Annotated in this window: 54 protein-coding genes and 1 riboswitch (2 of these 55 running past the window's edge); of the genes, 7 read left to right on the top strand and 47 right to left on the bottom strand. The window is 72.6% G+C overall.

The genetic code is table 11. From position 1 onward, the window contains the following. The 21 genes from ACQEVU_RS06175 to ACQEVU_RS06075 form a co-directional block, all read right to left on the bottom strand. A protein-coding gene (locus ACQEVU_RS06175; RefSeq protein WP_433321563.1) for an acetylornithine transaminase crosses the window boundary here: on the bottom strand, positions 1-618 show its 5' portion. Its footprint begins 558 nt before the window's first position; only the first 618 of its 1176 coding nucleotides appear in the window; the start codon lies at positions 616-618; its stop codon lies beyond the left edge, outside the window. Beyond that, positions 615-1499: an acetylglutamate kinase gene (argB, locus tag ACQEVU_RS06170; RefSeq protein ID WP_433321562.1), complete on the bottom strand. Its 885-nt coding sequence runs from the start codon at positions 1497-1499 to the stop codon at positions 615-617. Before argB ends, ACQEVU_RS06175 begins: the two co-directional genes overlap by 4 nt. Further along, positions 1496-2671 (bottom strand): bifunctional glutamate N-acetyltransferase/amino-acid acetyltransferase ArgJ, encoded by a 1176-nt coding sequence (argJ, locus tag ACQEVU_RS06165; RefSeq protein ID WP_433321561.1) that lies wholly within the window; start codon positions 2669-2671, stop codon positions 1496-1498. Before argJ ends, argB begins: the two co-directional genes overlap by 4 nt. Next, a complete protein-coding gene (gene argC / locus ACQEVU_RS06160) occupies positions 2668-3672 on the bottom strand; it encodes an N-acetyl-gamma-glutamyl-phosphate reductase (protein ID WP_433321560.1) in 1005 nt (334 codons plus the stop codon). The genes argJ and argC overlap by 4 nt, the downstream gene beginning before the upstream one ends. Positions 3673-3718: 46 nt before the next feature. Further along, entirely contained in the window at positions 3719-5134 is a 1416-nt protein-coding gene (locus ACQEVU_RS06155) for a hydrolase (protein WP_433321559.1), read from the bottom strand. Positions 5135-5173: 39 nt separating this feature from the next. Then, complete coding sequence (locus ACQEVU_RS06150; protein ID WP_433321558.1) at positions 5174-7891, bottom strand: AAA family ATPase; 2718 nt, start codon at positions 7889-7891, stop codon at positions 5174-5176. An 86-nt stretch (positions 7892-7977) separates the two neighbouring features. Beyond that, the gene (locus ACQEVU_RS06145) at positions 7978-9222 is read right to left on the bottom strand and encodes a hypothetical protein (protein WP_433321557.1); all 1245 of its coding nucleotides are present in this window, start codon (positions 9220-9222) and stop codon (positions 7978-7980) included. A gap of 927 nt (positions 9223-10149) precedes the next feature. Next, positions 10150-11175 (bottom strand): NAD-dependent epimerase/dehydratase family protein, encoded by a 1026-nt coding sequence (locus ACQEVU_RS06140; RefSeq protein ID WP_433321556.1) that lies wholly within the window; start codon positions 11173-11175, stop codon positions 10150-10152. 35 nt (positions 11176-11210) lie between these two features. After that, positions 11211-12008: a glycosyltransferase family 2 protein gene (locus ACQEVU_RS06135; protein ID WP_433321555.1), complete on the bottom strand. Its 798-nt coding sequence runs from the start codon at positions 12006-12008 to the stop codon at positions 11211-11213. Further along, the gene (locus tag ACQEVU_RS06130; protein ID WP_433321554.1) at positions 12005-13216 is read right to left on the bottom strand and encodes a nucleotide sugar dehydrogenase; all 1212 of its coding nucleotides are present in this window, start codon (positions 13214-13216) and stop codon (positions 12005-12007) included. The genes ACQEVU_RS06135 and ACQEVU_RS06130 overlap by 4 nt, the downstream gene beginning before the upstream one ends. A 159-nt stretch (positions 13217-13375) precedes the next feature. Continuing rightward, the gene (gene pheT, locus ACQEVU_RS06125) at positions 13376-15865 is read right to left on the bottom strand and encodes a phenylalanine--tRNA ligase subunit beta (RefSeq protein ID WP_433321553.1); all 2490 of its coding nucleotides are present in this window, start codon (positions 15863-15865) and stop codon (positions 13376-13378) included. Between the two features lies 1 nt (position 15866). Then, on the bottom strand, positions 15867-16964 hold the full coding sequence (gene pheS, locus ACQEVU_RS06120; RefSeq protein WP_433321552.1) for a phenylalanine--tRNA ligase subunit alpha: 1098 nt from the start codon (positions 16962-16964) through the stop codon (positions 15867-15869). A 149-nt stretch (positions 16965-17113) separates the two neighbouring features. Next, positions 17114-17875, bottom strand: coding sequence for a TrmH family RNA methyltransferase (locus ACQEVU_RS06115; protein ID WP_433321551.1), 762 nt, complete (start codon positions 17873-17875; stop codon positions 17114-17116). A gap of 22 nt (positions 17876-17897) precedes the next feature. Next, complete coding sequence (rplT, locus tag ACQEVU_RS06110) at positions 17898-18260, bottom strand: 50S ribosomal protein L20 (RefSeq protein ID WP_433321550.1); 363 nt, start codon at positions 18258-18260, stop codon at positions 17898-17900. A gap of 101 nt (positions 18261-18361) precedes the next feature. Continuing rightward, positions 18362-18556, bottom strand: a complete 195-nt coding sequence (rpmI, locus tag ACQEVU_RS06105) for a 50S ribosomal protein L35 (protein ID WP_433321549.1) — start codon at positions 18554-18556, stop codon at positions 18362-18364. A 147-nt stretch (positions 18557-18703) separates the two neighbouring features. Then, positions 18704-19324 carry a translation initiation factor IF-3 gene (gene infC, locus ACQEVU_RS06100; protein WP_433334818.1) on the bottom strand — a complete coding sequence of 207 codons (621 nt, stop codon included), beginning with the start codon at positions 19322-19324 and terminating at the stop codon, positions 18704-18706. Positions 19325-19545: 221 nt separating this feature from the next. Next, positions 19546-20010, bottom strand: coding sequence for a PH domain-containing protein (locus ACQEVU_RS06095; protein WP_433321548.1), 465 nt, complete (start codon positions 20008-20010; stop codon positions 19546-19548). A gap of 49 nt (positions 20011-20059) precedes the next feature. Beyond that, entirely contained in the window at positions 20060-20911 is an 852-nt protein-coding gene (gene hisG, locus ACQEVU_RS06090; RefSeq protein ID WP_433321547.1) for an ATP phosphoribosyltransferase, read from the bottom strand. 54 nt (positions 20912-20965) lie between these two features. Beyond that, a complete protein-coding gene (locus tag ACQEVU_RS06085; protein ID WP_380139083.1) occupies positions 20966-21229 on the bottom strand; it encodes a phosphoribosyl-ATP diphosphatase in 264 nt (87 codons plus the stop codon). 65 nt (positions 21230-21294) lie between these two features. Beyond that, positions 21295-22242 (bottom strand): GerMN domain-containing protein, encoded by a 948-nt coding sequence (locus tag ACQEVU_RS06080; protein WP_433321546.1) that lies wholly within the window; start codon positions 22240-22242, stop codon positions 21295-21297. Continuing rightward, positions 22239-22790 carry a SigE family RNA polymerase sigma factor gene (locus ACQEVU_RS06075; RefSeq protein WP_433321545.1) on the bottom strand — a complete coding sequence of 184 codons (552 nt, stop codon included), beginning with the start codon at positions 22788-22790 and terminating at the stop codon, positions 22239-22241. The genes ACQEVU_RS06080 and ACQEVU_RS06075 overlap by 4 nt, the downstream gene beginning before the upstream one ends. 107 nt (positions 22791-22897) lie before the next feature. Between ACQEVU_RS06075 and ACQEVU_RS06070 the strand changes: the two genes are divergently transcribed. Then, a complete protein-coding gene (locus tag ACQEVU_RS06070; protein WP_433321544.1) occupies positions 22898-23386 on the top strand; it encodes a hypothetical protein in 489 nt (162 codons plus the stop codon). Between the two features lie 140 nt (positions 23387-23526). Here the strand turns inward: ACQEVU_RS06070 and ribH are convergent, their stop codons facing one another. The 6 genes from ribH to rpe all read right to left on the bottom strand — a co-directional run bounded on the left by ribH (position 23527) and on the right by rpe (position 29152). Continuing rightward, on the bottom strand, positions 23527-24003 hold the full coding sequence (gene ribH, locus ACQEVU_RS06065) for a 6,7-dimethyl-8-ribityllumazine synthase (protein WP_433321543.1): 477 nt from the start codon (positions 24001-24003) through the stop codon (positions 23527-23529). 63 nt (positions 24004-24066) lie between these two features. After that, positions 24067-25311 (bottom strand): bifunctional 3,4-dihydroxy-2-butanone-4-phosphate synthase/GTP cyclohydrolase II, encoded by a 1245-nt coding sequence (locus tag ACQEVU_RS06060; RefSeq protein WP_433321542.1) that lies wholly within the window; start codon positions 25309-25311, stop codon positions 24067-24069. Beyond that, complete coding sequence (locus tag ACQEVU_RS06055; RefSeq protein WP_433321541.1) at positions 25308-25904, bottom strand: riboflavin synthase; 597 nt, start codon at positions 25902-25904, stop codon at positions 25308-25310. Before ACQEVU_RS06055 ends, ACQEVU_RS06060 begins: the two co-directional genes overlap by 4 nt. A gap of 3 nt (positions 25905-25907) precedes the next feature. Continuing rightward, positions 25908-26942, bottom strand: coding sequence for a bifunctional diaminohydroxyphosphoribosylaminopyrimidine deaminase/5-amino-6-(5-phosphoribosylamino)uracil reductase RibD (gene ribD / locus ACQEVU_RS06050; RefSeq protein ID WP_433321540.1), 1035 nt, complete (start codon positions 26940-26942; stop codon positions 25908-25910). A 148-nt stretch (positions 26943-27090) separates the two neighbouring features. Further along, positions 27091-27237, bottom strand: a riboswitch (FMN riboswitch). Between the two features lie 67 nt (positions 27238-27304). Next, complete coding sequence (locus ACQEVU_RS06045; protein WP_433321539.1) at positions 27305-28255, bottom strand: GGDEF domain-containing response regulator; 951 nt, start codon at positions 28253-28255, stop codon at positions 27305-27307. Positions 28256-28489: 234 nt separating this feature from the next. Beyond that, the gene (gene rpe, locus ACQEVU_RS06040; RefSeq protein ID WP_433321538.1) at positions 28490-29152 is read right to left on the bottom strand and encodes a ribulose-phosphate 3-epimerase; all 663 of its coding nucleotides are present in this window, start codon (positions 29150-29152) and stop codon (positions 28490-28492) included. 557 nt (positions 29153-29709) lie between these two features. On the opposite strand from rpe, the gene ACQEVU_RS06035 reads away from it, so the two are divergent. After that, positions 29710-30270, top strand: coding sequence for a hemerythrin domain-containing protein (locus ACQEVU_RS06035; RefSeq protein ID WP_433321537.1), 561 nt, complete (start codon positions 29710-29712; stop codon positions 30268-30270). A gap of 278 nt (positions 30271-30548) precedes the next feature. On the opposite strand, the gene ACQEVU_RS06030 is transcribed toward ACQEVU_RS06035, so the two are convergent. From ACQEVU_RS06030 to def, 3 genes are read right to left on the bottom strand one after another with little or no spacing between them, the layout of a single operon-like run. Then, on the bottom strand, positions 30549-31991 hold the full coding sequence (locus ACQEVU_RS06030; RefSeq protein ID WP_433321536.1) for an RsmB/NOP family class I SAM-dependent RNA methyltransferase: 1443 nt from the start codon (positions 31989-31991) through the stop codon (positions 30549-30551). Further along, positions 31991-32935, bottom strand: a complete 945-nt coding sequence (gene fmt, locus ACQEVU_RS06025; protein WP_433321535.1) for a methionyl-tRNA formyltransferase — start codon at positions 32933-32935, stop codon at positions 31991-31993. The genes ACQEVU_RS06030 and fmt overlap by 1 nt, the downstream gene beginning before the upstream one ends. After that, on the bottom strand, positions 32932-33480 hold the full coding sequence (gene def, locus ACQEVU_RS06020; protein ID WP_433321534.1) for a peptide deformylase: 549 nt from the start codon (positions 33478-33480) through the stop codon (positions 32932-32934). Before def ends, fmt begins: the two co-directional genes overlap by 4 nt. A gap of 99 nt (positions 33481-33579) precedes the next feature. On the opposite strand from def, the gene ACQEVU_RS06015 reads away from it, so the two are divergent. Further along, positions 33580-35307 (top strand): ABC transporter ATP-binding protein, encoded by a 1728-nt coding sequence (locus tag ACQEVU_RS06015; RefSeq protein WP_433321533.1) that lies wholly within the window; start codon positions 33580-33582, stop codon positions 35305-35307. 53 nt (positions 35308-35360) lie between these two features. Further along, positions 35361-35918 carry an AAA family ATPase gene (locus ACQEVU_RS06010; protein WP_433321532.1) on the top strand — a complete coding sequence of 186 codons (558 nt, stop codon included), beginning with the start codon at positions 35361-35363 and terminating at the stop codon, positions 35916-35918. A 160-nt stretch (positions 35919-36078) separates the two neighbouring features. Here ACQEVU_RS06010 and ACQEVU_RS06005 read toward each other — a convergent pair whose 3' ends face one another. Further along, complete coding sequence (locus ACQEVU_RS06005) at positions 36079-36636, bottom strand: TetR/AcrR family transcriptional regulator (protein WP_433321531.1); 558 nt, start codon at positions 36634-36636, stop codon at positions 36079-36081. A 73-nt stretch (positions 36637-36709) separates the two neighbouring features. Here ACQEVU_RS06005 and ACQEVU_RS06000 point away from each other — a divergent pair, with 73 nt between their 5' ends. Next, a complete protein-coding gene (locus ACQEVU_RS06000) occupies positions 36710-37738 on the top strand; it encodes an aldo/keto reductase (RefSeq protein ID WP_433321530.1) in 1029 nt (342 codons plus the stop codon). Between the two features lie 123 nt (positions 37739-37861). On the opposite strand, the gene ACQEVU_RS05995 is transcribed toward ACQEVU_RS06000, so the two are convergent. The 12 genes from ACQEVU_RS05995 to pyrR form a co-directional block, all read right to left on the bottom strand. After that, positions 37862-39769 (bottom strand): primosomal protein N', encoded by a 1908-nt coding sequence (locus ACQEVU_RS05995; protein ID WP_433321529.1) that lies wholly within the window; start codon positions 39767-39769, stop codon positions 37862-37864. A 243-nt stretch (positions 39770-40012) separates the two neighbouring features. Next, positions 40013-41209 carry a methionine adenosyltransferase gene (gene metK / locus ACQEVU_RS05990; protein WP_433321528.1) on the bottom strand — a complete coding sequence of 399 codons (1197 nt, stop codon included), beginning with the start codon at positions 41207-41209 and terminating at the stop codon, positions 40013-40015. A gap of 128 nt (positions 41210-41337) precedes the next feature. Continuing rightward, a complete protein-coding gene (coaBC, locus tag ACQEVU_RS05985; protein ID WP_433321527.1) occupies positions 41338-42558 on the bottom strand; it encodes a bifunctional phosphopantothenoylcysteine decarboxylase/phosphopantothenate--cysteine ligase CoaBC in 1221 nt (406 codons plus the stop codon). An 8-nt stretch (positions 42559-42566) separates the two neighbouring features. Beyond that, complete coding sequence (rpoZ, locus tag ACQEVU_RS05980; protein WP_344616982.1) at positions 42567-42836, bottom strand: DNA-directed RNA polymerase subunit omega; 270 nt, start codon at positions 42834-42836, stop codon at positions 42567-42569. Between the two features lie 161 nt (positions 42837-42997). Next, positions 42998-43318 (bottom strand): integration host factor, actinobacterial type, encoded by a 321-nt coding sequence (gene mihF / locus ACQEVU_RS05975; protein WP_190253177.1) that lies wholly within the window; start codon positions 43316-43318, stop codon positions 42998-43000. Between the two features lie 120 nt (positions 43319-43438). After that, on the bottom strand, positions 43439-44281 hold the full coding sequence (gene pyrF, locus ACQEVU_RS05970) for an orotidine-5'-phosphate decarboxylase (protein WP_433321526.1): 843 nt from the start codon (positions 44279-44281) through the stop codon (positions 43439-43441). After that, positions 44278-45276 carry a quinone-dependent dihydroorotate dehydrogenase gene (locus ACQEVU_RS05965; RefSeq protein WP_433321525.1) on the bottom strand — a complete coding sequence of 333 codons (999 nt, stop codon included), beginning with the start codon at positions 45274-45276 and terminating at the stop codon, positions 44278-44280. The genes pyrF and ACQEVU_RS05965 overlap by 4 nt, the downstream gene beginning before the upstream one ends. 52 nt (positions 45277-45328) lie before the next feature. Next, complete coding sequence (gene carB / locus ACQEVU_RS05960; protein WP_433321524.1) at positions 45329-48631, bottom strand: carbamoyl-phosphate synthase large subunit; 3303 nt, start codon at positions 48629-48631, stop codon at positions 45329-45331. Further along, positions 48624-49751: a glutamine-hydrolyzing carbamoyl-phosphate synthase small subunit gene (gene carA / locus ACQEVU_RS05955; protein ID WP_433321523.1), complete on the bottom strand. Its 1128-nt coding sequence runs from the start codon at positions 49749-49751 to the stop codon at positions 48624-48626. Before carA ends, carB begins: the two co-directional genes overlap by 8 nt. Beyond that, positions 49748-50944: a dihydroorotase gene (locus ACQEVU_RS05950; protein WP_433334816.1), complete on the bottom strand. Its 1197-nt coding sequence runs from the start codon at positions 50942-50944 to the stop codon at positions 49748-49750. The genes carA and ACQEVU_RS05950 overlap by 4 nt, the downstream gene beginning before the upstream one ends. A gap of 26 nt (positions 50945-50970) precedes the next feature. After that, on the bottom strand, positions 50971-51885 hold the full coding sequence (locus tag ACQEVU_RS05945) for an aspartate carbamoyltransferase catalytic subunit (protein ID WP_433321522.1): 915 nt from the start codon (positions 51883-51885) through the stop codon (positions 50971-50973). After that, entirely contained in the window at positions 51882-52451 is a 570-nt protein-coding gene (pyrR, locus tag ACQEVU_RS05940) for a bifunctional pyr operon transcriptional regulator/uracil phosphoribosyltransferase PyrR (protein WP_433321521.1), read from the bottom strand. The genes ACQEVU_RS05945 and pyrR overlap by 4 nt, the downstream gene beginning before the upstream one ends. A 191-nt stretch (positions 52452-52642) precedes the next feature. Here pyrR and bldD point away from each other — a divergent pair, with 191 nt between their 5' ends. Next, positions 52643-53131 carry a transcriptional regulator BldD gene (bldD, locus tag ACQEVU_RS05935; protein ID WP_033356835.1) on the top strand — a complete coding sequence of 163 codons (489 nt, stop codon included), beginning with the start codon at positions 52643-52645 and terminating at the stop codon, positions 53129-53131. A gap of 44 nt (positions 53132-53175) precedes the next feature. On the opposite strand, the gene nusB is transcribed toward bldD, so the two are convergent. Both nusB and efp read right to left on the bottom strand, forming a co-directional pair. Beyond that, positions 53176-53583 carry a transcription antitermination factor NusB gene (gene nusB / locus ACQEVU_RS05930; protein WP_433334814.1) on the bottom strand — a complete coding sequence of 136 codons (408 nt, stop codon included), beginning with the start codon at positions 53581-53583 and terminating at the stop codon, positions 53176-53178. A 53-nt stretch (positions 53584-53636) separates the two neighbouring features. After that, positions 53637-54194 (bottom strand): elongation factor P, encoded by a 558-nt coding sequence (efp, locus tag ACQEVU_RS05925; RefSeq protein ID WP_433321520.1) that lies wholly within the window; start codon positions 54192-54194, stop codon positions 53637-53639. Between the two features lie 203 nt (positions 54195-54397). Here efp and mptB point away from each other — a divergent pair, with 203 nt between their 5' ends. Continuing rightward, positions 54398-55846 carry a polyprenol phosphomannose-dependent alpha 1,6 mannosyltransferase MptB gene (gene mptB, locus ACQEVU_RS05920; protein ID WP_433321519.1) on the top strand — a complete coding sequence of 483 codons (1449 nt, stop codon included), beginning with the start codon at positions 54398-54400 and terminating at the stop codon, positions 55844-55846. 559 nt (positions 55847-56405) lie between these two features. Here mptB and aroB read toward each other — a convergent pair. Further along, positions 56406-57464 (bottom strand): 3-dehydroquinate synthase, encoded by a 1059-nt coding sequence (gene aroB / locus ACQEVU_RS05915; RefSeq protein ID WP_433321518.1) that lies wholly within the window; start codon positions 57462-57464, stop codon positions 56406-56408. Then, positions 57461-57507, bottom strand: the final stretch of a protein-coding gene (locus ACQEVU_RS05910; protein ID WP_433321517.1) for a shikimate kinase. 451 nt of this gene lie beyond the right edge of the window; the window shows 47 of its 498 coding nt (coding positions 452-498); its start codon lies off the right edge, out of view — the gene reads right to left on this strand; its stop codon occupies positions 57461-57463. Before ACQEVU_RS05910 ends, aroB begins: the two co-directional genes overlap by 4 nt.

Below are 57507 nucleotides of genomic sequence, written 5' to 3'. Positions count from 1 at the left end.
GGTGATCTCGCGCGCCGCGGTCAGATAACCGGCCGGCGGTACCACCACGCCCGACTCGCCCTGGATCGGCTCCAGCAGCACCATCGCGGTCGCGTCGTCGACGGCCGCCTCCAGCGCCGCGACGTCGCCGTAGGGCACGTGGACGACCTCGCCGGGCAGCGGCAGGAACGGCTGCTGCTTGGCCGGCTGGCCGGTGAGGGCGAGGGCGCCCATGGTCCGGCCGTGGAAGCCGGCCTCGGCCGCGATGATCTTCGTGCGGCCGGTGCGCCGGGACAGCTTGAACGCGGCCTCGTTGGCCTCCGCGCCGGAGTTGCCGAAGAAGACGGCGCCGGGGCGGCCGGCCAGGGCCAGCAGCCGCTCGGCGAGGGCGACCACGGGCGGCGAGGCGAAGAGGTTGGAGACGTGCCCGAGCGTGGAGATCTGCTCGGAGACCGCGGCGACCACCGCCGGGTGGCCGTGGCCGAGCAGGTTCACGGCGATGCCGCCGAGGAAGTCCACGTAGGAGCGTCCGGCCTCGTCGACCACGACGGCGCCGTGGCCGCTGACGAGGCCGAGCGACGGCGCTCCGTACGTGTTCATCACCGACGCCTCGAACCGCGAAGTGAGCGAACCGGTCATGCCCCCACCACCATCGTCCCGAACCCCTCCGACGTGAAAACTTCCAGCAGCAGCGAGTGCGGCACCCGCCCGTCGACGACGTGCGCGGCCGGCACCCCGCCCTTGACCGCCCGCAGGCAGGCCTCCATCTTCGGCACCATCCCGGACTGCAGCGTGGGCAGCAGCTCGGTGAGCTCGTCCGCGGTGAGCTGCGAGATCAGCGAGGACGGGTCCGGGTAGTTGCGGTACAGCCCCTCGACGTCGGTGAGCACGACGAGCTTGCGCGCCTGCAGCGCCACGGCGAGCGCGCCGGCGGCGGTGTCGGCGTTGAGGTTGTGCAGCACCCCGTCCGCGTCGGGCGCGACCGTCGACACGACCGGGATGCGCCCGGCGGCGATGAGGTCGGCGACGGCGGAGACGTTGACCCGCTCGACGTCGCCGACCTGGCCGATGTCGACGGGCGCGCCGTCGACGATGGCGGGCCGGCGCACGGCGGTGAACAGCCCCGCGTCCTCGCCCGACATGCCGACCGCGTGCGGGCCGTGCTCGTTGATGAGCCCGACGAGCTCCCGGCCGACCTGCCCGACGAGGACCATGCGCACCACGTCGGCGGTCTCGGCGGTGGTGACCCGCAGACCGCCCTTGAACTCGCTGGCGATCCCGAGCCGCTTGAGCATCGAGGAGATCTGCGGCCCGCCGCCGTGCACGACGACGGGCTTGATGCCGACGTGGCGCAGGAACACCATGTCGGCGGCGAAGGCGCGCTTGAGCTCCTGGTCGACCATCGCGTTGCCGCCGTACTTGACGACGATCGTCGAGCCGGAGAACCGCTCCAGCCAGGGCAGCGCCTCGATGAGCGTATTGGCCTTGCCGAGCGCGATACCGAGATCCCGCCCGTTCACGAGCTGTACGCCGAGTTCTCGTGGACGTACCCCATGGAGAGGTCGTTCGTCCAGACGGTGGCGGTCTCCTCGCCGGCGTGCAGGTCCACGGTTACGGTGACCGCGCGGGCGCTCAGGTCCACCCGGGAGCGGTCCTCGCCGGCGGCGCCGCCCCGGCAGATCCACACCCCGTTGATGGCCACGTCGACCTCGTCCGGCTCGAACGCGGCGGCCGTGGTGCCGATCGCCGCCAGGATCCGGCCCCAGTTGGGGTCGTTGCCGAAGAACGCGGTCTTCACCAGGTTGTTGCGCGCGATCGAGCGGCCCACCTCGACCGCGTCGGCGGCCGACGCGGCGCCGGTCACCTCGATCGCGATCTCCTTGGTGGCGCCCTCGGCGTCGGCGACGAGCTGCTTGGCCAGGTCGGCGCAGACCGCGGTGACGGCCTCGGCGAGCTCGTCCCCGGTCGGCTCGATCCGGGACGCCCCGCTGGCCATGAGCAGCACGGTGTCGTTGGTCGACATGCAGCCGTCGGAGTCGACGCGGTCGAACGTGACCGCGCTCGCCGCGCGCAGCACGCCGTCGAGGACGGAGGCGTCGGCGACGGCGTCGGTGGTGAGCACCACGAGCATGGTGGCCAGGCCCGGCGCGAGCATGCCGGCGCCCTTGGCCATGCCGCCGACGGTGAAGCCCTGCCCGGCGTGGACGGCCGTCTTCGCCACCGTGTCGGTGGTCATGATGGCCCGGGCCGCGTCGGCCCCGCCGTCGCGGGACAGGGCGCGGGCCGCGGCGTCGACGCCGTGCAGCAGCTTCGGCATCGGCAGCCGCTCGCCGATGAGCCCGGTCGAGCAGACCGCGACGTCGCCGGCCCCGACCGGGAAGCGCGACGCCCGGCCGGACAGCACGGCCGCGGTGTGCTCGGCGGTGGCGTGGGTGTCCTGGAAGCCGGCCGGCCCGGTGCAGGCGTTGGCGCCGCCGGAGTTGAGGATGACGGCCCGCACGATGCCGGCCTTGAGCACCTGCTGGCTCCACAGCACCGGCGCGGCCTTGATGCGGTTGCCCGTGAAGACGGCCGCGGCGGTGGTGTCGGGCCCGTCGTTGACGACCAGGGCGACGTCGAGCGCACCGGCGGTGGCCTTGATGCCGGCGGCGACGCCCGAGGCGCGAAAGCCCTTCGGCGCAGTCACGCTCATGGCGCGATCCCGTCGACGGTGAGCCCCGCGGTCTCCGGCAGCCCGAGCATGATGTTGGCGTTCTGCACGGCCTGCCCGGCCGCGCCCTTGACGAGGTTGTCGCTGGCCGAGACCACGACGATCCGGCCGCTGTCGACGTCGACGGTCGCCTGCAGGTGCACGGAGTTGGACCCGAACGTGGCGCCGGTCTGCGGCCACTGCCCCTCGGGCAGCACGTGCACGAACGGCTCGCCCTCGTAGGCGGCGGCGAGCACGCCCCGCGGGTCGGCGCCGCCGCGCGGCTTCGCGGTCACCGTCGCCAGGATGCCCCGCGGCATCGGCGCCAGGACCGGGGTCATCGACAGCGTCAGCGCGCCGGTGGCCTGCTTGATCTCGGCGACGTGCTGGTGCGCGCCCACCTTGTACGGCGACATCGACCCCATCACCTCGGAGGCGAGCAGGTGCTGCTTGGCCGAGCGCCCGGCGCCGGACGTGCCGGAGGAGGCCACCACGACCACGTCGTCCGGGTCGGCGACCCCGGCCGCGATGAGCGGGGCGAGCGCGAGGATCGTCGTCACCGCGTAGCAGCCGGTGTTGGCGACCCGCGTCGAGGCGGCGATCAGCTCCCGCTGCCCGGGCAGCTCGGGCAGCCCGTAGGTCCAGGTGCCGGCGTGCTCGCCGGGGTAGTACTTCGTCCAGTCGGCGGGGTCCTTGAGCCGGAAGTCGGCGCCGATGTCGACGACCTTCACCGACGCCGGCAGCTGCGCCGCCACCGCCGCCGACTCGCCGTGCGGCAGCGCCAGGAACACCAGGTCGGCGTCGGCGAGCACGCCCGGCTCGGTCTTGGCCAGCACGACGTCGCGGAACGATCGCACGTGCGGGTGCACGCCCCCGATCGTCGATCCGGCCTGCGCGAACCCGGTGGCCGCGGCGAGCTCGAGGTGCGGGTGGCCGGCGATGAGCCGCAAGAGCTCACCGCCGGCGTACCCCGACGCCCCCGCGACGGCGACACGTATTCCCATGCGCTCGACTGTATCTCTATGCAAGCGCCTGTTTCAAGCAGGTAACTCAGGCGCCCTTGAGGCTGAGGTCGTCGAGCAGGAACGAGGTGGCCAGCTTGCTGCCCTCCACGCCGGTGAAGGTGATCTTCACCGAGCCGGTCGCGTTCACGGTGAGTGTCCGCTGCTGGTACGTGGCCGAGGCGTCCACGTTGGAGTAGGTGGCCAGCGTCGTCGACCCGGCCGCCACGGTGAGCTTGTCATACGCCGTGGTACCCGTCTCGTCGGTGATCACGCGCAGCCAGAAGCTCAGCGTCGCCCGCGTGCAGCCCGACGGGATCGTCACCGTCTGCGACAGGGTGTCGGTGTGCGCGGCGCCGTACCCGTTCAGCCACGCCTTCCACGACCCGCCGTGGGCGGGGGTCGACGTGTCGTTCGACACGACGCCCGAACTCGCGGTCCAGGGCGCCGCCGAGCCGGTCTCGAAGCCGGGGTTGCCGAACAGCTCGGTGCCGCCGCACGAACCGCCCGGCGTGGTCGGCGGGGTCGTCGTCGGCGGGGTGGTCGCGCCGGAGCCGGCCAGCCAGGCCGTGGCGTTCAGGGCCAGCGCCGCATTGGTACCGGCCGTGTCGTTCCAGCCGTCATAGAGCGTGTTGCCGGACTGCCCGGTGCCGTCGTCGATCGGCGAGCTGTCGCCCCACACCGCCACCCGGCCGGAGCCGAACGTCGCGGTGGTGAAGAACGCGCCGGTGGTACCGCCGGGGGTGAAGCCGGTGCGGTACACCAGGCCCTTCACCGAGGCGTTGTCCGCCGGGTGCAGGGTCTGCGTGCTGCCGTTGCGGATGATGCTGCCGCGCACCTTGCCGAACGTGCCGTTGATGACGGGGTCGGTCGTGCTGGTGATGGCCACCGGGTTCTCGGTGCCGATGTTGTTGACGTCGACGCTGAACCCGAACGGGTCGGTGTTGTCCACGCCGTTGTTGGTGAGCAGGTCGTTGGCGATGCGCACCGAGTCCCAGCCGTCGTTGTTGCGGTCGCTGCCGGTGTGGTCGACGATCAGGAAGAACCCGCCGCCGGCCTGCACGAACCGCATGATCGCCGTCTTCTCGGCGGCGCTGAGCGGGGCGTTGGGCTCGGGCATGACGAACTCGTCGAAGTTCTTGAGGTCCAGCGCCCCGGTCCCGCCGTAGGTGATGGTGTTCCCGGCCGGGAGGGTCTTGAGGCTGTACTGCCCGGTGCGCTGCAGCGCCACCCCCCACGACGACAGCGCCCCGGTCCACGAGGTCTCGCTGGTCGGGTTGGCGTTCTGCCCGAGCGGGTCGGGCTGGGACGTGCTGATGATCCAGTCGGCGTTGCCGGCGGTCTCGGCCTTGGAGTTGTCGAACAGGACCCGGTGCACGGTCGCGGCCTGGGATGTGGCCGCGCCGGCGAGATAGGTGATGCCCGCCGTCATGAGCACGACGGCGAGCAGGGCACGCTTCAACACAACGACCTCCGATTGAAGGAATCGGGATCAGTCTATGTTTTACTCGGGGTCCAGGAACCGGGCGAGCTGTGAACGGTTGCGGACGTTCAGGCGGCGGTACAGCCGCGTCAGGTTGGCCTCGACCGCCTTGATCGACAGGAACAGCGCCCGGGCGATCTCGCGGTTGGTGGCGCCGGCCCGCACGAGCTCGACGATGCGCCGCTCGGTCTCCGACAGCCCCGCGCCCCGGCCGCCGTCGAGGCGGGCCAGGTCGGCCGCGGCGACCTCGCGCCACGCGTGGGCGTCGGCGAGGGCGTAGCGGCGCACGGCCTCCGACAGGGCGGCCCGGGCGGCGCCGCGGCGGTGGGCCCGCCGCTCGAGGCCGCCGAGGGTGTAGTAGGCGCGGGCCAGCTCCAGCGGGTACGGGTGCTCCTGCCACTCCTCGATCGCCCGGTGCAGCGCCTCGGCGCCCTCGCGGGCCTCGCCGGTCGCGGCGGTGAGCACCGCGCGGGCCCGGGCCAGCCCGAGGAACACCACCTGGCGGTCGAGGTGCCGGGCGCGCTGCTCGACCTCCTCGAGGACCTCGGCGGCCTCGGCCCGGGCGCCGGCCCCGACGAGCGCCTCGACGAAGTCGGCGTGCCACGGCAGGATGCCGGGGTCGAGCCGGCCCAGGCGCTGGTCCAGGGCGTACGCCTCGCGCATCGCCTCGGCGGCGGCCACCGGGTCGCCGCGCAGCATGTGCACCAGGCCGCTGGTCGCGTGGGCCAGCTTGATCCAGTCCTCGTCGCCGGCGGCCAGGCAGGCGGCCAGCCCGCGCTCGGCGTGCCCGGCGGCCGCGGTGGCGGTGCCGCCGGCGTACTCCACGAGCGCCGCCACCAGGTACCCGGGCCCGGGCGTGGTCTCGACGTCGACGTAGAGCCGCACGCAGTCGCGGCCGGCGGCGAGCGCGTCGGCGCACCGCCCGGCCCGCCAGTAGATCCCGGCCACGGAGACGAGCACGGCGGCGAGGTCGCGCACGGTGCCGGCCCGCTCGACGGCGATGCGCAGCGCCTCGATGCGCCGCACCGCCTCGGCCGTCTCGCCCTTGAACAGCCGGCTCATCGCGGCGACCTGCCGGGCGGCCACGGTGGCCGGGGTGAGCGACAGGCCGCGGGCGAGCTTGCCGGCCCGCTCGAGGTACTCGTCGCCCTCCGTGCCGAGCAGGATGTTGCCCCGCCAGCTGAGCACCTCGACGAGCCGCTCCATGTCGCCGCAGAGCTCGGCGGCCTCCTCGGCCCGCTTGAGCTCGGCCAGCGCGGCCTCGCTGTCGCCGTCCCAGTAGGCCTTGACCGCCTTGTACAGCCGGACGTGGGCCAGCAGGTCCGGCGTGTCGACGGCCTCGACGAAGGCGGCGTCGAGCAGCGGCCCGGAGTTGGAGTGGTCCTCGCCGGACATCTCCACGAGCAGCAGCCGGGCCCCGACGCGGGTGCGCCGGTCGGCCGCGTCGCGCAGGGCCGCGGTGGCGTGGCGGCGGGCGTCGACGGGCGAGCCGGCCGAGTACGCGTACTGGGCGGCGCTGAGCCGGCGTACCGCGGCCACTCCCGGCGTGTCCCGGGGCGTGCGGTCGGCCGCGAGCGCCGCCAGGTCCGCGGCCATGGCCGGCGCCCCGCGCAGCCGGGCGGCCGAGGCGGCGTCGGCCAGGCACTCGGCGAGGCCCTCGTCGGGCTCGGGCCGGGCGGCGGCCAGGTGCCGGGCCCGGTCGACCGGGTCGGTGACGGTGTCGGCGAGCCGCTCGTGGGTCTCGCGGCGGGCCGCGGGCGTCGCGTCGGCGTAGACCATCTCGCGCAGCAGCGGATGGGAGAACCGGATGGCGCCGTCGGCCTCGACGTGCAGTACACCCGCGGCAATGGCGGCCTCGACCAGCCCCTCGGCGAGCCCGCACGCGTCGAGCAGGGCCAGGCTGGGCCGGGCCGCGGCGGCGACGACCAGCAGCGCCGGCCGGTCATCGGCGGGCAGGGAGGCCAGGCGCGCGGTGAGCAGCTCGCGCAGGCGCTCCGGGACGGGCAGCGGGTCGGTGACCGGGAACGAGCTGTTGCCGATGGCCCGGCCGAGCTCCACCGCGTACAGCGGGTTGCCGGCGCTCGCCTCGTAGATGCGCTGCACGTGCGCCCGCCCGGCCTCCGCGCCGAAGCGGGACCGCAGCAGGTCGGCCACGTCGCTCTGCGGCAGCGGCGGCACCGGCAGGGTCACGCTGGGCGGCGGGCACAGGTCGAGCCGGCTGGGCGCGCCGCCGTCGGGCACCCGCTCGGCGGCCAGCACCCGCACCGGCGCGTCGCCGAGCCGCCGCGAGACGAACCGCAGCACCCCGGCGCTGGGCTCGTCGATCCACTGCACGTCGTCGAGGATCAGCAGCACCGGCCGCTCGGCGGCGAGGATGCGGAACAGCTCGAGCACCGCGAGGCGCACGGCGAGCTGGTCGTGCGGCGTCGCCGGCAGCGCGCTGCGCAGCAGGGCGCCGTCGAGCGCCGCCCGCAGGTGGGCCGGCAGCTGGTCGGACGCGTCGGGCGCGCCGTCGAAGAGGTCGACCAGCGCCAGGTACGGCAGGTCGGCCTCGGCCTCGGCCGCCGCCGCCCGCAGCACGAGCGCCTCGGACTCGGAGGCCGCGAGCGCGTCGAGAATGGTGGACTTGCCGATCCCGGCGGGCCCGCAGAGCACGACGCTGCCCCCCGCCAGGAGCCGCTCCCGGGCGTGGTTCAGGAGATCGGCCCGGCCGATGGGCGCCGACGAGGTGCTCACCACGACGCCGAGTCTCTAACGAACGCCCGTTCGTCGCAACGGCGGGCGAATGGCATGCGTCGTCGATGTGAAGCCCGATCGACCGCGGATCAGCGCAGCCGGGAGCAGGGCAGCACCGCCTCCCACCCCAGATCGGGCCACCGCGCGGTGTGCACCGAGACCCGCCCCGAACCGGGCTGTACAAGGCATTCCACCCGCGCCCGCCCCACCGCTTCCCCCCATCGCGGCGAGGCGTCCCACGGCCCCGCGGCCCGCAGATCGACCGCGAGCACCGCCACCAGAAGTGTCGCGAACACGACAAACGGCGTTCGCCCTTGACGGCAACCGGCCCGCTCTCTTGATGGTTCCCGCCCCCCGACCAGCACAACCCCCGCGGCGATGTTGGGCAGGCTCACGAGCACGAGGTACCGGTCCGCCACCCCACCGTGCGCCCCCAGCTGCACGACCCCGGCGAGCGCCGCGAACCCCCCGAGCACGCCGGCGGCCCGCAACGCCTGATAGTCGCGCCGCCACAGCGCGATCGCGACGAGCGCGGCCGGCACGGCCAGCCCCGCCACGACGAGCACCCGCCCGTCGGGCCACGCGGTCCCGAGGAACGATCGCGGAATCCCCCACCGAAGGTACATTTCGCCCAGCACCACGGGATCGTGCTCGGGCCGCTCTCCCAACCCCCGCTCGGTGGCCCCGGTGAGCATGGGCACGAGCTGCAGCACCGCCCCCGGCGCCAGCCCGAGCACCTTCCAAGCCCATTCCCGGCTGCGGTACCGCACCAGCCCTCCGATCGCCACCGGCACCAGCAGCACGCCGAGCATGGAGTTGAGCACCGCCAGCGCGGGAACGCCGACGGTCAGCGGCCCGGTACGCCGCCACAGCAGCATCCAGAGCCCCGCGTACACGAGCGGGAACTGCAGCTGGGCGAGCGCGTTGGGCACGAACCCCATCGGCAGCGCCGCACAGACCCCGATCACGACCGCGCCCGGCCGGTGCACCCGCTCGGCCGCCGCCCGGTACACGCCCAGCGCGAGCAGGCTGGTGACCAGCGCGTCGACGCCGGCGTTGAGCGCGGCCGCCCACTCGATCGGGAACAGCGCGATGAGCCCCCAGAGCGCACGGGCGACGACGTGGAAGTATCCGTTGAAGGGCGTGAAGATCGCCTCGTACCAGGGCCGGTTGAGCGCGTCGGTGAGGAAGTTCTGGCCGTCCTCGGCCCAGATGGCGTCGATCCCCCCGGTCCGCAGCAGCCCGACCATCGTGCCGGCGACGACGGCGATCGCCTGGGCGCCCTGCCGGCGAAAGGTCGGACGATATGTCGGGCGACTCCGTCGCCACGACATATCGGATTTATACCCTGACGGGCGAAAAATCCGAAAAGTCGTGGCGCGGAGCGCCCGACTTTTCGAAGATCCACCGCGCGTCGCCGGCGCACCGCCAGCAGTCGTGGCGCGGAGCGCCCGACTTTTCGAAGATCCACCGCGCGTCGTCGGCGCACCGCCGGCTGCGGTTCCACCGCAGCCGGGCGAGCCGCCGCAAGGCGCGGCCGCGCCACACCCGCAACGCTCGACCGCTTCGCAAGGCGCCAGTCCCCCGCGAGCGCGCGAACCGCCGCTCGCCGCCAGTCCGCCGGGAACTGCCGAACCACAGCCATCCGCGGCCACGCCGCCCGCCGCAAGCCCCGCGCCAGCCTCCAAGTCGCCGCAACCCGCAACCACACCCCGCGCCGCAAGCCCCGCGCCAGCCTCCAAGTCGCCGCAACCCGCAACCACACCCCGCGCCGCAAGCCCCGCGCCAGCCTCCAAGTCGCCGCAACCCGCAACCACACCCCGCGCCGCAAGCCCCGCGCCAGCCTCCAAGTCGCCGCAACCCGCAACCACACCCCGCGCCGCAAGCCCCGCGCCAGCCTCCGAGCCGCCGCAACCCGCAACCACACCCCGCGCCGCAAGCCCCGCGCCAGCCTCCGAGCCGCCGCAACCCGCAACCACACCCCGCGCCGCCAGCCCCGCGCTGGCCGCCGAGGCCGCACACGCCGCTCCCCCGCCGCCAACCGCCGAGCCGCCACAACCCACGACCACGCCGCAGGGCGCCGAATCGCTGCACGCCGGCGCGCCGGTGTCGGTCAGCGGGCCGCCGCGATCCACGGCGCCACCCAAAGGCGCCGCGCCAGCATAATGTCCGGATTTTTCCGCATGAGGGGTGATGAGCACACCTATGCAACGAAAAAGGGCCCCGCCGCGCGGCGGGGCCCCCTCGAAAGCGTCGTTTCCCTACAAGCGGCCTTCCTTGACCGCCTCCGTCACCCACGGGATGACCTCGTCCAGCATCTCCTCCAGCGACGTCGTCGCCTCGAAGCCGAGCACCTCGCGGGCCTTGGTGCAGTCCGGGACGCGCTTCTGGACGTCGTACTCGTACGGGTCGTCGGAGACCACGCGCAGCGGCACGTCGGGGCCCTTGATCTTGCGCCAGATCACCTCGGCCAGCTCGAGCACCGTCGTCGACTGCTCGGTCGAGACGTTGAAGTCCTCGTTGAGCGCGGCCTCGGACTCCATCGCGGCGATGATGCCCTTGGCGAGGTCCCCGCCGTACGTGTAGTGGCGCACCTGCTCGCCCGTGCCCAGGATGTGCAGCGGGTCCTGGCCCTTGATGATCTTCTGCACGAGGTCCGGCACGACGTGGGACATCGCCAGCTTGACGTTGCCGGAGAGCACCTCGACCTCGCCCAGCGCGCGGCCCTCGCCGACGCCGACGCAGTTGAACGGGCGCACGATCGTGTAGGGCAGGCGGTACTGGTCCCAGGCGGCCTTCGCGAAGTACTCCACGGCCAGCTTCTGGAAGCCGTAGGAGGACAGCGGCGGCGGGACGGCGCGCTCGTCGCCCTCCTTCGACGGCCAGTGCGTGGTCGACTCGAAGACCATCGACGACGACATGTACGTCATCTTCTTCAACGTCCCGGCCTGGAACGCCTTGATCGCGGCGTCGCAGGACGAGGCCATGATCCGCTCGTTGGTGGCGAGCAGGTCGTAGGCGTAGGCGTGGAAGTAGGAGATGCCGCCGATGAGCGCCGCGCCGGCGATGAAGTGCTCGCAGCCCTCCAGCAGCTCCGTCACCAGGTCGACGTCGCGGGCGTCGCCCTCGACGAAGCGGTAGTCGGGGTGGGAGTCGTAGCTGCGGGTGACCGGACCGTACTTCGAGTAGTTGTCCAGGCCGACGACCTGGTAGCCGCGGGACAGCAGCTCCTCGACGACATATCCACCGATGAAGCCGGCCGAGCCGGTGACCAGGACCTTTGCCACAAACACTCCTTAACCTTGAATGCCGCTCGCGCGAACTAACCTTGCGATGCCTTCGTGCGCTCGCGAGCGGCCTGCGCGTCGTCGCGGGCCGCCGTGGACGCGGGGCGCTTCGCGAGCTGTTCCACCGTCAGTTTGCGGCCGAACGCGAATCGGTACCACTTGAGGTAACTGGGCATGAAACGGCCCACATCGAAGCGCGACTCGCCCAGCTGCCGGTCGAGCCAGATCGTGGGGATCTCGGCCACCGGCAGCCGCAGGCGGGTCGCCTTCGCGGTGAGCTCGATGCCGATCTCGAAGCCGGTCTTCGACTCGATGCCGACCTGGCGCACGAACGCCGTCGAGTACGCCTTGAAGCTGTTCGTCGCGTCCCGGGTGCCGACCCGGGCGAACCAGTGCAGCGTCCGCCCCGCGTTGCGGGACAGGAACCGCTTGAACCGGGGGCCGCCCACCTGCTGCCCGCCGGGCATGTACCGCGACGCGGCCGCGACCACCACGCCCCGGTCGACGAGCCGGGCCAGCTCCTCGATCTGGCGCGGGTCGTCCGAGCCGTCGGCCATGGTGACCACGGCGACCGGGGCCAGCGCCACGTCGATGCCGAAGCGGATCGCGTTGGCCGGGCCGCGGCCGTAGGTGTTGAGCACCGGGCGGACGCGCGGGTCGCGCGCCTGCACCTGCTGCGCGAAGGGCACCGTCGTGTCCTCGGGCATGTCGTGCACCACGAGGATCTCCGCCGGCATCAGCACCTCGCGCAGGATGCGGTCCAGGCAGCGGACGATCGCCTCGCCCTCGTTGTAGACCGGGATGACCACAGAGATCTGTGGTGCCAAGCTCATATACGCACGCCCTTGTTGGTCACGCCCCACATGTCCGCGACCGGAATGTCGGTCTGCAGCTCACGGTACTCCGGGTGCGGCGCGGCGATGATGAGCAGGTCCGCCCGGGACAGCACCTCGTCGAGCGGGACGAAACGGTCGTCCTTGACGTAGGGGTCGGTGCAGAGGGTCTCCTTGGCCCGCAGCATGACGACCTTGCGCAGCTTGTACGCCAGCGACTCGCGGATGTCGTCGCTGCCGCCCTTGAACGCCATGCCGAGGATGCCGACCGTCATCTCCGAGAGGTCGAAACGCTCCTGCAGCTTCGACACGACGTACAGCGGAAGGCCCTCGTTGATGAGCATCGCGCTGTGGCCGAGGACGAAGTTGTTGTTGTTGAACGCCGCGAGCTGCATCGTGTCCTTGAGCAGGCACGGGCCGGCGGCGAAACCGGCGCCCGGCATGTCGGTCGCGCGCGGGTACTGGAAGCGGATCGCGTGCCGGATGCGCTCGAAGTCCAGGCCGAAGTCGTTGGACATCATCCAGAACTGGTTGGCGGCGGCGAACTTGATGTACCGCCACGTGTTCGTGAAGAGCTTGGCCAGCTCCGCCTCCTCGGGCTCGAGGATGACGATCTGGCTGGCCAGGTTGCGGAAGAGCTTCTCGGCGCGCTCGGTCGCCTCCGGCGTGCGGGCGGCGACGATCTGCGGCAGCTCGAAGAGCTCGGTCATCGCCTTGCCCTCGGCGATGCGCTCCGGGCAGAAGGCGACGTCGGCGTTCACCCCGAGCTTCTTGATGAGCTTCTCGGTGAGCGCGGTGACCCCCGGGTGAACGGTGCTGCGCAGGACGATGAGCTGGCCGTCGCGCAGGTACTCCGCGCACCGCTCGATCGCCTTGGGCACGGCCGCGATGTTGGGGTTGAGGTGCTCGTCGACCGGGGTGCCCACGATGACGATCAGGTGCTCGGCCGTGGCCACGGTGGCCGGGTCGGTGCTGGCCCTGAGCCGGCCGTCGGCGACCGCGGAGGCCAGCGGCCCCGCCGCGCCCTCCTCGTCGAACGGCAGCGTGCCGCTGTTGACGACCGCGACGGCGGCCTCGTTGATGTCGTAGAGGGTCACCTGCAGGCCGCGGGAGGCCAGGGCGATGCCGAGGGGAAGCCCCACCCGGCCGCATCCACCGATCACCACGACGTCGGTGGTGAACCCCTCCGTTGCACTGACGTCTGACACGCGCTGCCCCTTCAGGAGATGGCTATACCCAGCTCGGCGCCGTGACCGTACCATCTCCGGTCCGGGCGGGCCGGATCGAACGCTACGCACAGTGTCCGATATCGGATGCGGGTGACGGCGGCCACATCACACGAATGTGACCGCCGTCAGCAATTCGGGTTAGGCGCCGCGCAGCACCGCACCGAACCGCGAGGCCGCGACGGCCACGGCGGCGTCGCGCGCGGCGAGGGCCTCCTCGCCGGTCAGCGTGCGGTCCGGCGCACGGAACGTGAGCTTGTACGCCAGGGACTTGCGCCCCTCGCCGAGCTGCGTCCCGGAGTACACGTCGAACAGGCGCACCGACTCCAGCAGCTCCCCGGCGCCCTCGGCGAGCGCCGCCTCGACCTCGCCGGCCGGGGTGGCGGCATCGACGATGAGCGCGACGTCGATCAGCGCCGTCGGGAAGCTCGACAGCCGCGGCGCGATCCACACGCCCGGGATCGGCAGCGCGTCCAGGTCCAGCTCCATGGCGACGGTACGCCGGGGCAGGTCCAGGTCGGCGCAGACCGCCGGGTGCAGCTCGCCCGCGTACCCGACGACGGTGTCGCCGGCGAGCAGCGCGGCGCAGCGGCCCGGGTGCCACGGCGCCTCGGCCGCGGCCCGCACGCTCAGCTCGGCCCCGGCCGCCGCGGCGACCGCCCGGGCCGCCTCGACGGCGTCGGCCCAGTCGGCCGGGCGCCCGCCGCCCCACCAGCCGGCCGGCTCGGCGTCGCCGGCGATGACGGCGGCGACGTGCCACGGCTGGTGCGGCAGGAGCTTGTCCACCGCGGCCAGGTCGGCCGCGCTGGGCGGGCCGTCGACGCCGGCCGCCGGCGCGACCGCCAGCGGGCCGCCGGGCAGGAACACCGGCCCGATCTCGAACAGCGCCGTGTCCCGCGAGCCACGGCCGAGGTTGCGCCGCAGCGCCGCGAGCAGCGGCGGCAGCAGCGTGGTGCGCAGGCCCGGCTCCTCGTCGGAGAGCGGGTTGCGCAGCAGCACCATCTCCCGGCGCGGGTCGTCGGCGCCGATGCGCAGCGCGTCGAGCGCGGCGTCGCCGACGAACGGGTAGCACAGCGCCTCGACGTAGCCGGCGTCGGCGAGCGCCCGCCCGACGGTGCGCCGGCGGCGCTGGGTCGCGGTGAGCCCCCGCCCGGGCGGCGCGATCGGCAGCACGCTCGGGATCCGGTCGTACCCGTCGATGCGCAGCACCTCCTCGGCGAGGTCGGCGGGGTCGTTGAGGTCGTGCCGCCAGCTCGGCGGGGTGACGGTGAGCGACTCGCCGTCGGCGAGGACCTGCGTGCCGATCATGGCGAGGATCTCCAGCACCCGCTCGGGCGTGTAGTCGACCCCGGCCAGCTGCGACGGGCGCCGCACCGACATCGTGACCGGCGCCGGGGGGACCACCGCGTAGACGTCGGTGACGCCGGCGGAGACGGTGCCGCCGCCGTACTCGGCCAGCAGCGCCGCCGCCCGGGCGCACGCCGCCGCGGTGATCTGCGGGTCGACGCCGCGCTCGTAGCGCTTGCCGGCCTCGCTGGGCAGCTTGTGCCGGCGGATCGTGCGGGCGACCGAGCGCGGGTCCCAGTGCGCGGCCTCGAAGAGCACGTCGACCGTCGTCGGGGACACCTCCGTGGTGGTACCGCCCATGACCGCCGCCAGCGAGACCACCCCGGTGCCGTCGGTGATGACGATGTCCTCGGGGTCGAGGGCCCGGTTGACGCCATCGAGCGTGGTGAGCTTCTCCCCCGCCCGGGCGCGGCGCACCACCAGCGGGCCGGTGAGCGCGCCCAGGTCCCAGGCGTGCATCGGCTGACCCATCTCGATCATCACGTAGTTGGTGATGTCGACGGGCAGCGAGATGGACCGGATGCCGGCCGTGGCCAGGCGCGACTTGATCCACGCCGGGGTCGCCGCGGACGGGTCGACGCCGCGCACGGCGACGGCGGTGAACCGGTCGCAGGCGACGCTGTCGAGGACCTCGATCGGGTACGCCTCGGAACCGTCACCCTCCAGGGGGACGACCGCCGCGACCGGGTCGCGGTAGGCGCCGCCGAGGGAGTGCGACAGCTCGCGGGCGATGCCGCGGACCGAGAAGCAGTACCCCCGGTCCGGCGTGATGTTGATCTCGACCACGACGTCGTCGAGCCCGACGATCGGCCGCGCCTCGTCACCGGGCTTCGCTGTTACATCTCCTGTCTGCCCGCTGGAAACTACGATGATCCCGTCGTGGTCATCGCTGATCCCGAGCTCCTGGCCGGAGCAGATCATGCCGTTGGAGACGTGGCCGTAGGTCTTGCGCGCGGAGATGGCGAAGCCGCCGGGCAGGACCGCGCCGGGCAGCGCGACGACGACGAGGTCGCCCTCGGCGAAGTTGCGCGCGCCGCAGATGATGCCCTGCGGCTGTTCGTTGCCGACGTCGACGAGGCAGTACCGGATGGGCTTCTTCAGCCCGGTCAGCTCCTCGATGTTCTCGACCCGGCCGACCACGAGCGGCCCGGTGACGCTGGCGCCGGCGTCGAGCAGCTCCTCGACCTCCAGGCCGACCTTGACGAGCGCCTTCTCCAGGCCGTCGCCGTCGAGGTCGGCCGGCAGGTCGACGTGCTCGCGCAGCCAGGAAAGCGAAACGCGCACCTCAGGCCTCCCATCCGAACGCCCGCGCGTACCGCACGTCGCCCTCCACCATGTCGCGCATGTCGGCCGCCTCGTTGCGGAACATCAGCGCCCGCTCGATGCCCATGCCGAACGCGAAGCCGGAGTACTCCTCCGGGTCGATCCCGCAGGCGCGCAGCACCCGGGGGTTGACCATGCCGCAGCCGCCCCACTCGACCCAGCGCGGGCCGTCGCGGTGCTGCGGGAACCACACGTCGATCTCGGCGCCGGGCTCGACGAACGGGAAGTACGACGGGCGCAGCCGCGTGCGGGCCTGGTCGCCGAACATGCCCTTGACGAAGTTGTCGAGGGTCCCCTTGAGGTGGCCCATCGTGATGCCCTTGTCGATCACGAGCCCCTCGACCTGGTGGAACACCGGGGTGTGGGTCGCGTCGAGCTCGTCGGTGCGGTACACCCGGCCGGGGCAGACGATGTAGATCGGCGGCTGGCGGGTCGTCATCGTGCGCGCCTGCACCGGCGAGGTGTGGGTGCGCAGCACGATCCGCGAGTCCTCCTCACCGTGGGAAGGGCTCCGGGTGCTGCCGGTGGCGACGAAGAACGTGTCCATCATCGAGCGCGCCGGGTGGTCCGGGTGCATGTTGAGGGCGTCGAAGTTGTACCACTCCCACTCGACCTCGGGGCCCTCGGCGACCTCGTAGCCCATGCTCACGAACAGGTCGCCGACCCGCTCCATGATCCTGGTCAGCGGGTGCTGGGCGCCGACGGGCCGGCGCCCGGTCGGCAGCGTGACGTCGACGGTCTCCTCGACGAGCACGCGCTCCTCGCGCTCCGCGGTCAGCGCCGCGAGGCGGGCGTCGAAGGCGGCCTGGACGGCCATGCGGGCGAGGTTGACGCGCTTGCCGGCGTCGGCCTTGGCGGCCGGGGGCAGCGAGCCGATCTCGCGGCGGGCCAGCGACACCGGCGCCTTGTCGCCGAGGTGCAGGTGCTTCAGCGCGGCGAGCGCGTCGAGGTCGCCGGCGCCGGCGAACGCCTTCTCGGCCCCGGCCACCGCGTCGTCGAGCGCGCTCTGGTCGAGCAGGGCCGGCTGCTTCGGATCGTACGGATCATTGCGGTAGGTCATCGGACTCTTCCCACGGGAGATTGGCCTCGGACATTGTAGTGAGATCGGACTGTGTGAGGTCCGCCCGCCGGCCGTGGGAAGGTGTCAGGAGCGCATGCGTCCTGTCTGCCCACCGTCACCGGCGGGCCAGATAAACAGGATCACCATTGCTAGCTCCTCATCGCTTTGGCGGAACTGTACAAGCATACGGCGGCCGCCGCAGCAAGGTTCAGGCTCTCCGCCCCGCCGTACAGCGGCACGCGGACACGGCGGCCGGCGTCCAGATCCTTCGGCAGGCCGTGGGCCTCGGAGCCGAACAGCCAGGCAGTGGGGCGGGACAGGATCTCGTCGAGCTCGAAGAGGTCCGAGTCGCCGTAGCCGTCGGCGGCGAGGACCTGGACGCCGGCGGCGCGCAGCGCGGCGATCGCGGCGGCGGTGTCGCGGGCGCGCACGACGTCGACGTGGAAGAGGCTGCCGGCGGAGGAGCGCACGGCCTTGCCGTTGTACGGGTCGACGGTCTCGCCGGCGAAGACGACGGCGGTGGCGCCGGCCGCGTCGGCGGTGCGCAGGACGGTGCCGGCGTTGCCGGGGTCGCGGATGTCGACGCAGACGGCGACGAGCCGCGGCCGCTTCTCAAGCGCGGCGGCGAGGGGGATGTCCCGCTGGCGGCAGACGGCCACCAGGCCCTGTGGCGCGACGGTGTCGGCGAGGGCCTGCATGGCCGCGTCGTCGACGAGCGAGGCGCCCTCGGTCAGCTCGGGATAGCGCTCGACGGCCTCGGCGGTGGCGAAGAGCTCGCCGATCACGCCGGCCCGCAGCGCCTCGCGGACGGCCTGCGGACCCTCGGCGAGGAAGCGGCCGGTCTCGTCGCGGTCGCGGCGGCGGTGCAGGCGCCGCGCAGCAACGACCCGGGGCGTTCGAACGGTGAACACCCCGGGTCGCGAGCGTTGTGCGTCAGGCTGCGGCAACGGCCGTCTTCGCCACCTGGACCAGGCCGCCGAACGCCTTCTCGTCGCTGACGGCGAGCTCGGCGAGGATCTTGCGGTCGACCTCGACGCCGGCGAGGCGCAGGCCCTGGATGAGGCGGTTGTACGTCATGCCGTTCGCGCGGGCCGCGGCGTTGATGCGGGTGATCCACAGCTGGCGGAAGTCACCCTTGCGGTCGCGACGGTCGCGGTAGGCGTACTGCATCGAGTGCAGCACCTGCTCCTTGGCCTTGCGGTACAGCCGTGAGCGCTGCCCACGGTAGCCGCTGGCGGTCTCCAGGACGGTGCGGCGCTTCTTCTGGGCATTCACTGCCCGCTTCACGCGTGCCACGGTTCTTACTCCTCATGCGAGACCGGCCCGGGGCTGGGGGGCCGGATCGTTCGTCGGGCCGACGAGAAAAATGGAAAGGTCGGGGGGAGAGAGCGCCGCTGTTATCGGCCGAGGAGCTTGTTGACCCTACGGCTCTCCGAGTGGCCCAGCTCGACGTTGCCGCTGAGGCGACGCGTCCGCCGGCTCGACTTGACCTCGAGCAGGTGCCGCTTGCCCGCGGGCTCGCTGAGGATCTTGCCGCGACCGGTGATCTTCACGCGCTTCTTCATCCCGGAGTGCGGTTTGAACTTCGGCATTCCAGTGTTGCCCTTCATGTGATGCGCCTGCCCGCGGGTCGCCGGTGGGGCGACGGGCGGGCTGCGGCGCGTCCGGGCGCACAGCCGGACACCGCGTTGTGCGGGGCCCGCCCGCACGACGCGGTGGTTGATATGTCGCTTGCCGTATTACGCCTGGTCGGCGGTGACGACCTCGGGCAGCTCGGCGGCTGTTTCGCCCTCCGGGCCCGGTGCGCCGTCCGCCCTGGTCTCGCGGCGTTCCGTGGCCGCGGCCTTCACGTTGCGGTGCGGTGCCAAGACCATGATCATGTTGCGGCCGTCCTGCTTGGGCGCGGCCTCGACGAAGCCCAGCTCCGAGATCTCCTCCGAGAGCTTGCGCAGCAGCCGGAAACCAAGCTCCGGGCGGCTCTGCTCGCGGCCACGGAACATGATCGTTACCTTGACCTTGTCGCCCGCCTTCAGGAACCGCACCACGTGACCCTTTTTGGTCTCGTAGTCGTGCGGATCGATCTTCGGGCGGAGCTTCATCTCCTTGATGACGGTCTGCTGCTGGTTACGCCGGGCTTCCCGGGCCTTGAGCGCGCTCTCGTACTTGAACTTGCCGAAGTCCATGAGCTTGCAGACGGGCGGGCGTGCCATGGGCGCAACTTCGACCAGGTCCAGGTCCACGTCGGCGGCCAGCTGGAGTGCGCGCTCGAGCGGGACGATGCCCACCTGCTCACCCTCCGGGCCGACCAGCCGGACCTCACGTGCCCGGATCTGCTCGTTGACGCGTGGCTCGACGCTGATGTGGCCTCCTCGATAGGTGTTTCAGCTCCTGCGGTCGACCGCCGAGATCGGCAACGCAAAAAACCCCGCCGCGCACAGCGCAGGCGAGGGCCGCTTCGGCCAGGTCCACCCCGAAGGGTGGATCGGCCGGACCGGACCCGGCCGCCTGAAAGCTGCTCGGGTGGGGACCTTGCGGTCCCGCTTCGGACATCCCGTCTTGGGACGGGATGCGGTCGACGCGACTACTCTACCACGCTCGCTGTCAAGCTCGCGGCGTGGAGGGCTCGCAGCTGGCGGGCGGCCTTGACGGCGTAGTCCTTGTCGGACATCTGCACCGCCATGACCGCCACGCGCTCGTCGTCGTGCAGGTCGAGGGTGAGCCAGGGGGCGCCGCGGCCGAAGGTGACCGCGCGCACCACGTCCCAGGGCAGGTCGTAGGAGCCGATGATGTTGCGCACCCGGACGCCCTGCTCGTCCGCCTCGACCCGCGGGCGGGTCATCAGCAGGATGCCGGCCGCCGCGCACAGGCCCAGGCCGATCATCGCCGCCTGGTCGCCGCGCTGGAAGTAGCCCGGCCCGTCGCCGGTCTTGCCGTGCAGGCCGAACGCGATGAGCGTGAAGACCACGACGACGACGAACGCCAGGACGTACGCGATGACCCGGGCCCGCTGGGGCCGAGCCTTAACCGTGCTCACGGTGCTGCTCACGCCGTCACCTCCGCTTCGCTCCGGACCGCTCACGGGCCCCAGTCTGCCACTACAGCCGGCAGGCGTGGATTCCGGTCACCAGGATGGCCCGCGCGCCCACGTCGTAGAGCTCGTCCATGATCCGGTGCACGTCGGCCTGGGGCACCATCGCCTGGACCGCCACCCAGCCCTCGCGGTGCAGCGGGGAGATGGTCGGCGACTCGATGCCGGGGGTCAGCGCGACGGCCGCGTCGAGGGAGTCGGCCCGCACGTCGTAGGCGAGCATGACGTACTGCCGGGCCACGAGGACGCCCTGCAGGCGGCGCAGCAGCTGCGGTACACCCGCGGGAAGCTCCTCACCCTCCCGGCGGATGAGCACCGCCGAGGACTTGAGGATCGGCTCGCCGATCGTGTCCAGGCCGGCCTGGCGCAGGGTCTTGCCGGTCTCCACCACGTCGGCGATGACGTCGGCCACGCCGAGGCGGATCGCGTTCTCCACGGCGCCGTCGAGCCGGATGACCTCGGCGCGCACGCCGTGCTCGGCGAAGTAGCGCTCCATGACCCCCGGGTAGGCGGTGGCGACCCGCAGCCCCTCGAGGTCGGACGGCGCGGAGCCCTTGACCGAGCCCGGCACCGCGGCGAACCGGAACGTGGCGCGGCCGAAGTTGAGGTCGAGCACCTCCACGGCCGGGCTGCCCGCGTCGATGAGCAGGTCGCGGCCGGTGATGCCGAGGTCGAGGTCGCCCGAGCCGACGTAGGTGGCGATGTCACGGGGGCGCAGGTAGAAGAACTCGACGCCGTTGGCCTCGTCGCGGCAGAGGAGGTCCTTCGGGTCCGTACGCTGCCGGTAGCCGGCCTCCTGCAGCATGTTGGCGGCGGGCTGGGCGAGGGTGCCCTTGTTGGGCACGGCGATGCGAAGCATGTGAGCTGGTCTCCTGACGGTTCTGGGGATGACGGGAGGGACGGGCCGACCGACTCACAGATGTCGGTAGACGTCCTCCAGCGACAGCCCGGTCGCCAGCATCAGGCACTGCACCTGGTACAGCAGCTGCGAGAGCTCCTCGGCGGTGCGCTCCCGGCCCTCGTGCTCGGCCGCCATCCAGCTCTCGGCGGCCTCCTCGACGACCTTCTTCCCGATGAAATGCACGCCCTTCTCCAGCGCCGCCACGGTGCCGGATCCGGGTGTGCCCGCCGCCGCCTTGGCGCTCAGCTCGGCGAACAGCTCGTCGAAGGTCTTCACGGGCACGAATTCTCGCAGGGCCGGGGCCCGAAACGGAATCCGGTTACTGACAGGCGTGTCGCGGCTCACCCCACCGAGAACTCGTGATCGTCGACCCATTGCACGCTGCTGTCCTTCGGGGAAATGAAGAAGGACTCCACGGTGTACTTCCCGGAGCCCAGCGTCACCGGCACCCTGGCCTCGCCGAGCGCGGGCGCGCCGGCGCTGAGCTGCACGACCTGCTCGAACACGACTCCGCCGCCCGCATCGCGGACGCGCACGTGGACGGTGCCCTCCCAGACGATGCCGGCGACGTACACCGTGAAGGTCTTCCCCACCACCGCCCCCTGCGCCGGCTCGATCACCCACACGGGGGCCTGGACGTCGGCCATCGGGGCCTGATGCAGCGTGCGGCCGAGGACGCGCACCCCGTCGGCCTTCCTGATGGAGGTGTACGTCGAGACGGCCGACACCGTGTACACCAGCTGCTGCAGCGCCAGGTCCGACGGCGGGTCCCCGACGCCGTCGAGGTCGACGGTGACGGTGGCGCCGTCGATGCCGACGTCGCGCACGGTGACCCCGGCCGGCCACAGCGTCCTGTAGTCGGGATCGGCGGCCTGTCCCCGCAGCGACCGCTCGACCGCCGCGCGGATGCGCCCGCGGTCGGTGTCGTCGGCGAGCGTCACCGGCGTGAACTCCCGGTACAGGCGCCCGTCGTGCGTGAAGTACACCGGAAGGTTGACGGTCCTGGCGCTCGGCGCCGGCGTGTGCGATTGCTCCGGCCTGACGGAACTGCTGGTGGCCGGCGCCGGCGCGTGGTCCGCGCGGCGGTCGGCGACCACCACCGCGCCGGCCGCGATCGCGGTCGCGACGGCCGCCGCCGCGCCGATCATCGCCCAGGCGCCCCGCCGCCGGGCCCGGGCCGTGCGCAGCCGGATCCGGGGCAGCGCGTCCGGCGACGTCTCCACCTCGTCGGCCCGGGCCAGCAGCGCGGCGCGCAGCCGCTCCTCGGGCGTCGCTCGCTCCGGCCTCATCGCGTCCGCTCCAGGGTCTGGCGCAGCGCCGCCATGCCGCGGGCCGCGTGGCTCTTGACGGCGCCCCGGCTGACGCCCATGGCCTCGGCGATCTCGGCCTCCGAAAGCTCGCCGTAGTACCGCAGGACGATGGCCTCGCGCTGGCGGGCGGGCAGGCGGCGTACCGCGGCCAGGACCTCCCGGTGGGCCAGCAGGCTCAGCGCCCCGGTCTCCGCGCTCGCCGCCGGCTCCTGGCGCCCTTCCTCGCGGGCCAGGTGCCGCTCGGCGACCCCGCGCCGGCGCAGCGCCGAGCGGGCCCCGTTCACCACGCTCGTGCGCAGGTAGGCCAGCGCCTTGTCCGCGTCGCGCAGGCGCCACCAGCGGCGGTGCAGGGCGACGTACGCGTCCTGGACCACGTCCTCGGCCAGCCCGTCGTCGTGCAGGAGCAGCACCGCCAGGCGCACCAGCCCGCGGTAGTGCGCGCTGAACAGCGCCCCGATCGCGTCGTCGGCGCCCCAGCCCCGGGCGTCCTCGGGGCGCGCCGGTTCGCCGGTGGTCGCAACCTGCACCGGCCCACCGTCCCATGCCGCGGCCGCGGCGTCGGCCATCACATGCAGTCGACGCGCTGGTGCGCCCGTCGGTTTACCGGATTGATCTCCTGGTTACCCTGGGCCTCGTGGAAACGGAGCCGAAGTACACCGACGAAGAGTGGGGGCTGCTGGTCGGCCTCCCCCAGTCCGTCCTGATCGCCGCGTCCCAGGCCGAGCACGACGGCAGCCGCCGTACGCGCGAGGAGTGGACGGCCGGCATGACCACGATCGCCGACGGCCGCGGCTCGTCCAGCCCGCTGGTGAAGAAGGTCGCGGACGAGGTGGTGGCCCGCCAGGGCGACATCACGCACGGCGACGAGCCCCCGATCATCGAGTTCCCGGACCGCGACGCCGGCCTGGCCGACGTGATCAGCCGCGCCCGCGGCGCCCACGAGCTGCTCGCCGCGAAGGCCGAGCCGGCCGACGCCGAGGCGTACCGCTACTGGGTCGTCACGGTCGCCGACCAGGTCGTCGGCGCCGCGAAGACCGGCGGCGTCCTGGGCCTGGGCGGCGAGCAGGTCACGCCGGCCGAGCGCACCTTCCGCGACGACCTCGCGAGCGCCCTCGAGGTCTAGCGTCCAGTTGGTGGCGAGGCGCAGCAGCGCCCGCCACCCGTCGGGCGCCGGCCCGCCCGCCGAACCGGGTGCCGGGCGCGTCCGGTTCCGCGGCCGGCCGGAAGCCCGCGATCCGCCACTCGGTCGGCACGGCCGGTCCGTCAGGACTTGGCGACCAGGCGCAGGGCCACCGCGGCGTCCAGCGCGGCCAGCGCGGCCGAGTAGCCCTTGTCCTCCGCCGAGTCCTCGAAGCCGGCCCGGGCCCGGGCCTGGTCGTAGTTGTCGACCGTGAGCACGCCGTGGGCGACCGGGGTCGACTCGTCCAGGGCGACCCGCGTCAGGCCGTCGGTGACGGACTGGCAGACGTACTCGAAGTGGGCCGTGTCGCCCCGGATCACCACGCCCAGCGCGACCACGGCGTCGAAGCGGTGCGCCAGCGCCTGCGCCAGCACCGGCAGCTCCACGGCGCCGTCGACCCGTGCGACCGTGATGTGGTCGACACCAGCCTCCTCGCCGGCCTCGATCGCCCGGCTCAGCATGTGGTCGACCAGCTCGCCGTGCCAGCGCGTGGCCACGATGCCGAGCGTCAACCCCGTGCCGTCCACCCGCTGCAGCACGGGTGCCCCACTCCCAGCCATTACGCTGCTCCCTCCGCGATCACGTGAAGCTTGGCCAGCAGGTGCCCAAGCGGTTCCCCGTCACTACGCCAGGCCATCCGCGACCTCGTCGAGCTCGTCCAGCAGGTGCCCCATGCGGTCCCGCTTGGTGCGCAGGTAGCGCACGTTCTCGGGGTGCGGCCGGGTCGGCAGGGGCACGCGACCCAGCACGGACAGACCGTATCCTTCCAGACCCGCCCGCTTTGCCGGGTTGTTGGTGAGAAGTCGCATCGTTTTGATGCCGAGGTCGGCCAGGATCTGCGCGCCGGTGCCGTAGTCGCGGGCATCGGCGGGCAGGCCGAGGTCCAGGTTGGCGTCCACGGTGTCCCGCCCGAGGTCCTGCAGCTGGTACGCCTGCAGCTTGTGCATGAGGCCGATGCCCCGGCCCTCGTGCCCGCGCATGTACAGCACCACGCCCCGCCCCTCGGCCGCGACCATCTTCATCGAGGCCTCGAGCTGGGGGCCGCAGTCGCAGCGCACCGAGCTGAACACGTCGCCGGTGAGGCACTCGGAGTGCACCCGGACCAGCACGTCCTCGCCGTCGCCGAGGTCGCCGTAGACCAGGGCGATGTGCTCGCCGTTGCCGTACTGCTGCGTGTAACCGACCGCGCGGAACACGCCATGCTCGGTGGGCAGCCGGGTCTCGGCGACCCGCTCGACCTGCTTCTCGGTGTGGCGGCGGTACGCGATGAGGTCGGCGATGCTGATCAGCGCCAGGTCGTGCTCGGCGGCGAACCGGCGCAGGTCCGGCAGGCGCATCATGGTGCCGTCGTCGTTCACCATCTCGCACAGCACGCCGGCCGGGCGCAGGCCGGCGAGCGTGGCGAGGTCCACGGCGGCCTCGGTGTGCCCGGCCCGGCGCAGCACGCCGCCGTCCTTGGCCCGCAGCGGCACGATGTGCCCGGGCCGCGACAGGTCGTCGGGGCGCGTCTCCGCCGACGCGAGCAGCTTGATCGTGCGGGCCCGGTCGGCGGCCGAGATGCCGGTGGTGCCGCCGAAGCGCGCGTCGACCGTCACCGTGTAGGCGGTGCCGCGGCGGTCCTGGTTGGTGCGGTACATCGGCGGGAGGTCCAGGCGGTCGGCCTCGGCCTCGGTGATCGGCACGCAGATGTAGCCGGACGTGTACCGCACCATGAACGCCACCAGCTCGGGGGTGGCGAACTCGGCCGCGAAGATCAGGTCGCCCTCGTTCTCGCGGTCCTCGTCGTCCACGACGATGACCGCCCGGCCGGCCGCGATGTCCTTGACGGCCCGCTCGATCGGGTCGAGGCCGGTCACCGGCGCGCTCACGACTGCGCCTTCCCGAGCAGCTTCTCCACGTACTTGGCCATGATGTCGACCTCCAGGTTGACCCGCTCGCCGACGCCCTTGGCGCCGAGCGTGGTGAGCTTGAGCGTGGTCGGGATCAGCCCGACCGAGAACGTGTCGTCCGTGACGGCCGTGACGGTCAGCGAGATCCCGTCCACGGTGATGGAGCCCTTCTCGACGATGTACCGGCTCAGCCCCTCCGGCAGCGCGAAGGTCACCGTCTCCCACTGGTCGCCGGCCTCGCGGGACAGGATCGAGCCGACCCCGTCGACGTGGCCCTGCACGATGTGCCCGCCGAGCCGGGTGGCGACGGTCGCGGCCCGCTCGAGGTTCACCGCCGCGCCGGAGCGCAGCGCGCCGAGGGTCGAGCGCTTGAGCGTCTCCCCCATCACGTCCGCGGTGAACACCCCGTCGGCGTTGTCGACCACCGTCAGGCAGACCCCGTTGACGGAGATCGAGTCGCCGTGGGCGGCGTCGGAGGTCACGGTGGACCCGCGGATCGCCAGCCGGGCGGAATCCCCCAGCTCGTCGATCGCGACGACCGTGCCGAGCTCTTCGATGATGCCGGTGAACACTGGTCACGCACCTTTCACTGTTGCCGTCAGGCGCACATCGGGCCCGATCCGGGCAAGGTCGACAACGTCGAGCGTCAAGGCCTCGGCGATGCTGGATATTCCGGCGAAGCCCAGGGCCGCGGGCCCGGCCCCGAGCAGCTTGGGCGCGAGGTAGGCGACGACCCGGTCGACCAGGCCGGCCGCCAGGAACGCGCCCGCGAGGGTCGGCCCGCCCTCCAGCAGCGCCACCCGCACGTCGCGCGCGTAGAGCTCCCGCAGCATGGCGGCCAGGTCGACGCGCCCGTCCGCCCCCGGCGCGGCGACCCACGTCGGCGCCGTGGAATCAAAAACCTTCAATCCGGCTCCGGTACCCCGGGTGCCTCCGACGACCACGCGCAGCGGCTGGCGGGCCGCGAGCTCGCCCTCCGGCGAACGCACGGTGAGCTGCGGATCGTCGGCCAGGACGGTGCCGATGCCGGCAATGATCGCGTCCACGCCGCCGCGCAGCTGGTGCACGTCGGCCCGGGCGGCCGGCGACGTGATCCACTTGCTCGTGCCGTCGGCGGCAGCCGAGCGCCCGTCGAGCGTCGCGGCGAACTTCCAGATGACGTAAGGGGTGCCCCGCGAAACGGCGGTGAGCCAGCCCTCCATGGCGTCGTGGGAGAGCTCGTGCAGTACCGAACCCATGTCCACGGCGACCCCGGCGGACCGCAACGTCTCGGCGCCGCCGGCGGCGACCGGGTTGGGGTCGCGCACGCCGACCACGACGCGGGCCACCCCCGCCGCGACCAGGGCGCGCGAGCACGGGCCGGTGCGCCCGGTGTGGTTACAGGGCTCCAGGGTGACGTAGGCGGTGGCGCCGCGGGCCCGCTCCCCCGCCTGCTCGAGCGCCCGCACCTCGGCGTGCGGCCCGCCGGCCGGCGACGTGCGCCCCTCGCCGGCGATGCGCCCGTCGGCCCCGACGATGACGCAGCCGACGTTGGGGTTGGGGCTGGTCTCGCCGAGGCTGAGGCGCGCCAGCTCGATGGCGCGTCGCATGAATGTCTCGTCGTCTGCCATGTCCCCTCCGCGTGTCCCGCTCCCGGCGTCTTGCTTGATCACAAACTGTGTGATCACACGCGGGGGGACGCCACGGAAACCGGGCCGATGGCCAGGGAGCACGCAGCAGCCCACCGGACCGCCCGCTTGACGGACGGCACCGGATCCCGCGCGCTGAACTCCCATCCGGACTTTGACCGTCGGCCCTGGACTCACACCAGGTCCACCGGCCGATGGCTTCGACCGGGTCGCGGGCTTTCGGCCGTGATGGCCGATTACCGCCGGTTCGGAATTTCACCGAGCCCCGCCAGCGCGTGGTGGGTACTTAGCCTGAGTCTTACACAGAACTGGCGGTCCTTACCCCATCCTGTCGGGGATGTGCGTCACAACTCGACGGCGCTGCGCCGGTCGACCGCCACGTAGTTGCCGTTGTGCTTCTTCGCGACCTTCTTCATCTCGGTCGCGACCGCGATGATCTCCCGCGGATCGGTGAAGGTCCCGCTCTGCGGCGTCGCGATCGCCACCCCGATCGACAGCGTCACGAGGTTGGGCTGCTGGACCTCCCCGGTCCGCGACACGACCTCGATGTACCCGCGCTCGGCGTCCACGGGGTCGTACAGCGCGTCGGAGGCGCTCTGGAACTCCAGGATGGCTTTGGTGGTCAGCTCCTTGAGCTGGTCCGGCGTGCAGACGACCAGGAAGTCGTCCCCGCCGATGTGCCCCAGGAACGCGGGCGGCAGCCCCACCTCCACCACGGCCCGGTGCAGCGCCCGGGCGAGCGAGATGATGAACTCGTCGCCACGCTGGAACCCGTACACGTCGTTGACCGGTTTGAACCGGTCGATGTCGACGTGCGACACGGCGAAGTCGCTCCCCGCCCGCGCCCGATCGGTGATCTCCCGCAGGATGCGCGTGTTCCCCGGCAGCCCGGTAAGGGGCGAAACCTCCCGATTCTCCTGGTTGCGCCGCAGCGTCGAGCGCACCCGGGCCACCAGCTCGAGCGTGTCGAACGGCTTGACGAGGTAGTCGTCGGCCCCGGCCTGCAGCCCGATCACCTTGTCGGCGGTCTGCCCGCGCGCGGTCAGCAGGATCACCGGCATGGAGGCGGTCATCGGATCGGCCCGCAGCCGCCGGGTCAGCTCGAGCCCGTCCAGCTGCGGCATCATCCAGTCGACAACGGCCAGCGCCGGCTTGTACTCCTGAATCAGCGCCAGCGCCGTGGCCCCGTCGTGCGCCAGCAGAACGTCAAACCCTTCAAGGCTGAGATTGACTTCGATGAATCGCGCGATGTCGGCATCGTCGTCAACCACGAGAATGACGTCCGGTTCAGCCATGCTTCCAGCTCGCTTCGCTCGCGCCGGGGGGAGCTCCGCTCCACCCGGACCCCCTCAAAACCTGCGGCGGCGCGCGCGGCGACGGACAGGTCCACCATTCTCGTCCGGACGGCTCGCATACGTCTAGAGCGGGCGCCTGGGCTGCGTTCCAGCTCGCTTCGCCCGCGCCGGGGCAGCTCCGCTCCGCTCAGTCTCATCCGGCCGGCTCGTACACGGCCAGACCAGCCCCGGCCCTCAGCTCCCGGCCGCGACCGCCCGCAGCTTGCGCACGGCCGCCGCCGGATCCTCCGCCCCGTACACGGCCGTCCCCGCCACGAAGGTGTCCGCCCCCGCCTCGGCACACGCGTAGATGGTGTCCTCGGCCACTCCCCCGTCGACCTCGATCCGCAGCTCAAGGTGCCCGGCGTCGACGTGCCGCCGCGCGGCCCGGACCTTGTCGAGCAGCTCCGGCATGAACGCCTGCCCGCCGAACCCGGCCTTGATGGTCATGATGAGCAGCAGGTCGAAGTGCGGGAGCAGCTCGAGGTACCCTTCGACGGCGGTGTCCCGGTCGATCGCCAGCCCCGCCCGGCTCCCGGCCGCGTGCAGATCTTTGGCAATCGCAAGGGGATCGGTCGCCGCCTCGGCGTGGAACGTGACGTTGTACGCCCCCGCGGCCGCATAGTCCACGGCCCACCGCGCCGGATCGGCAATCATGAGGTGGCAGTCGAACGGCAGCGTGGTCGCCTTGCGCAGGCTCTGCACCACGGGCAGCCCGATCGTAAGGTTGGGCACGAAGTGGTAGTCCATGACATCCACGTGCAACCAGTCCGCGGCCCCTTCGACGGCCCGCGCCTCATCGGCGAGCCGAGCGAAATCCGCAGCAAGAATCGAGGGCGCAATCACGTTGTCCGACACAGCGTGATGCTATCGGCCCCGCCTCCCGCCCGCGCCGCATGCAGCCCGTCCCGCTCCAGCCGGCCCGCGACTCGCACGCTGGGCTGTGGCCGCCGCGGGCTGCCGACCGCAACCCCGATCACGGCTTGGACGCACCCACTCCCGGCGCAGACTTCGGCACGGGCCACACGGCCCGGCATCGTCGCGGCCTAGCGCAGTCACGCCCAGCCACGGTCATCCCACGCACGGTCACGGCCCGGCCTGGTCACGACCCGGCACGGTCACAGCCAGGCACGGTCACAGCCAGGCACGGTCACAGCCAGGCACGGTCACAGCCAGGCACGGTCACAGCCAGGCGCGGCCACACGCGGACGCGGCCACACGCGGACGCGGCCACACGCGGGCGCGGCCACACGCGGGCGCGGCCACACGCGGGCGCGGCCACACGCGGGCGCGGCCACACGCGGGCGCGGCCAGGCGCTGTGCGGGGCTGAGGTCCGCTGGCCGCGGCGATGTGGTCGTGGGTCCCTCGGGTGTTGTCCGGCGAATCGGCCTCCATGGCTGCGAGAATGGTCACTATGGACGTCGTCGAGGCGATCGTTGGCGATCACGTGCGGTTCGAGCAGTTGCTGCGCGCGCTGCGGGTTCGCGATGTCCACGTCGATGCCGTGCGGGAGCGGCGGGTGGCGTTGCGGGCCGAGCTGGCGCATCTGCTGGTGGGGCACGCCATTGCCGAGGAGTCGGAGGTGTACCCGAAGCTGCGCGAGCTCGCCGGCGGAGGTGCGCACGTCGAGCACGGCGAGGACGAGCACATCGAGGGGCATCGCAAGCTGCTGGTGCTGCTGGATGTCGACGACGTGCTGGCTCCCGAGTTCGATCGGGCGCTGGGCAAGCTGGCCAACTCGCTGGCGCACCACGTCGACGAGGAGGAGCGCACGTTGCTCAACGATGCGCGGCTCCAGCTCGGCGTGGAGGCCCGCGAGGCGCTCGGGCTGGCCTGGGTGGCCGAGCGCGACCGGCTCATCGCGGACGGGTGCGGGAGCCGCGCGGCCGTCGCGGCACTCGTACCCGACGGGCGCTCGGCCTCGCCTCCGCAGCAGCGCGACCCGCTCACGCATGCTCCGGACGCGATCGGCTGAGACCCGCCCGCGGTGATGATGGATGGCCCGGCACTGCCGGGCTGACGACGTCAGGCACAGAGCGGAAGCCCGTCAGGCCTGGTGCCAGCCCGACGACCAACGCTCCGGCGCGAGCATAACCCGCACCTACGACACTTTTTGGGCCGCGCGGGAGACCCGAACCACGGACCGGCCAAGCCGTCCGGGCCGCTGCGGACGACGGCGACCAAAGTCGCCCGGCCCACTTGAACGAGAGCCCGACCGACGAAAATCAGGGCCGCCTCCGCCCCGCGAGGTGCCTACGAGGCGCGGCGGAGCAGAGCCACGAACATCGCGTCCGTGCCGTGGCGGTGCGGCCACAGCTGCACCGTAGGCCCGCTGCCGATCTCCGGAAGCGACGCAGGCAGATACGGCCGAGCGTCCACCAGATCCACCTCGATCGACGAGCGCCGCGCCGCCTCCGTGACCGAAACCTCCGTCTCGGCCTGATGCGGCGAGCACGTCACGTAGGCCACGAGGCCGCCGGGCCGTACCGCCCGGAAGGCCGACTGCAACAGCTCCCGCTGCAGCCGGGTCAGCGGCGGCAGATCGGAAGGCTGCCGCCGCCACCGCGCCTCCGGGCGGCGGCGCAGCGCGCCGAGGCCGGTGCACGGCGCGTCGACGAGGACGCGGTCGAAGGCGTCGACGGGCAGGTCCGGGTCCTTGCCGACGTCGCGGCCGTCGGCGTTGATCGTGTAGACGGGCAGGCCCGCGGTGGCCTGGGCGACCAGGGCGGCCCGGTGGTGGGCCACCTCGACCGCGGTCACGTGCGCGCCGCGGGACGCGGCCAGGGAGCCGAGCAGGCCGGCCTTCCCGCCGGGGCCGGCGCACAGGTCGAGCCAGCGCTCGTCCGGACCGTCCAGCGGGGCATCGGCGAGCACGGCGGCGACGAGCTGGCTGCCCTCGTCCTGCACGTGGGCCAGGCCCTCGCGGATCGCCGGGATCGAGCCGGGGTCGCCGCCGCCGGCGAGGACGACCGCGTACGGCGAGTAGCGCCCCACCGAAGCGCCCCGCAGCGAGGATGCCAGGTCGGCGGGGGTGATGCGGCCGGGGCGGGCACAGAGGTGTACCGGCGGCGGAAGATTGTCGGCGTCCAGCGCCAGCTCGGCCTCGTCCAGCGAGCCCAGCGCGTCGGCGAAGGCGTTCACGATCCACTGCGGGTGCGCGTGGGCGAGGGCGGCGCGGGCGACCGGGTCGGCGGGGGCCAGGCGGCTCAGCCACTCGGTGCGGTCCGCCTCGCCGACGCGGCGCAGGACGGCGTTGGCGAAACCGGCGGCGCCGGGGACCAGGGAGCGGACCAGATCGACGGTGGTGGCCACGGCGGCGTGGGCGCCGACGCGCATGTGCAGCAGCTGGTACGCGCCGATGCGCAGCGCATCGCGCACCGGTGGGTCGATGCGGTCCATCGCCCGGTCGGCGGCCGCGGCGACGATGGCGTCCAGGGTGCCGGTCTGGCGCAGCGTGCCGTACGTCAGCTCCGTCGCGAACGCCGCGTCCCGGCCGCCGACGCCGTTCTCGCGCAGCAGCCGGGGCAGGACGAGGTTGGCGTAGGCGTCGTCGCGGTGCACGGCGGCGACCGCCTCGTACGCGGCCTCGCGCGCCGGGTCGATCGCGGGGCGGCGACCGCGCGGCGGCCGCGCAAGACGATCGTCGCGCCCACCCGCCGGACGCTGACCAGGTCCGCGACGAGGAGCAGAGCGCATCAAGACACGATCTCCCCGGACTCGACCCGGGCGCCGCGCACCCACGCGTCGGCCGGCATGGGCTTCTTGCCGGGCGCGGTCACCGTGCCCAGGACGACCGGGACCGTGCCGGTGCCGACGAGCACCCGGTTGCGCTCGACCGTGAGCACGCCCGGCGCCGACGCCGGCGAGCCCGCGATGACGGTGGCGGCGGTGAGCGGCGTCACAGGGCCGAGCTTGAGCCGCTCGCCCCGGAACGTCGTCCAGGCGCCCGGCGCCGGCGTGCACGCCCGGATCCGCCGGTCGACCGCGAACGCCGGATCGCCCCAGCGCACCGCGGCGTCCTCGACGCCGAGCTTCGGGGCGTTCGTGACGCCTTCGTTCGGCTGCGGTACCGCGGAAACCGCCCCGGCGGCGATCCCGTCCAGCACCCGGACGAGCAGCTCGGCGCCCGACACCGAGAGCCGCTCGAGCAGGTCGCCCGAGGTGTCGCGGGGCCCGATCGGCTCCGTCAGCGTGCCGAAGACGGGCCCGGTGTCGAGCCCCTCCTCCAGCAGGAACACGCTCGCCCCGGTGATCTCGTCGCCGTGCAGGACGGCGTGCTGCACGGGTGCGGCGCCCCGCCAGGCCGGCAGGAGCGAGAAGTGCAGGTTCACCCAGCCGTACCGCGGAACGTCGAGGGCGGCCCGCGGTACCAGAGCGCCGTAGGCCACCACGGGAGCGCAGTCCGGCTCCAGGGCGCGCAGCTGCTCGAGGAACTCGGGGTCGCGCGGCCTGGCCGGGGTCAGCACCGGGATGCCGCGTTCGCTCGCCCACGCGCTGACCGGGGACGGGACGAGCTGGCGGCCCCGGCCGGAGGGCGCGTCGGGGCGCGTGACGACCGCCGCCAGCTCGTGCTGCGAGGCGGCGATGGCCTCGAGGGAGGGCACGGCCACGGCCGGGGTGCCCGCGAAGACGAGCCTCACCGGATGCCGAACAGTCCGTGCGGGCTGGACTTGACCACCGGCGGCGCGTCCGGGTTGTACCACTCGGCGGCCCGGATCTCCTTCATCGCCTGCTTGCGCCGCTCGGCGTCGAGCCGGTCGACGAACAGCACGCCGTCGAGGTGGTCGGTCTCGTGCTGCGCGCAGCGCGACATCAGCCCGGTGCCGACGATCTGGATCGGGTCGTGGTGCTGGTTGAAGCCCTTGGCGATGACGTTCTGCCGCCGCTTCGTGTCGACGTACACCCCGGGGATGGACAGGCACCCCTCGGGCCCGTCCTGCTCCTCCTCGTCGGGGAACTCGAGGACCGGGTTGACCAGGTGCCCCACCACGTCGTCGACGTCGAAGGTGAACACCCGCAGCCCGACGCCGATCTGCGGGGCGGCGAGGCCGGTGCCGTTCTGCTGGCGCATCGTGTCGAGCAGGTCGCTCACGAGCTTGCGCAGCTCCTTGTCGAAGTCGACGACCGCGTCGGCGGGCGTGCGCAGCACCGGGTCGCCGAACAGGCGGACGGACTGGACAGTCAAGCGGCACCTCATCTGGTCCGGAACGAGTCGTTCAAGTCTAGCCAGTGGCTGAATCGCGAGCGCTCCGGCCGAAGGGTGACGGGGAACTACCGTGGGAGCGTGTCGGACACGCCTCGCGTCTCGCTGCGGTCGTTGCTGCCCTACCTTCGCGATCACCGGGCCACCCTCGTCGTCGTCGGGGTCCTCTCCCTCCTCGGTTCCGTGACCACCCTCGCCCAGCCGCTGCTCACCAGGCAGGTCCTCGACGGCCTGCAGGGCGGGCACACCGTGTGGCGCACCGTCGCGCTGCTCGTCGTCGTGCTGGCCGCCGTCGCCGTGCTCAGCGCGGTGCGCGACTACCTGCTCCAGCGCACCGCCGAGGGGCTGGTGCTCACCTCCCGCCGGCGGCTGACCAGGCACCTGCTGCGGCTGCCGATCAGCGAGTACGACCAGCGCCGCACCGGCGATCTGCTCTCCCGGGTCGGCGCGGACACCACCCTGCTGCGCGCCGTGGTCACCTCGGGCCTGTTCGAGACGGTCACCGGCTCGGTGATGGTGCTCGGCGCGGCGACCGCGATGGTGCTGCTCGACCCGATCCTGTTCCTCACCGCCGGCGCCGGGCTCGCGGTCGGGCTGTCGGTCGCGGTGATCTTCTCCCGCCGGGTGCGCCCGGCCTCCGAGCAGGCGCAGGCCCGCATCGGCGAGATGACCAGCGCGGTCGAGCGGGCGCTGTCCGCCGCCCGCACGATCCGGGCCAGCAACGCCGAGGAGCGCGAGATCGCCACCGTCTCCGGCAGCGCCGAGGAGGCGTACCGCGCGGGCGTGCGCATCGCCCGCCTGCAGGCCCTCGTCGGCCCGGCCAGCATCGCCGCGATCCAGGGCGCGTTCCTGCTGCTGCTCGGCGTCGGCGGCGCCCGCGTGGCCGCCGGGACGATCTCCGTCGGCGACCTCGTGGCGTTCGTGCTGTACCTGTTCTTCCTGGTCATGCCGCTGGGTCAGGCCCTGCACGCCTATACGCAGCTGCAGACCGGCCTGGGTGCGCTGCAAAGAATGGAAGACATTTTGGCGGTACCCCTGGAAGCCGACGCCGGCACCAGAACCCCCGCCGGCGGCCCGGTCGCGGTGGCGTTCGACCGCGTCACGTTCGGCTATGCGTCGGCGGCCGAGCCGGTCGTGACCGACGTCTCGTTCACCGTCCCCTACGGCACCCGCACCGCCCTGGTCGGCCCGTCCGGCGCCGGCAAGTCCACGCTGCTGCAGCTGGTCGAGCGCTTCTACGACGTGACCGGCGGCGCGGTGCGGGTGGCCGGCGTCGACGTGCGCGAGCTGCCGCGGCAGGCGCTGCGGGCCCAGCTCGGGTACGTCGAGCAGGAGGCCCCCGTCCTCGCCGGCACCCTGCGGGAGAACCTGCGCCTGACCGTTCCCGGCGCGACCGAGGCGCAGATGCTCTCGGTCCTGGCCGCCGTCAACCTCACCGACATCGTCGGGCGTACCCCGCTCGGCCTGGACGCGCAGGTCGGCGAGGGCGGCGTCCTGCTCTCCGGCGGCGAGCGCCAGCGCCTCGCCATCGCCCGCACGCTGCTGGCCGCTCCCCCGATCCTGCTGCTCGACGAGCCGACGTCCAACCTGGACGCCCGCAACGAGGTGGCCCTGCGCGAGGCGATCGACACCGTCGCCCGCGACCGCACGATGATCGTCGTCGCCCACCGCCTGTCGACGGTCGTCGACGCCGACCAGATCGTGGTCCTCGAGCATGGCCGCGTCGTCGCCGCCGGCCGCCACGACGAGCTGCTCGAGACCAGCCCGCTCTACCGCGAGCTGGCCACCAACCAGCTGCTGGTCGCATGAGCGGTCCGGAGCGGAGCGGAGGGGCCGCGAACAGAAGACACAGTGCGGCGTGGGTGGTGGCCGGCCCGCCGGGCGCCGGCAAGTCCACGGTGGCCGACCTCCTGCTGCGGCTGCTGGAGCCGACGCCGGCCCTGCTCGACAAGGACACCCTCTACGGCGACTTCGTCGCGGCCACCCTGGCCGCGGCGGGGCGGCCGCCGGGCGAGCGCGAGGGCCCGTGGTACGACGCGAACATCAAGGTCCACGAGTACGCCGGGCTGGCCGCCACCGCGCGCGAGATCCGCTCGCACGGCTGCCCGGTGCTGCTGTCCGGCCCGTTCACCGGCCAGATCTCGGATCCGGCCCGCTGGTCGGCGTTCGTGGCGGCGCTGGGCGGCGAGCCGGTCCGCCTGGTCTGGGTCCGCTCCGACCCTGAGACGCTGCGCGCGCGGCTGCTGGCGCGGGGTTCGCACCGCGACGGCCAGAAGCTGGCCCGCTGGCCGGAGTTCCTGGCCGCTATTCCCCCGGACCGCCCGCCGGCCGTCGCGCACATCGAGGTCGACAACCGCGCGGGCGCCCCACCCCTGCTCGACGCCCTGCGCTCGGCGCTCGCCACGGTCCCGCCGGGCTAGCGCCTGTTTCATTACTGAGGCGGGGCTGCGGCCGGCCCAGATTCCGCCTGGCGGCGTCCCGCGAAAGCCGGGTTACAACACCGGTAGCCAGGCTTCCGCGGGCCACCGCCAGACGAAATCTGGACTCGGCCTCGCTCCCACCCCAGTAATGAAACAGGCGCTAGGCGCCGAAGCGCAGGCCGTCGATCAGGAGCGCGACCATGCGGTCGTCGCCCGGGTCCCCCGCGCACAGCCGGGACACGGCGTGCAGCAGCTCCAGGGGCTCGACGTCCTTGCGGATCTCGCCGGCCGCCGCGGCCGCCGCCAGCAGGGAGCCCAGCGCGGGCTCGAAGCGCTGCCGGAAGTACGCGGGCAGCGGCTCGAACGCCGGGTTGCCCGAGTGCAGCGCCGCGGCCAGGCCGCGCTTCGTGCCGACGAACTCGGTGAACCGGCGCAGCCAGCGGACGAGGGCCTCGAGCGGCTCGTGGGCGGCGGCCAGCGTCGCCGCGGTGTCGGCGCAGGCGTCGACCTCGTGCCGGAAGACGGCCGTGACCAGGTCCGAGCGCTCCGGAAAGTGCCGGTAGAAGGTGGCCAGGCCCACGCCGGCCCGCGACGTGATCTCGCGCACGGGGGCGTCCACGCCCGACGCGGCGAAGACCTCGCGGGCCGCCACGATCAGCGCGTCGATGTTGCGCTGGGCATCCGCGCGGACTCGGCGCGCGGGCTCGGGTGTTTGCATAAGTGAGAAGACGTTCCGTATCGTAGTAACTGATAAGACGTTCCACTTATGTTACGCCACCCGAGGGAGAGCCATGCGCTACCGCACGCTGGGCCGCACCGGCATCCAGGTCAGCCCCTACTGCCTGGGCGCCATGATGTTCGGCGCCATCGGCAACCCCGACCACGACGACTCGATCCGCATCATCCACAAGGCCCTGGACGCGGGCATCAACTTCGTCGACACCGCCGACGTGTACTCCCGCGGCGAGTCCGAGGAGATCGTCGGCAAGGCGCTCAAGGGCCGCCGCGACCGCGTCGTGCTCGCCACGAAGGTGCACGGCGCGATGGGCGACGACCCCAACCAGCGCGGCGCCTCGCGGCGGTGGATCATGGCCGAGGTCGAGCACTCGCTGCGCCGGCTGCAGACCGACCACATCGACCTGTACCAGATCCACCGGCTCGACCCGACGGTCGACCTCGAGGAGACCCTGTCGGCGCTGACCGACCTCGTGCGCGCCGGCAAGGTCCGGGCGATCGGCTCGTCGACGTTCCCGGCCTCGGCGATCGTCGAGGCGCAGTGGGCGGCCGAGCGCCGCGGCCTGGAGCGGTTCCGCGCCGAGCAGCCGCCGTACTCCATGCTCGACCGCGGCATCGAGCGCGAGATCCTGCCGGTCGCCCAGCGCTACGGCATGGGCACCCTCGTCTGGAGCCCGCTGGCGCAAGGCATGCTCACCGGCCGCTTCCGCAAGGGCCAGGAGGCCGGCACCCATCGCGCGGGGCTGCCGTTCAAGCACTACCGCGACGAGCGGCGCCTCGACGCCGTCGAGGCGCTCGTCGGGCTGGCCGAGCGGGCCGGGCACTCGCTGACCCATCTCGCGATGGCGTTCGCGGTCGCCCACCCGGGCGTGACGTCGGCCATCATCGGCCCGCGCACGATGGAGCAGCTCGACGACCTGCTGGCCGGCGCCGACCTGGTGCTCGACGACAAGATCCTGGACGAGATCGACGAGATCGTCCCGCCGGGCACGGACGCGGGCCGGCTCGACATGGCGTATGCCCCGCCGGAGATGCAGCAGGCCACCCTTCGCCGCCGCCCGGCCGGCGACCGGGCCGCCGCCTAAAGCCGCCCACGCCCGCCAGGCGGCCGCCTAAACCCGCCCGGCCGGCGACCGGGCCGCCGCCTAAAGCCGCCCACAGCCGTCCAGACGGCCGCCTAAGGCCGTGGCCGGCGACCGGGCCGCCGCCTACAGCAGGTCCAGCGGGTCGATCTGGATGCGCACCGGGTCGGCGGCCTTGCGCACCGAGCGGGCGCCGGCGGCGGCCCGCAGCGACAGGGCGAGCGCCTTGCCGGCCGAGCGGGCGGTGCGCACCAGCATCCGCTCCTGGCCCTCCGCGGCCGGCACCGGGCCCAGCACCTCGGCGCCGGCCGGCAGCTCGGCCAGCGACAGCAGCTCGGCCACCGCGGCCGGCGCCCCGGTCAGCGCGGCGATCCGCACGGCCGGCGGGAAGCCGAGCTCGCGGCGGTCGGCCAGCTCCCGCGCGGCCAGCCACGCCGGGTCGAACCGCAGCAGGGCCTGCACGGCGGCGAGGCCGCCGTCGGCGACCACCACGACCGGGGCCGCCGGGCGGGCCAGGGACGCGGCGGCGAACCAGCGGCGCAGCGCCTCCTCCGTGCCCCGCAGGTCGGCGCGGGTGAGGAAGGCCCACGTGTCGAGCAGCAGCACCGCGCCGTAGCCGCCGTCGGCCAGGGGCTCGGCGCCGGGGGTGGACACGACGAGGGTGGGCTCCCGCGGTACCGCATCCAGGATCCCGTCCCGGCCCGACGTGCGCACGACCGTGTCCGGGAACGCCCGGGCCAGCTCCTCGGCGGTGCGGCGGGCGCCGATGACCGCGGCGCGCAGGCGGCGGCCGCCGCACTCCGGGCAGGCGTGGCCGGCGGCGGGGCGACCGCACCAGCGGCACGACGGGACGCCGTCGGCGGCCGGCAGCGAGAGCGGGCCGGAGCAGTGCGAACAGCGCGCCGGGGTGTAGCAGTCGGCGCAGGCGACCGCGGGCAGGTAGCCGCGGCGGGGCACCTGGATGAGCACCGGGGCGCCGGCGGCGAGGGCGTCGCGCGCGGCGCGCCAGGCCACCGAGGGCAGGCGCGCGGCGGCCGCCTGCGGGTCGCGGGACCGCTCGTGCTCGCCGACGGTGAGGACGCGGGGCATGCGCCGGCGCAGCTCGTCGCGGGCGGCGCCGACCTCGATCGCCCAGCCGGTCTCGACGAGCTGCTGGGCCTCCGCGGTACGCCCGAAGCCGCCCACGATCGCCGCGCAGCCCTCCTGCTCGGCCCGGGCCAGCAGGACCTGCCGGGCGTGCGGGTACGGTGCGCGCGGCTCGCTGTGCAGGTCGTCGCCGTCGTCCCAGATCGCGACCAGGCCGAGGCCGGCGACCGGGGCGAACGCGGCGGCCCTCGTGCCGATGACGATTCGGGCGGTACCCCGCGACGCCGCCAGGAACCGCTTGTAGCGCTCGGCCGGGCCGAGGGCGGCCGAGAGCGCGACGTGCCGCCCGGGCCCGCCGAGGATGCGCAGCAGGGCGGCGTCGAGGCGGTCGAGGTCGCGGGCGTCGGCGACGACGATGAGCGCGCCGCGCCCGGCGGCCAGCGCCGTCGCGGCGGCCTCGGCGAGGCGGGCCGGCCAGTCCTCGCCGGGCAGCGCGGTCCAGACGGCGCGGGGCACCCGGCCGGCGGCGAGGGCCCGCAGCAGCGCCGCGCCGGCCGTGTAGCGGGCCCAGCCGTCCGCCGGAACCGCCGCCGGCTCGCCCAGGTCGGGGGCCGTCGCGGCCGGGGCCGCCTCGGCCCTGGCATGGCGCGGCGGTACGGCCAGTCGCAGCACGTCGGACAGGGTCCCCGCGTAGCGGTCGGCGATCTCGCGGGCCAGCCTGGCGACCTGCGGCGTCAGGACGGGCTCGGCGGAGACGGCGCGGTCGAGGAAGTGCAGCCGGCCCTCGTGGGTGGTCTCGGCGGTGCGCTCGAGGACGAAGCCGTCCACGAGCTGGCCGGCGAAGCGGACCCGCACACGCGTGCCGGGAAGCGCGGTCCCGGCCGCGGTGTCCGGCACGAGGTAGTCGAACGGCCGGTCGAGGTGCGGCAGGGGGCTGTCGACGCACACGCGGGCGATCGGGGATTCGTCGGCGGCGCGTTTCGCGGGGGCCGCGGCGCGGGCGGCGCGGGCGCGGCCGCCGGCGTTTCCGGCAATGCGCTCGGCGGCGGCGCGAGGCCGCGCTTCCGACTCCGGGAAGAGCGCCGGTTTAATAGGCTCCGGTAGATCTTCAACCGGTTCGGAAAATGACGTCGGCCGATCAATCCCGGGTTCGGACTGATCGGCCAACGTCGGAAGGTGCGCGAGCGGGCGTCAGGCGCCGGCGGCGGACTTCAGCTCGGCCGTGCGCGAGGCCTGCTCCCACGTGAAGCCGGGCAGCTCGCGGCCGAAGTGCCCGTAGGCGGCCGTCTGCTGGTAGACCGGCTTGAGCAGGTCCAGGTCGCGGATGATCGCGGCGGGGCGCAGGTCGAAGACCTCGTTGATGGCCTTCTCGATGCGCTCGACCGGCACGACCTCGGTGCCGAAGGTCTCGACGAACAGCGAGACCGGGTGGGCCTTGCCGATGGCGTAGGCGACCTGGACCTCGCAGCGCTCGGCCAGGCCGGCGGCCACGACGTTCTTGGCGACCCAGCGCATCGCGTAGGCGGCCGAGCGGTCGACCTTCGACGGGTCCTTGCCGGAGAAGGCGCCGCCGCCGTGGCGGGCGTAGCCGCCGTAGGTGTCGACGATGATCTTGCGGCCGGTGAGGCCGGCGTCGCCCATCGGGCCGCCGATCTCGAAGCGGCCGGTCGGGTTGACCAGCAGCCGGTAACCCTCGGTCTCCAGGCCCAGGCCCTCGAGCTCCGGCGCGATGACGTGCTCGCGCACGTCCGGGGTCAGCAGCGAGTCGAGCGAGATGTCCGGGGCGTGCTGGCTGGACACCACGACGGTGTGCAGGCGCACCGGGCGCAGCCCGTCGTACTCGATGGTGACCTGCGTCTTGCCGTCCGGGCGCAGGTAGGGGATGGTGCCGTCCTTGCGCACCGCGGAGAGGCGGCGGGCCAGCCGGTGGGCCAGCGCGATCGGCAGCGGCATGAGCTCCGGGGTCTCGTTGCACGCGAAGCCGAACATCATGCCCTGGTCGCCGGCGCCCTGCAGGTCGAGGGCGTCGCCGCCGGTGGCGCCCTCGCGGACCTCGATGGCCGAGTCGACGCCCTGGGCGATGTCGGGCGACTGGGAGCCGATCGACACGCTCACGCCGCAGGACGCCCCGTCGAAGCCCTTCTTCGACGAGTCGTAGCCGATGCCGAGGATCGTCTCGCGGACGATCTTGGCGATGTCGGCGTAGGCGGTCGTGGTCACCTCGCCGGCGACGTGGACCTGGCCGGTCGTGATGAGCGTCTCGACGGCCACCCGGCTGCGCGGGTCCTGCGTGAGGAGCGCATCAAGAACGCCGTCACTGATCTGATCGGCGATCTTGTCCGGGTGACCTTCGGTGACCGACTCTGACGTGAACAGGCGGCGTGCCAATGGTGCTCCTAGGGGCTTGATTACGGCAGTCGACAGGTGATTCCGCCAGAGTGTACGACCTGGCGCTGGAGTATTGGTCCACGGGCCGTCGGGACTTTCGGCACAGGGCTGCGGCCGCGGGCCCGGGATCAGGCGAAACGGTCAGCAACCCGATCTAAAATCCTATCTGCCAGATCGTCTTTGGAGAGCTCCGGCAGTGCTTCCTGGCTCCCGTCGGAGTCGAGGATGACGGCCTCGTTACGCTCCGCACCGAACGTCTTGGCCACGCCGACCTCGTTGACGACGATCAGGTCGGCCCGCTTGCGCAGCAGCTTCTCATGCCCGGCGGCCACGGCCCGGCTCAGCTCGGCCGTCTCGGCGGCGAACGCGACGAGCACCTGACCGTCGGGCTTGGCCGCGCCGAGCTCGGCGGCGATGTCGGGGTTGGTGACCAGCTCGAGGGCCGGCGCCTCGCCGTCCACCTTCTTGATCTTGCTCGCGGCGAACGCCGCCGGGCGGAAGTCGGCCGGCGCGGCGGCCATGACCACGGCGTCGGCCGCCTTCGCGGCGGTGACGGCGGCGACCCGCAGCTCCTCGGTGGTCTCGACCCGCACGACGTCGGCGCCGGCCGGGTCGGGCAGCGCGACGTTGGCCGCGATGAGCGTCACACGGGCGCCGCGGGCGACGGCGGCCCGGGCGATCGCGTACCCCTGCTTGCCCGACGACCGGTTGCCGATGAACCGGACCGGGTCGATGGGCTCGCGGGTCCCGCCGGCGGTGACGACGATGTGCCGCCCGGCCAGGTCGGGCGCGACGGCGCCGCGGCGCAGCAGCCGGGTGGCGGCGGCGAAGATCTCGGGCGGCTCGGGCAGCCGGCCCTTGCCGGTGTCGGCCCCGGTGAGCCGGCCGACGGCGGGCTCGAGCACCACGGCGCCGCGGGCGCGCAGGGTGGCGACGTTGGCCCGGGTGGCCGGGTGCTCCCACATCTCGGTGTGCATGGCCGGCGCGAACAGCACCGGGCACCGCGCGGTGAGCAGCGTGTTGGTGAGCAGGTCGTCGGCCAGGCCGGTGGCGGCCTTGGCGAGCAGGTCGGCGGTGGCGGGCGCGACCACGACGAGGTCGGCCTCGCGGCCGAGGCGGACGTGCGGCACCTCGTGGGCGCCGGTCCAGACGTCGGTGCTGACGGGCTGGCCCGACAGGGCGGCCCAGGTGGCCTCGCCGACGAACGTGAGCGCGGCGGCGGTCGGCACGACGCGGACGCGGTGACCGGACTCGGTCAGCAGGCGCAGCAGCTCACAGGCCTTGTAAGCGGCGATGCCGCCGGCCACGCCAAGAACCACCCGGGGGCGTTCGTCGCGGTCGGCGGCCATCGTGTCGCTCAGGGGGTCTCTTCGATGCGCTCTGCGGTCAGCAGCCCGCTGTTGATCTCGCGCAGGGCGATGGAGAGCGGCTTCTCCTGCGGCGTGGTCTCCACGAGCGGGCCCACGTATTCGAGCAGCCCCTCGCCCAGCTGGCTGTAGTAGGCATTGACCTGGCGGGCACGCTTCGCCGCGAAAATCACCAACGCGTACTTCGACGTCGTCTTTTCGAGCAGCTCGTCGATGGGCGGGTTGGTGATCCCCTGCGGGTCTGCCACGGTTCCGGCCACGGATCTAACCTCAATACTCTCTGGTAGCTAGCTCAGTGCAATTGATGGCTCTTGCGAGCGAACCTGACAACCCTACCAGAGCTGCGACAACGCCGACGCGCCCGGACCGAGATCCGGGCGCGTCGGGTGGTGTTACCGGTCCGGGGGGACCGCCGGCGGGGTCACTTGCCGCCGGCGAACTCCCCGAGCAGAGCCTTGCGCTGCTGGTCGCCCAGGCCGCGCAGGCGGCGGCTCTCGGCGATCTTCAGCTTCTCCATGATCTGCGTTGCCCGGATCTTGCCGATGCCGGGCATCGCCTGCAGCACGGCCGAGACCTTGAGCTTGCCGACGACATCGTCGGACTCGGCACGGTCGATCACAGCAGCAAGCGTCGTCTTGCCCTGCTTGAGTTGCTCCTTCAGCTCAGCGCGAGCCTTGCGGATCTCAGCCGCCTTTTCCAAAGCGGCCGCGCGCTGTTCCGGGCTCAGTGACGGGAGCGGCACCAGGTCTCCTCAGGTCCCTTGAAAAAAAGTGTTGATGGTCTAGCGCCGGGAAAACTAGCGGTCAGAAGCCATTTCGGCAACGTCAGAAGGCAAGATCGACGCCTTGTGAAGATTCGATGATCACGCAGTGACCGCAATTGCGGACGCACAGGAATCGCGTGCGCGCTGTGCCGCGGCCCGCAATGCCGACACATCCGGGCCCGCCGAGAGGACCTCGCGGGACCACGACGGCAGGACGAACGGCAACGCATCGCCGAACACGGCGCGCAGATCCTCGGCCCGCCCGCCCTGCGCGCCGAGGCCCGGCGCGAGGATCGGTCCATTGAGATCGGTCAGGATGAGGCCGGTGTCGCCGACGGTCGCGCCGATGACCGCGCCGACGTCGCCCATCGGCCGTACACCCGCGTTGACCTGCGAAATCTCGTCGACGACGGCCTGCGCGACGCTCCGGCCGCCGGCCCCGACGGCCCGCTGGACCGACGCGCCCTCGGGATTCGAGGTCATCGCCAGGACGAACGCGCCGAGGCCGTTCTGCTGGGCTTTGTCGATGATCGGAGCCAGCGAGCCGAAGCCCAGGTAGGGACTGACGGTGACCGCGTCGGCGCACAGCGGCGACGCCGGGTCGAGGTAGGCGTCGGCGTACGCGGCGGCCGTGGAGCCGATGTCACCCCGCTTGACGTCGAGAATCACGAGGCTGCCCGACCCGCGCAACTGTCGGATAGCCGACTCGAGGACGGCGATGCCCCTGGAGCCGAAACGCTCAAAAAACGCGGACTGCGGCTTGATCGCCGCGACCCGTCCGGCCAGGGCTTCCCCCGCCGTCCGAACGAACGCTTCCAGGCCATTGACATCGTCGGAGAGGCCCCAACGGGCCAGGAGGGAGGGGTGGGGGTCGATCCCGACGCACAGAGGCCCCAGGGCGTCCATGGCGGCCCGCAGCCGGGCCCCGAACCGTTCGGTCATGACGTGCTCCTCGTCGCGGCGACGGCGCCCCGGACCAGACCGGGGCCGTGATAGATGAAGCCGGTGTAGAGCTGGACCAGCGCGGCGCCGGCGTCGAGCATCCGCTGGGCGTCCTCGGGCCGGGTGATCCCGCCCACACCGATGACCGGCAGGCCGCTCTCCTTGGCCACGAACCGCACGACCTCCAGGGCCCGCGGCGCGAGCGGCCGGCCGCTGAGCCCGCCGGCCTCGGGCGTGCTGACCCCGGGCCGCTCGATCGTCGTGTTGGTCGCGATGAGCCCGGCCACGCCGAGGTCCAGGCACACGTCCAGCAGGTCGCCCAGCGCGCTGTCGCTCAGGTCCGGCGCGACCTTCACCAGGATCGGCACCGGGCCGCCCAGCGCCAGCGCCTCCGAGCGCAGCGCGCCCAGCAGCGCCGACAGGTGCGCCTTGTCCTGCAGCTCGCGCAGGCCGGGGGTGTTGGGCGAGCTGACGTTGACGGCGAAGTAGGAGCCCAGGCCGTACAGCAGCCGGAAACTGTGGACGTAGTCCTCCACGGCGCCGGTCAGCGGGGTCACCTTCGACTTGCCCAGGCTGATGCCCAGGGGCACCGGCAGCCGGCCCAGCGCCCGCAGCCGGTCCGCCAGCGCGGCCGCGCCGCCGTTGTTGAACCCCATGCGGTTGACGATCGCCTCGTGCTGCGGCAGCCGGAACAGCCGCGGCCGCTCGTTGCCCGGCTGCGCGTGCCGGGTGACGGTGCCGACCTCGACGAAGCCGAAGCCGAGGCGCGGCCAGGCGCCCAGCGCCCGGCCGTCCTTGTCCATGCCGGCGGCGAGCCCGACCGGGTTGGGGAAGTCGACGCCGAACACCGTGCGCCGGGCCCCGGGCGGGCTGTAGGCCCGCCGCGCCCGGGGTAGACGCGCCAGCATCCGCAGGGTCCGCTCGTGCACCGCCTCGGCGTCGCCGCCGCCCATGCGGAACAGTGCCGGGCGGACCGCCCGCTCGTAGAAGGTCACCGCGCTTCCCGCAGGGCCGCATGCAGCGCTGAGCCCGCCGCCCGGCGCCGGCTCACCGGGCCTCCCTCAGGGCTGCATGCAGTTCTTGAAGAGGCCGCACGGACATCTCGCCGCGGATGAGCGCCTCGATCCCCATCACGGCGGCCGCCGCGCCCGGCAGCGTGGTGATGCACGGGATGTCGCTCACCACGGCCGCGCTGCGGATCTCGTAGCCGTCCTGGCGGCCGCTGGAGCCCTGCGGGGTGTTGATGACCAGGTCGACCTCGCCGGCCGCGATCAGCGACACCGCGTTGCGCCCGCCGCCCTCCTCGAAGCGCTTGGGCACGATCTCGCAGGCCACGCCGTAGCGGCGCAGCACCTCGCCGGTGCCCGAGGTGGCCACGATGGCGAAGCCGAGGTCGGCCAGGCGCTTGACCGGGAAGACGATCCCCCGCTTGTCGCGGTTGGCCACCGTGACGAGCACCGTGCCGGCGGTGGGCAGCGAGCCGTACGCCGCCGCCTGCGACTTCGCGAACGCGTGCCCGAAGGACGGGTCGATGCCCATCACCTCGCCGGTGGACTTCATCTCCGGGCCGAGCAGGTTGTCCACGCCCTTGCCCTCGGTGGTGCGGAACCGCTTGAACGGCAGCACCGCCTCCTTGACCGCGATCGGGGCGTGCTCGGGCAGCGCGCCGCCGTCGCCCTCGGCCGGCAGCAGGCCCTCGGCGCGCAGCTCGGCGAGCGTGGCGCCGAGCGCGATGCGGGCCGCGGCCTTGGCCAGGGGTACCGCCGTCGCCTTGGACACGAACGGCACGGTGCGCGAGGCGCGCGGGTTGGCCTCCAGCACGTACAGCACGTCGTCCTTGAGCGCGTACTGCACGTTGAGCAGCCCCCGCACGCCGATGCCGCGGGCGATGGCCGCCGTGTAGCGGCGCACCTCGGCCAGGTGCACCGCGGCGAGCGTGATCGGCGGCAGCGCGCAGGACGAGTCGCCGGAGTGGATGCCGGCCTCCTCGATGTGCTCCATGACGCCGCCGAGGTACACCTCGCCGGTCGCGTCGCACAGCGCGTCGACGTCGATCTCGATGGCGTCGTCGAGGAAGCGGTCGACGAGCACCGGGTGGGCCGGCGAGATCTCGGTGGCCCGGCCGATGTAGTCGCGCAGCGTCGACTCGTCGTAGACGATCTCCATGCCGCGGCCGCCGAGCACGTACGACGGGCGTACGAGCACCGGGTAGCCGATCTCGTCGGCGATCAGCTTCGCCTCCGGGAACGTGGTGGCGGTGCCGTGGGCCGGCGAGCGCAGCCCGGCCTCGGTCAGCAGCTTGCCGAACAGGCCGCGGTCCTCGGCGAGGTCGATGGCGGCCGGCGAGGTGCCGACGATCGGCACGCCGGCCCGCTCGAGCCGCTCGGCCAGGCCCAGCGGGGTCTGCCCGCCCAGCTGCACGATCACGCCCACGACGCCGGGGCCGCCGGCCTCGCGGCCGGAGCTGTCCTCGGCGTGCACGACCTCGAGCACGTCCTCGAACGTGAGCGGCTCGAAGTACAGCCGGTCGGCGGTGTCGTAGTCGGTCGAGACCGTCTCCGGGTTGCAGTTGACCATGACGGTCTCGTAGCCCTTGGCGCGCAGGGCCATGACCGCGTGGACGCACGAGTAGTCGAACTCGATGCCCTGGCCGATGCGGTTCGGGCCGGAGCCCAGGATGATCACCTTCGGCCGGTCGGACGGGGTGACCTCGGTCTCGTCCTCGTAGGTGCTGTAGTGGTACGGCGTGCCGGCGGCGAACTCCGCGGCGCACGTGTCCACGGTCTTGTACACCGGCCGCAGCCCGAGGCGGTGGCGCAGGCTGCGCACCCCGTCCTCGCCGGCGAACTCGGGGCGCAGCGCCGCGATCTGCCGGTCGGAGAGGCCCGCACGCTTGGCCCGGCGCAGCAGCGGCCGGTCGAGCACGGCGGCGTCGACGATCTCGGCCCGCAGCTCCACGAGCGCGGCGAGCTGGTCGACGAACCACGGGTCGTAGCCCGACACCGCGGCGACTTCTTCGACGGTGTGCCCCTGCCGCAGCGCCCGCTCGGCGGTGTAGAGCCGACCGTCGTGCGGGATGCGCAGATCGTCCAGGGCGGATTCATCCGACTTATCCGGTACCGTCCAGAAACCCGCGGCCTTCGTCTCCAGCGAGCGCATGGCCTTGCCGAGGGCCTCGGCGAAGGTCCGCCCGAGCGACATCGCCTCGCCGACCGACTTCATGGTGGTGGTGAGCTCCGGGTCGGCGCCCGGGAACTTCTCGAAGGCGAACCGCGGGATCTTCACCACGACGTAGTCCAGCGACGGCTCGAAGGCGGCCGGCGTCTTGAGGGTGATGTCGTTGGGGATCTCGTCGAGGGTGTAGCCGATGGCGAGCTTGGCCGCGATCTTCGCGATCGGGAAGCCGGTCGCCTTGCTCGCGAGGGCGCTGGAGCGCGACACCCGCGGGTTCATCTCGATGACGACGAGCCGGCCGGTGGCCGGGTTGACCGCGAACTGGATGTTGCAGCCGCCGGTGTCGACGCCGACCTCGCGCAGCACGGCGATGCCGAGGTCCCGCAGCCGCTGGTACTCCACGTCGGTGAGCGTCATCGCCGGCGCCACGGTGACGGAGTCGCCGGTGTGCACGCCCATCGCGTCGACGTTCTCGATCGAGCACACGACCACGACGTTGTCGTGCTTGTCGCGCATGAGCTCGAGCTCGTACTCCTTCCAGCCGAGCACGCTCTCCTCGATGAGCACCTCGTGCACCGGGGAGGCGGCGAGGCCCCCGCCGGCGAGCCGGTCGAGGTCCTCGGGCGTGTGCGCCATGCCCGAGCCGAGGCCGCCCATGGTGAAGGAGGGGCGGATGACGACCGGCAGGCCGAGCTCGGCGACGGTGGCGTGCACCTCCTCCATGGAGTGGCAGACCCGCGAGCGGGGCGTCTCGCCGCCGGCCCGGGCCACGATGTCCTTGAAGAGCTGGCGGTCCTCGCCGCGGCGGATGGCGTCGATGTCGGCGCCGATGAGCTCCACGCCGTACTTGTCCAGGACCCCCGCCTCGTGCAGCGCGACGGCGGTGTTGAGCGCCGTCTGCCCGCCGAGGGTGGCCAGCAGCGCGTCGGGGCGCTCGCGGGCGATCACCTGCTCGACGAACTCGGGCGTGATCGGCTCGACGTAGGTGGCGTCGGCGAACTCGGGGTCGGTCATGATCGTGGCCGGGTTGCTGTTCACCAGGCTCACCCGCAGGCCCTCGGCCCGCAGCACGCGGCACGCCTGGGTGCCGGAGTAGTCGAACTCGCAGGCCTGGCCGATGACGATCGGGCCGGAGCCGATGACGAGGACGTGCCGGAGGTCGGTGCGCTTAGGCATTGCTCTGCATCAGCTCCGCGAATCGATCGAACAGGTAATCCGCGTCGTGCGGCCCCGCTGCCGCCTCCGGGTGGTACTGCACGGTGAAGGCCGGCACGTCGAGGCAGCGAAGGCCCTCGACCACGTTGTCGTTGAGGCAGACGTGGCTCACCTCCACGGCGCCGAAGTCGGTCTGCACGCGGCCGTCGAGGGGCGCGTCGACCGCGAAGCCGTGGTTGTGGCTGGTCACCTCGACCTTGCCGGTGGTGCGGTCCAGCACCGGCTGGTTGATACCCCGGTGGCCGTACCCGAGCTTGTACGTGCCGAACCCCAGCGCCCGGCCGAGGATCTGGCTGCCGAAGCAGATCCCGAACAGCGGGATCTTCGCGGACATGACGGACCGGGCCAGGGCCACCGGGCCGTCGGCGGTGGCGGGGTCGCCCGGGCCGGGCGAGAAGAACACCGCGTCGGCGCCGAGCGCCCTGATGTCCTCGAGCGTGGCGGAGGCGGGCAGCACGTGGGTGGTCACCCCGCGGGCGGCCAGCCGGCGGGGCACGTTGCGCTTGATGCCCAGGTCGATGGCCGCGACCGTGAGCCGGTGCTCGCCCTCGGCCGGCACGGTGTACCGCTGCGGCGTGCTCACCTCGGCGGACAGGTCGGCGCCGAGCATCTGCGGCTGCCGGCGGACCCGCTCGAGCAGCGCGTCGCGGTCGTCCTCGACGCTGGACACCCCGACCCGCATCGCGCCGCGCTCGCGCAGGTGCCGGGTGAGCGCGCGGGTGTCGATGCCGCTGATCCCGACGACGCCCTCGGCGGCGAGGCGGTCCTGCAGGCTGCCGCCGGCCCGCCAGTTGGAGTAGGTGCGGGACGGGTCGCGCACGACGTAGCCGGCGACCCAGATCCGCGCGGACTCGTCGTCCTCGTCGTTGATGCCGGTGTTGCCGATCTGCGGAGCGGTCTGCACGACGACCTGGCGGTGGTACGAGGGGTCGGTCAGCGTCTCCTGGTAGCCGGTCATGCCGGTGTTGAAGACCGCCTCACCGAAGGTCTCGCCGACGGCGCCGAACGCCTCGCCCCGGAACGTTCGCCCGTCCTCCAGGACGAGCAAGGCGGCTTTCGGGGTATTCGCTTTATGGGTCAACGTGTCGCCTTTCCGTTCAAGACCGTCGGCTCGCCGCGCAGGTAGGTCGCCTCGATGCGGCCGCGCAGTTCCATTCCGGCGTAGGGGGTGTTGCGGGAGCGGCTGGCCAGGGCCGTCGGGTCGACGGTCCAGCGCACGCCCGGGTCGAAGATCGCGATGTTGGCCGGCGCGCCCACCCGCAGGGCCTCACCCTGGCCGCGGAGCCCGGCGATGCGGGCCGGCGCGGTGGACATCCAGCCGGCGATGCGGTCCCACTGCGGGCCCATGGTCGCCACGACGATCGCCAGGGCCGTCTCCAGCCCGAGCATGCCGGGCCGGGCGTACGCCCACTCGCACTCTTTGTCCTCCACGCTGTGCGGGGCGTGGTCGGTGGCGACGCAGTCGATGGTGCCGTCGAGCAGCCCCTCGCGCAGGGCCTGCACGTCGGCCTCGGTGCGCAGCGGCGGGTTGACCTTGAAGACGGGGTCGTACTGCGTGGCGCGGTCCTCGGTGAGCAGCAGGTGGTGCGGGGTGACCTCGGCGGTGACCTGCCAGCCCTTGGACTTGGCCCAGCGGATCAGCTCGACGCTGCCCGCGGTGGAGACGTGGCAGATGTGCAGGCGGGCGCCCACGTGGCCGGCCAGCAGCACGTCGCGGGCGATGATCGCCTCCTCGGCCACGGCCGGCCAGCCGGTGAGCCCCAGGCGGGCGGCGACCTCGCCCTCGTTCATCTGCGCGCCGGTGGTCAGCCGCGGCTCCTCGGCGTGCTGGGCGATGACCCCGTCGAACGCCTTCACGTACTCCAGGGCCCGCCGCATGAGCCGCGGGTCGGACACGCAGTGCCCGTCGTCGGAGAAGACGCGTACCCGTGCGGCGGAGTCCGCCATCGCGCCGAGCTCGGCCAGCTGCTCGCCGGCCAGGCCCACGGTGACGGCGCCGACGGGCTGCACGTCGACCAGGCCGGCCTCGCGGCCGAGCCGCCACACCTGCTCCACCACGCCCGCGGTGTCAGCGACCGGCGAGGTGTTGGCCATCGCGCAGACGGCCGTGTAGCCGCCCAGGGCGGCGGCCCGGGAGCCGGACTCGACGGTCTCGGCGTCCTCACGGCCCGGCTCGCGCAGGTGGGTGTGCAGGTCCACCAGGCCCGGCAGCGCGATCAGGTCGCCCTTCTTGTCCGGGTCGATGGCGACGATCACCCCGTCCTCGACGGTGATCTCCCCGGCGCTGGTCCCAGCGATCTTCACGACTTTCCTCCGAGCAGCAGGTAGAGGACCGCCATGCGCACCGAGACGCCGTTGGCGACCTGTTCAACGATCGTGGAGCGGGCAGAGTCGGCGACCTCGGGCGCGATCTCCATGCCGCGGTTCATCGGGCCGGGGTGCATGACGATCGCGTGCTCGGGCAGCCGGCGCATGCGCGGGACGTCGAAGCCGTAGCGGCGGGAGTACTCGCGCTCGGAGGGGAAGTACGCCTGGTTCATCCGCTCGCGCTGGACCCGCAGCATCATCACCACGTCGGCGTCGGGCACCACCGCGTCGAGGTCGTAGCAGGTCTTCGCCGGCCAGGCGTCCACGCCCACGGGCAGCAGCGTCGGCGGTGCGACGAGCGTCACCTTCGCCCCCAGCGTGTGCAGCAGCTGCACGTTGGAGCGGGCGACGCGGGAGTGCAGCACGTCGCCGACGATGGCGACATTGAGGCCGGCGAGGCGGCCGAGGCGGCTGCGCATCGTGTAGGCGTCCAGCAGCGCCTGGGTCGGGTGCTCGTGGGTGCCGTCGCCGGCGTTGACCACGCTGCCCTCGACCCAGTTGGCCAGCCGGTGCGGCGCGCCGCTGGCCGGGTGGCGCACCACCACGGCGTCGGCGCCCATCGCCTGCAGCGTCAGCGCGGTGTCCTTGAGACTTTCACCCTTGGAGACGCTCGAGCCCTTGGCCGAGAAGTTGATGACGTCGGCGGACAGGCGCTTGGCGGCGGCCTCGAAGGAGATCCGGGTGCGGGTCGAGTCCTCGTAGAAGAGGTTCACGACGGTGCGGCCGCGCAGGGTCGGCAGCTTCTTGACCTCGCGCGCGGCCAGGCCGGCCATCTCACCCGCGGTGTCGAGCACCAGGGTGGCGGTCGGGGCGTCGAGGTCGGCCGAGCTCAACAGGTGCTTGATCATGCCCGGTCTCCCCTGTTCTTGATCACTACGGCGTCGTTGCCGTCGATCTCGCTGGTCAGCACCCGGACGTTCTCGTCGATCGAGGTCGGGATGTTCTTGCCCACGTAGTCGGCCCGGATCGGCAGCTCGCGGTGGCCGCGGTCGACGAGGACCGCCAGCTGCACCATGCGGGGCCGGCCGAGATCCTTGAGCGCGTCGAGCGCGGCCCGGACCGTGCGCCCGGAGAACAGCACGTCGTCGACGAGGATGACCCGGCGGCCGTCGAGGCCGCCCGGGGGAATTTCGGTGTGACCCACGGCACGGGTCGCCTGCAGGCGCAGATCGTCCCGATACAGCGTGATGTCCAACACACCCACCGGGACGTCAAAGCCCTCGAAAGCGGCGATCCGGGCGGCCAGGCGGCGGGCGAGCGGCACGCCGCGAGAAGGTATGCCCAGCAGCACCGTTTCGGCCGCGCCGGACGTCTTTTCCAGGATCTGGTGGGCGATACGGTCAACCACCCGGGCGAAATCTGCCGCCGTCAGGATGGTTTTTCCCAGCTCAGCGCCGGTTGTCGGAGACGACAAACCAGGACCCCCTTCCCCGCCTCACCGGACGGGTCGTTAAAGGACGTCGAACGTCAACTACCCTAACAACCGCCCTGACCAGGGCAACGGAAGGGGCTCGCCCACTTGACCGCGCGTCGCGCGCCAGTTACGGTCACGCTCCGTAGCGATCGCTGGGGAAACCCCTCAGGCCAGTGACTGGGAGTGTCCGTATGCCGTCTGAGTACGCCAAGTCTCTTGGTGCTCGCCTGCGCTCGATTCGACAGCAGCAGGGGCTGTCTCTGCAGGGTGTCGAGGAGAAGTCGGCAGGGCGTTGGAAGGCCGTCGTCGTCGGGTCGTATGAGCGTGGCGACCGTGCCGTCACCGTCTCTCGCCTGGCCGAGCTGGCGGAGTTCTACCGCGTGCCCGTCGCCGAACTGCTGCCCGAGGGCAGTGGCGTGCGCCACGAGCCCACCAACAAGATCGTCCTCGACCTGGAGCGCCTCTACGACGCCGGCGCCGAGGACCTCGCCTACGTCGCCCGCTACGCCCGGGCGATCCAGCAGCAGCGCGGCGACTACAACGGCCGCGTGCTGTCCATCCGCGCTGACGACCTGCGCGCGCTGGCGATCGTGTACGACGCCTCGCCGTCCGGTCTCGTCGAGCGGCTCAACGAGCACGGCGTGCTGGTCACCGACCCGCGGAGCCTGTTCCAGAGCTGAGCAGTGCGAAAAGGGCCCGCGCCGATGCCGGCGCGGGCCCTTTCTCATGTCGCGTAGTCGGCTATTCGCCCGAGGATGCCGTTGAGGAAGCGCGGGGAGTCGTCCGTGGACAGCGTCTCCGCCAGCTCCACCGCCTCGGTGATGGCGACCGGGTTGTCGATCTCGTCGTTGTACAGCAGCTCGTACACGGCGATGCGGGCCAGGTTGCGGTCCACCACCGGCATCCGCTCGAGCGTCCAGCCCTCGGCGTAGCTCGACAGCAGCTCGTCGATGCGCGCGGCATGGCTCTCCACGCCCTCGACCAGCTGGACCGTGTACGGCAGGTACGACGGCTTCGGCTCCTCCAGGTTGGCCACGTAGGCGCTCAGCACCGTCCCGCGCGGCTCACCGCGCAGGTCGGCCTGGTAGAGCACGTCGAGCGCCCGCTTGCGGGCCTTGCGCCGAGCGGTCATCTGGGCGGTGACCTCACCGCCCAGGAACGAGCTGCCGCCGGTTGCGCCGTTCGTCACGCGCGGCCCAGGTAACGGCTGTCGCGGGTGTCGACCTTGATCTTCTCGCCGGTCGAGATGAACAGCGGCACGTTGACCGTGGCGCCGGTCTCCACCGTGGCCGGCTTGGTGCCGCCGGTCGAGCGGTCGCCCTGCAGGCCCGGCTCGGTGTAGGTGACCTCGAGGATCACCGAGGTCGGCAGCTCGACGTACAGCGGAGCACCCTCGTGCGTGGCGATGATCACCTCGGCCTCGGGCAGCAGGAACTTGCTGGCCTCGCCGACGGTCCCGCCGGGGACGGTGATCTGGTCGTACGTGTCCAGGTCCATGAACACGAAGTCCTCGCCGTCGGCGTAGAGGTACTGCATCGTGCGCTTGTCGACCGTGGCGGTGTCGACCTTGGTCCCGGCGTTGAACGTGCGGTCGACCACCTTGCCGGAGAGCACGTTCTTGAGGGTGGTCCGCACGAACGCGCCGCCCTTGCCCGGCTTGACATGCTGGAACTCAACGACGGTCCACAGGTCGCCGTCGAGGTTGAGCACCAGGCCGTTCTTCAGGTCGTTCGTGGTTGCCATGAGGTGACGTCACTTTCGTCGCTGCCGGCCACCTGAGCCGGGGAGATGTGGTCCCGAGCGACGCGTACAACCGCCGGCGCGGGAAAGGCCCGGAGAAGTGTACCGGGCAGGCAAAATCGGCCCGAGACAGTGTACCGGCCCTCTGGGGTCGCCGTTCACCTCTCGTTAACCATTTATACATCTAACTCTGCCAGCGTGCCCGGGTGGGAAGACCGGACCTCCTCAACCGTACCCTCGGCTTCGCCGGATCGGTCGCGATCGCGGTGGGCGGCCTCGCCGCCGGGGCCCTTCCCGAGCGCGACCCTTTTGCGCACTGGCCGGTGATCCGTGAGTTACGCGCCTTCCCGCTGGTAGCGATCGCCGGCACCTACGTCGGCCTTGCCCTGCTGTGCGGCGCGTGGCTGCGCCTGCGCCGATCCCTGGATGATCACTCTCCCGGGGAACTGATCCGCACCCTGCTGTGCTGGGCCGCGCCGCTCGCGCTCGTCCCGCCGATGTTCAGCCAGGACGTGTACAGCTACCTCGCCCAGGGCGCGATGGTGCACGAGGGCCTGGACGCGTACAAGTTCGGCCCCTCGATGCTCGGCGGGCACTTCGCCGCCGACGTCCCCACGATCTGGCAGAACACCCCGGCGCCGTACGGCCCGCTGTTCCTGCGCGCGTCCGCCGCCGTGGTGAACCTCACGGGCAACAACGTCGTCGCCGGCGTCCTGGCGTTCCGGCTCATCGCGCTCATTGGCATCGCCCTGGTGGTGGCCTGCCTGCCCGGCATCGCGAGCCGCCTCGGCGTGTCACCGCAGCGCGCGCTGTGGTTCGGCGCCCTGAACCCGCTGCTGCTGCTCCACCTGGTCGCCGGCATGCACAACGACGCGCTGATGGTCGGCCTGATGACGGCCGGCGTCTACCTGGCGGTACGCCGCCAGCCCGCCATCGGCGCCGCCCTGATCGGCGCCGCCGCCCTGATCAAGGCCCCCGCGGCCCTGGCACTGGTCACCGTCGTGGTCCTCAACCCGAAGGCCTTCGCCCGCATCGGCGCCGCCGCGGCCGCCTCGTTCGCCGGCCTGCAACTCGCGTCCGGCCTGGGCATCGGCTGGATCGGCGCGATGAAGACCCCGACGTCGGTGCGCAACGGCCTGTCGTTCAGCACCGACCTGGGCATGCTGCTCGGCGCCCTGGGCTGGCCGGGCCCGATGCAGTTCATCCGCACGTTCGCCGCGGTCGTCGGCTGCCTGCTGGCCTGCTGGGCCCTCGTACGGGCGGCCAACCCGGTCGCCGGCCTGGGCCTGGCCCTGAGCTCGGTGATCCTGCTCGGCCCGGTGGTGCATCCGTGGTATCTGCTGTGGGCCTTCGTGCCGCTGGCCGCCGGTTTGCAGCGGATACCGCAGGCGGCGGTGTGGGGCTCGGTCGGCCTGGCGCTGTTCCTCCTGCCAACCGGGGCGCCGGGGTATCCGGAGGCGGTGGTCGCGGCGTCGATCGGCACGGTGGCGGGGCTGCTCTATCTGCGGATGCGGCCGCCTATGGAGGCGGGGGTGCCGCTCTCGCCGGCGCTGACTCCTGCGCTGGCGTCGCCGCTCACGCCGGCCTTGACTCCGCCGCTGGCCTCGTCCCTAGCCCCTTCGCTGGCCTCGGCCCAGCGCGTGGCCGCCCGTTAGCCGACGGCGAGCCCTTCGCAAACCGCAACACCGGTCGTCGGTGCGCTCGGTGCGCATGCCGGTAAGTCGGGCACTCCGTGCCACGACTTACCGGATTTATACCCCGACGCCGCATAAATCCGACAAGTCGCGGCGCGGAGCGCCCGACTTGTCGTTATCGCACCCGTACGGCGCGGACGTGGCACCAAGGTGCGGAGGCGCTCCCCCGGCGCGCAACGGCCTGACCGCGTAACCGACCGTCCGCCGCGAGGGACCCCCACCCCGGTCTCGTGCACCGGGTGCCCATCGGCTGGCGTTACCGAGGTGCGAGCGGCGGCCAGCCGGGCGCCGAACCGAGGTGCGGGCGGCAGCAGACCGGACGCCGTTACCGCTCTCCGACATACGAGCGACGAGCCTCCAACGTGTGAGCGACGAACCGCCGAGATACACGAGCGGTTCATCCGGGTGCGCCTGTTCGTCCGGATTTATGCCCCGCCGACGTATAAATCCGACAAGTCGTGGCGCGGAGCGCCCGACTTGTCGAACAGCCGAGCGCGCGGCGGGCCGGCGGAGCGCCCGATCAGCGGGCGACCGCGCCGTACGCCTCCTGCAGCAGCTCGTCCGACGGCCCGGCCAGCGTCCCAGGCGCCGCAAGGCCGTCGAGCACCACGAAGCGCAACGTCGCCCCCCGGGCCTTCTTGTCCACCCGCATCGCCGCGTGCAGATCCGGCCACGCCTCCGCCGCGTACGACACCGGCAGGCCCAGCAGCTCCAGCACCGCCCGGTGCCGAGCCGCCACGTCCGGCGCCAGGCGGCCCGACAGGCGGCCCAGCTCCGCCGCGAACACGAGGCCGACGCTGATCGCGTGGCCGTGCTTCCAGCGGTACTTCTCCCGGCGCTCGATCGCGTGCCCCAGCGTGTGCCCGTAGTTGAGGATCTCGCGCAGCCCGCCCTCGCGAAGGTCCACGGTGACGACGCGAGCCTTGACCGTCACGGAGCGCTCGACGAGCTCGGCCAGCACCGGCCCGGCCGGGTCGAGCGCGGCGGCCGGGTCGGCCTCGATCAGGTCCAGGATCGCGGGGTCGGCGATGAAGCCGCACTTGACGATCTCGGCCATGCCCGCGAGCAGGTCGTCGGCGGGGAGGGTGTCGAGGGCGGCGAGGTCGCACAGGACGCCGGCGGGCTCGTAGAAGGCGCCCACGAGGTTCTTGCCGGCCGCGGTGTTGATGCCGGTCTTGCCGCCGACGGCGGCGTCGACCATGCCGAGCAGGCTCGTGGGGACGGTGACGAGGCGTACGCCGCGCAGCCAGCACGCCGCGACGAAGCCGGCCAGATCGGTGACGGCGCCGCCGCCGACCCCCACGACCGCGTCGGAGCGCGTGAAGGCGGCCTCGCCGAGGGCGTCCCAGCACTGGGCCGCGACGGAGATGTCCTTGCCGGCCTCGGCGTCGGGTACCTCGATCGGCAGCACCGAGTGGCCGGCGGCCCGCAGGCGCTCCTCGGCGCGCTCGGCGTGCGCGCGGACCGGGGCGGCGTAGATCAGCGCGACCTGGTTGGCCCCCTGGACCAGGCCCGGCAGCTCGCCGTAGACGTCACGGCCGATCTTCACGTTGTACGTCGAGACGTCGACGGTCTTCACAGCCGCTCCGCCAGCTCGTCGGCGATCTCCTCGGGGGAGCGGC

Origin of the sequence: Dactylosporangium sp. CA-139066 (assembly GCF_050936175.1) — a bacterium.
Lineage (GTDB): Bacteria > Actinomycetota > Actinomycetes > Mycobacteriales > Micromonosporaceae > Dactylosporangium.
The sequence above is the reverse complement of the archived record's forward strand: the minus strand, read 5'-3'. Positions and strand labels throughout refer to the sequence as shown.

Excerpts from the sequence above, each read along its gene's own strand:
- argJ (WP_433321561.1), bottom strand. The coding sequence starts at position 2,671 with ATGAGCGTGACTGCGCCGAAGGGCTTTCGCGCCTCGGGCGTCGCCGCC.
- argC (WP_433321560.1), bottom strand. The coding sequence starts at position 3,672 with ATGGGAATACGTGTCGCCGTCGCGGGGGCGTCGGGGTACGCCGGCGGT.
- ACQEVU_RS06145 (WP_433321557.1), bottom strand. The coding sequence starts at position 9,222 with ATGTCGTGGCGACGGAGTCGCCCGACATATCGTCCGACCTTTCGCCGG.
- ACQEVU_RS06135 (WP_433321555.1), bottom strand. The coding sequence starts at position 12,008 with ATGAGCTTGGCACCACAGATCTCTGTGGTCATCCCGGTCTACAACGAG.
- pheS (WP_433321552.1), bottom strand. The coding sequence starts at position 16,964 with ATGACCTACCGCAATGATCCGTACGATCCGAAGCAGCCGGCCCTGCTC.
- rpmI (WP_433321549.1), bottom strand. The coding sequence starts at position 18,556 with ATGCCGAAGTTCAAACCGCACTCCGGGATGAAGAAGCGCGTGAAGATC.
- hisG (WP_433321547.1), bottom strand. The coding sequence starts at position 20,911 with ATGCTTCGCATCGCCGTGCCCAACAAGGGCACCCTCGCCCAGCCCGCC.
- ACQEVU_RS06080 (WP_433321546.1), bottom strand. The coding sequence starts at position 22,242 with ATGAGGCCGGAGCGAGCGACGCCCGAGGAGCGGCTGCGCGCCGCGCTG.
- ribH (WP_433321543.1), bottom strand. The coding sequence starts at position 24,003 with ATGGCTGGGAGTGGGGCACCCGTGCTGCAGCGGGTGGACGGCACGGGG.
- ribD (WP_433321540.1), bottom strand. The coding sequence starts at position 26,942 with ATGGCAGACGACGAGACATTCATGCGACGCGCCATCGAGCTGGCGCGC.
- ACQEVU_RS06045 (WP_433321539.1), bottom strand. The coding sequence starts at position 28,255 with ATGGCTGAACCGGACGTCATTCTCGTGGTTGACGACGATGCCGACATC.
- ACQEVU_RS06035 (WP_433321537.1), top strand. The coding sequence starts at position 29,710 with ATGGACGTCGTCGAGGCGATCGTTGGCGATCACGTGCGGTTCGAGCAG.
- ACQEVU_RS06030 (WP_433321536.1), bottom strand. The coding sequence starts at position 31,991 with ATGCGCTCTGCTCCTCGTCGCGGACCTGGTCAGCGTCCGGCGGGTGGG.
- ACQEVU_RS06005 (WP_433321531.1), bottom strand. The coding sequence starts at position 36,636 with ATGCAAACACCCGAGCCCGCGCGCCGAGTCCGCGCGGATGCCCAGCGC.
- ACQEVU_RS06000 (WP_433321530.1), top strand. The coding sequence starts at position 36,710 with ATGCGCTACCGCACGCTGGGCCGCACCGGCATCCAGGTCAGCCCCTAC.
- coaBC (WP_433321527.1), bottom strand. The coding sequence starts at position 42,558 with ATGGCCGCCGACCGCGACGAACGCCCCCGGGTGGTTCTTGGCGTGGCC.
- pyrF (WP_433321526.1), bottom strand. The coding sequence starts at position 44,281 with ATGACCGAACGGTTCGGGGCCCGGCTGCGGGCCGCCATGGACGCCCTG.
- carB (WP_433321524.1), bottom strand. The coding sequence starts at position 48,631 with ATGCCTAAGCGCACCGACCTCCGGCACGTCCTCGTCATCGGCTCCGGC.
- ACQEVU_RS05945 (WP_433321522.1), bottom strand. The coding sequence starts at position 51,885 with ATGATCAAGCACCTGTTGAGCTCGGCCGACCTCGACGCCCCGACCGCC.
- bldD (WP_033356835.1), top strand. The coding sequence starts at position 52,643 with ATGCCGTCTGAGTACGCCAAGTCTCTTGGTGCTCGCCTGCGCTCGATT.
- nusB (WP_433334814.1), bottom strand. The coding sequence starts at position 53,583 with ATGACCGCTCGGCGCAAGGCCCGCAAGCGGGCGCTCGACGTGCTCTAC.
- efp (WP_433321520.1), bottom strand. The coding sequence starts at position 54,194 with ATGGCAACCACGAACGACCTGAAGAACGGCCTGGTGCTCAACCTCGAC.